The organism is Pseudarthrobacter enclensis, from assembly GCF_030811655.1.
In the GTDB taxonomy this organism is placed as follows: Bacteria; Actinomycetota; Actinomycetes; order Actinomycetales; family Micrococcaceae; genus Arthrobacter; species Arthrobacter enclensis_A.
Map to the genome: position 1 here is coordinate 1 of NZ_JAUSRE010000031.1, position 43962 is coordinate 43962.

The 43962-nt window shown below is 62.3% G+C and carries 46 protein-coding genes and 3 pseudogenes; 23 read left to right on the plus strand and 26 right to left on the minus strand.

Annotated elements, in window-relative coordinates:
• The 7 genes from J2X98_RS20490 to J2X98_RS20520 form a co-directional block, all read left to right on the plus strand.
• Positions 1-876, plus strand: an 876-nt coding sequence (locus J2X98_RS20490; RefSeq protein ID WP_373460939.1) for a type IIL restriction-modification enzyme MmeI, incomplete at its 5' end; no start/stop codon positions are given.
• A complete protein-coding gene (locus tag J2X98_RS20495) occupies positions 873-2849 on the plus strand; it encodes a DEAD/DEAH box helicase (RefSeq protein WP_307311946.1) in 1977 nt (658 codons plus the stop codon). The genes J2X98_RS20490 and J2X98_RS20495, both read left to right, overlap by 4 nt.
• Complete coding sequence (locus tag J2X98_RS20500; protein WP_307311948.1) at positions 2846-4054, plus strand: GIY-YIG nuclease family protein; 1209 nt, start codon at positions 2846-2848, stop codon at positions 4052-4054. Before J2X98_RS20495 ends, J2X98_RS20500 begins: the two co-directional genes overlap by 4 nt.
• Positions 4055-4141: 87 nt before the next feature.
• Positions 4142-5149, plus strand: coding sequence for a hypothetical protein (locus tag J2X98_RS20505; protein ID WP_307311950.1), 1008 nt, complete (start codon positions 4142-4144; stop codon positions 5147-5149).
• Between the two features lie 112 nt (positions 5150-5261).
• Positions 5262-6122, plus strand: a complete 861-nt coding sequence (locus tag J2X98_RS20510) for a hypothetical protein (RefSeq protein ID WP_307311952.1) — start codon at positions 5262-5264, stop codon at positions 6120-6122.
• A gap of 10 nt (positions 6123-6132) precedes the next feature.
• Positions 6133-6303: a hypothetical protein gene (locus J2X98_RS20515; RefSeq protein WP_307311954.1), complete on the plus strand. Its 171-nt coding sequence runs from the start codon at positions 6133-6135 to the stop codon at positions 6301-6303.
• Positions 6304-6315: 12 nt separating this feature from the next.
• The gene (locus J2X98_RS20520; protein WP_307311955.1) at positions 6316-7512 is read left to right on the plus strand and encodes a hypothetical protein; all 1197 of its coding nucleotides are present in this window, start codon (positions 6316-6318) and stop codon (positions 7510-7512) included.
• Between the two features lie 54 nt (positions 7513-7566).
• Here the strand turns inward: J2X98_RS20520 and J2X98_RS20525 are convergent, their stop codons facing one another.
• From J2X98_RS20525 to J2X98_RS20555, 7 genes are all read right to left on the minus strand, one after another.
• Positions 7567-7728 carry a hypothetical protein gene (locus tag J2X98_RS20525; RefSeq protein ID WP_307311957.1) on the minus strand — a complete coding sequence of 54 codons (162 nt, stop codon included), beginning with the start codon at positions 7726-7728 and terminating at the stop codon, positions 7567-7569.
• A gap of 159 nt (positions 7729-7887) precedes the next feature.
• Positions 7888-8199, minus strand: coding sequence for a hypothetical protein (locus J2X98_RS20530; RefSeq protein WP_307311959.1), 312 nt, complete (start codon positions 8197-8199; stop codon positions 7888-7890).
• Between the two features lie 418 nt (positions 8200-8617).
• Positions 8618-8857: a hypothetical protein gene (locus tag J2X98_RS20535; protein WP_307311961.1), complete on the minus strand. Its 240-nt coding sequence runs from the start codon at positions 8855-8857 to the stop codon at positions 8618-8620.
• A 100-nt stretch (positions 8858-8957) separates the two neighbouring features.
• Entirely contained in the window at positions 8958-9599 is a 642-nt protein-coding gene (locus J2X98_RS20540; RefSeq protein ID WP_307311963.1) for a hypothetical protein, read from the minus strand.
• A gap of 194 nt (positions 9600-9793) precedes the next feature.
• Positions 9794-10120 (minus strand): hypothetical protein, encoded by a 327-nt coding sequence (locus J2X98_RS20545; protein ID WP_307311965.1) that lies wholly within the window; start codon positions 10118-10120, stop codon positions 9794-9796.
• A complete protein-coding gene (locus J2X98_RS20550; protein ID WP_307311968.1) occupies positions 10065-10268 on the minus strand; it encodes a hypothetical protein in 204 nt (67 codons plus the stop codon). Before J2X98_RS20550 ends, J2X98_RS20545 begins: the two co-directional genes overlap by 56 nt.
• A 3-nt stretch (positions 10269-10271) precedes the next feature.
• Positions 10272-11042, minus strand: coding sequence for a YfbU family protein (locus J2X98_RS20555; RefSeq protein WP_307311969.1), 771 nt, complete (start codon positions 11040-11042; stop codon positions 10272-10274).
• 638 nt (positions 11043-11680) lie between these two features.
• On the opposite strand from J2X98_RS20555, the gene J2X98_RS20560 reads away from it, so the two are divergent.
• From J2X98_RS20560 to J2X98_RS20570, 3 genes are read left to right on the plus strand one after another with little or no spacing between them, the layout of a single operon-like run.
• The gene (locus J2X98_RS20560; RefSeq protein ID WP_307311970.1) at positions 11681-12457 is read left to right on the plus strand and encodes a hypothetical protein; all 777 of its coding nucleotides are present in this window, start codon (positions 11681-11683) and stop codon (positions 12455-12457) included.
• Positions 12390-13073 (plus strand): hypothetical protein, encoded by a 684-nt coding sequence (locus tag J2X98_RS20565; protein ID WP_307311971.1) that lies wholly within the window; start codon positions 12390-12392, stop codon positions 13071-13073. Before J2X98_RS20560 ends, J2X98_RS20565 begins: the two co-directional genes overlap by 68 nt.
• A 25-nt stretch (positions 13074-13098) precedes the next feature.
• Entirely contained in the window at positions 13099-13323 is a 225-nt protein-coding gene (locus tag J2X98_RS20570; RefSeq protein WP_277798601.1) for a hypothetical protein, read from the plus strand.
• A gap of 383 nt (positions 13324-13706) precedes the next feature.
• Here the strand turns inward: J2X98_RS20570 and J2X98_RS20575 are convergent, their stop codons facing one another.
• A complete protein-coding gene (locus J2X98_RS20575) occupies positions 13707-14939 on the minus strand; it encodes a GAF domain-containing sensor histidine kinase (RefSeq protein WP_307311973.1) in 1233 nt (410 codons plus the stop codon).
• An 816-nt stretch (positions 14940-15755) separates the two neighbouring features.
• Between J2X98_RS20575 and J2X98_RS20580 the strand changes: the two genes are divergently transcribed.
• Entirely contained in the window at positions 15756-16232 is a 477-nt protein-coding gene (locus J2X98_RS20580; protein ID WP_307311974.1) for a hypothetical protein, read from the plus strand.
• Between the two features lie 174 nt (positions 16233-16406).
• Here the strand turns inward: J2X98_RS20580 and J2X98_RS20585 are convergent, their stop codons facing one another.
• The 3 genes from J2X98_RS20585 to J2X98_RS20590 all read right to left on the minus strand — a co-directional run bounded on the left by J2X98_RS20585 (position 16407) and on the right by J2X98_RS20590 (position 17805).
• Positions 16407-16970, minus strand: a complete 564-nt coding sequence (locus J2X98_RS20585; RefSeq protein WP_307311976.1) for a sensor histidine kinase — start codon at positions 16968-16970, stop codon at positions 16407-16409.
• Between the two features lie 255 nt (positions 16971-17225).
• Positions 17226-17558 (minus strand): OST-HTH/LOTUS domain-containing protein, encoded by a 333-nt coding sequence (locus J2X98_RS22285; protein ID WP_373460941.1) that lies wholly within the window; start codon positions 17556-17558, stop codon positions 17226-17228.
• Entirely contained in the window at positions 17488-17805 is a 318-nt protein-coding gene (locus J2X98_RS20590; RefSeq protein WP_307311978.1) for an NYN domain-containing protein, read from the minus strand. The genes J2X98_RS22285 and J2X98_RS20590 overlap by 71 nt, the downstream gene beginning before the upstream one ends.
• A 467-nt stretch (positions 17806-18272) precedes the next feature.
• Here J2X98_RS20590 and J2X98_RS22345 point away from each other — a divergent pair.
• Positions 18273-18458: pseudogene (locus J2X98_RS22345) on the plus strand (IS256 family transposase); the annotation flags it as partial.
• Here the strand turns inward: J2X98_RS22345 and rraA are convergent.
• The 6 genes and pseudogenes from rraA to aceA all read right to left on the minus strand — a co-directional run.
• Positions 18456-18868: pseudogene (gene rraA, locus J2X98_RS20600) on the minus strand (ribonuclease E activity regulator RraA); the annotation flags it as partial. The pseudogenes J2X98_RS22345 and rraA overlap by 3 nt on opposite strands.
• A gap of 288 nt (positions 18869-19156) precedes the next feature.
• Positions 19157-19822: an acetate uptake transporter gene (locus J2X98_RS20605; RefSeq protein WP_307311980.1), complete on the minus strand. Its 666-nt coding sequence runs from the start codon at positions 19820-19822 to the stop codon at positions 19157-19159.
• A complete protein-coding gene (gene acs / locus J2X98_RS20610) occupies positions 19819-21855 on the minus strand; it encodes an acetate--CoA ligase (RefSeq protein ID WP_307311981.1) in 2037 nt (678 codons plus the stop codon). The genes J2X98_RS20605 and acs overlap by 4 nt, the downstream gene beginning before the upstream one ends.
• A 219-nt stretch (positions 21856-22074) precedes the next feature.
• The gene (locus J2X98_RS20615; protein ID WP_307311982.1) at positions 22075-22647 is read right to left on the minus strand and encodes an adenylate kinase; all 573 of its coding nucleotides are present in this window, start codon (positions 22645-22647) and stop codon (positions 22075-22077) included.
• Positions 22648-22859: 212 nt separating this feature from the next.
• Positions 22860-24509, minus strand: coding sequence for a malate synthase A (gene aceB / locus J2X98_RS20620; protein WP_307311984.1), 1650 nt, complete (start codon positions 24507-24509; stop codon positions 22860-22862).
• 147 nt (positions 24510-24656) lie between these two features.
• Entirely contained in the window at positions 24657-25973 is a 1317-nt protein-coding gene (aceA, locus tag J2X98_RS20625) for an isocitrate lyase (protein ID WP_307311986.1), read from the minus strand.
• A gap of 429 nt (positions 25974-26402) precedes the next feature.
• Between aceA and J2X98_RS20630 the strand changes: the two genes are divergently transcribed.
• Both J2X98_RS20630 and J2X98_RS20635 read left to right on the plus strand, forming a co-directional pair.
• Positions 26403-27947, plus strand: a complete 1545-nt coding sequence (locus tag J2X98_RS20630) for an acetyl-CoA hydrolase/transferase family protein (RefSeq protein WP_307311988.1) — start codon at positions 26403-26405, stop codon at positions 27945-27947.
• 630 nt (positions 27948-28577) lie between these two features.
• The gene (locus J2X98_RS20635; RefSeq protein ID WP_307311989.1) at positions 28578-29087 is read left to right on the plus strand and encodes a DUF7793 family protein; all 510 of its coding nucleotides are present in this window, start codon (positions 28578-28580) and stop codon (positions 29085-29087) included.
• Between the two features lie 124 nt (positions 29088-29211).
• On the opposite strand, the gene J2X98_RS20640 is transcribed toward J2X98_RS20635, so the two are convergent.
• From J2X98_RS20640 to J2X98_RS20650, 3 genes are all read right to left on the minus strand, one after another.
• Complete coding sequence (locus J2X98_RS20640) at positions 29212-29736, minus strand: redoxin domain-containing protein (protein ID WP_307311991.1); 525 nt, start codon at positions 29734-29736, stop codon at positions 29212-29214.
• A gap of 37 nt (positions 29737-29773) precedes the next feature.
• A complete protein-coding gene (locus J2X98_RS20645; protein ID WP_307311993.1) occupies positions 29774-30877 on the minus strand; it encodes an NADH:flavin oxidoreductase in 1104 nt (367 codons plus the stop codon).
• A 133-nt stretch (positions 30878-31010) separates the two neighbouring features.
• Positions 31011-31556: an HAD family hydrolase gene (locus tag J2X98_RS20650; protein ID WP_307312018.1), complete on the minus strand. Its 546-nt coding sequence runs from the start codon at positions 31554-31556 to the stop codon at positions 31011-31013.
• Between the two features lie 131 nt (positions 31557-31687).
• Here J2X98_RS20650 and J2X98_RS20655 point away from each other — a divergent pair, with 131 nt between their 5' ends.
• Positions 31688-32794, plus strand: a complete 1107-nt coding sequence (locus J2X98_RS20655; protein WP_307311995.1) for an IS110 family transposase — start codon at positions 31688-31690, stop codon at positions 32792-32794.
• 269 nt (positions 32795-33063) lie between these two features.
• Here the strand turns inward: J2X98_RS20655 and J2X98_RS20660 are convergent, their stop codons facing one another.
• From J2X98_RS20660 to J2X98_RS20670, 3 genes are all read right to left on the minus strand, one after another.
• Positions 33064-33339, minus strand: a complete 276-nt coding sequence (locus J2X98_RS20660; RefSeq protein WP_307311997.1) for a hypothetical protein — start codon at positions 33337-33339, stop codon at positions 33064-33066.
• On the minus strand, positions 33336-33704 hold the full coding sequence (locus J2X98_RS20665; RefSeq protein ID WP_307311998.1) for a hypothetical protein: 369 nt from the start codon (positions 33702-33704) through the stop codon (positions 33336-33338). Before J2X98_RS20665 ends, J2X98_RS20660 begins: the two co-directional genes overlap by 4 nt.
• A 270-nt stretch (positions 33705-33974) precedes the next feature.
• On the minus strand, positions 33975-34148 hold the full coding sequence (locus tag J2X98_RS20670) for a CsbD family protein (protein ID WP_307312000.1): 174 nt from the start codon (positions 34146-34148) through the stop codon (positions 33975-33977).
• A 150-nt stretch (positions 34149-34298) separates the two neighbouring features.
• Here J2X98_RS20670 and J2X98_RS20675 point away from each other — a divergent pair, with 150 nt between their 5' ends.
• On the plus strand, positions 34299-34913 hold the full coding sequence (locus tag J2X98_RS20675; RefSeq protein ID WP_307312001.1) for a carbonic anhydrase: 615 nt from the start codon (positions 34299-34301) through the stop codon (positions 34911-34913).
• A gap of 426 nt (positions 34914-35339) precedes the next feature.
• Positions 35340-35561: a recombinase family protein gene (locus J2X98_RS20680; RefSeq protein WP_307312002.1), complete on the plus strand. Its 222-nt coding sequence runs from the start codon at positions 35340-35342 to the stop codon at positions 35559-35561.
• A gap of 143 nt (positions 35562-35704) precedes the next feature.
• Here J2X98_RS20680 and J2X98_RS20685 read toward each other — a convergent pair whose 3' ends face one another.
• The gene (locus tag J2X98_RS20685) at positions 35705-36004 is read right to left on the minus strand and encodes a DUF4193 domain-containing protein (protein WP_307312003.1); all 300 of its coding nucleotides are present in this window, start codon (positions 36002-36004) and stop codon (positions 35705-35707) included.
• Positions 36005-36114: 110 nt separating this feature from the next.
• Between J2X98_RS20685 and J2X98_RS20690 the strand changes: the two are divergent.
• The 6 genes and pseudogenes from J2X98_RS20690 (at position 36115) to J2X98_RS20715 (ending at position 40035) form a co-directional block, all read left to right on the plus strand.
• Positions 36115-36814, plus strand: a pseudogene (locus tag J2X98_RS20690) (SOS response-associated peptidase).
• A gap of 143 nt (positions 36815-36957) precedes the next feature.
• Positions 36958-37599, plus strand: a complete 642-nt coding sequence (locus J2X98_RS20695; protein WP_307312005.1) for a biotin transporter BioY — start codon at positions 36958-36960, stop codon at positions 37597-37599.
• 14 nt (positions 37600-37613) lie between these two features.
• The gene (locus J2X98_RS20700; RefSeq protein ID WP_307312007.1) at positions 37614-37928 is read left to right on the plus strand and encodes a CHY zinc finger protein; all 315 of its coding nucleotides are present in this window, start codon (positions 37614-37616) and stop codon (positions 37926-37928) included.
• A 241-nt stretch (positions 37929-38169) separates the two neighbouring features.
• Positions 38170-39213, plus strand: a complete 1044-nt coding sequence (locus J2X98_RS20705; RefSeq protein WP_307312009.1) for a hypothetical protein — start codon at positions 38170-38172, stop codon at positions 39211-39213.
• Between the two features lie 41 nt (positions 39214-39254).
• On the plus strand, positions 39255-39419 hold the full coding sequence (locus tag J2X98_RS20710; RefSeq protein ID WP_307312011.1) for a hypothetical protein: 165 nt from the start codon (positions 39255-39257) through the stop codon (positions 39417-39419).
• Between the two features lie 160 nt (positions 39420-39579).
• A complete protein-coding gene (locus J2X98_RS20715) occupies positions 39580-40035 on the plus strand; it encodes a prevent-host-death protein (protein ID WP_307312012.1) in 456 nt (151 codons plus the stop codon).
• 1088 nt (positions 40036-41123) lie between these two features.
• Here the strand turns inward: J2X98_RS20715 and J2X98_RS20725 are convergent.
• Entirely contained in the window at positions 41124-42119 is a 996-nt protein-coding gene (locus J2X98_RS20725) for an MDR family oxidoreductase (RefSeq protein ID WP_307312015.1), read from the minus strand.
• 167 nt (positions 42120-42286) lie between these two features.
• Entirely contained in the window at positions 42287-43222 is a 936-nt protein-coding gene (locus J2X98_RS20730) for an alpha/beta hydrolase family protein (protein ID WP_307312017.1), read from the minus strand.
• Between the last annotated feature and the right edge of the window lie 740 nt (positions 43223-43962).

Consider the following 43962-nt stretch of genomic DNA (forward strand, 5'->3'; position numbering starts at 1 on the left):
CTCTTCGGGAAAGGCTTTGGGCATGAGGAACATCCTTCCACCCGCAAGGATCAAATCCTCACAGGCAAAGTGTCAATCAAACCTTCAGCAGTCCCTGATGCAGAAAAAGATGATCTGCTTGAAGTTGCCCCACAACTTGCGACCTTCATTCGTGGCTTTAGCGGTTCCGACGAGTTCATCAAAAGAAAAACAAGATGGTGCCTTGTGATCCCTGATAGCGCCGTGGAGGAGGTCTCGAAAGTCTTTGCTATCGCACGACGGCTCGATGGCGTCCGGGCGCACCGAGAAAAGAGCACTGAAAAATCCACGAAGGCGATGGCCGCCACGCCAAACCGCTTCTATTTCTGGGCGCACCGGGACGTGGAATCTATCATCGTCCCCAAGGTTTCGTCGGCAAGGCGCGAGTACATTCCGATTGGCTACATGGATCCGGACACAGTTATCTCTGATCTCGCTTTTGCCGCATATGACGCGAAACCGTGGGTGTTCGCACTGCTGACGTCCGCGATGCAAATGGCGTGGACCCGTGCGGTCGCAGGTCAGATGAAAACCGACTACCGCTACTCGAGCACGCTCGTCTACAACAACTTCCCAGTCCCTCCGCTGTCCGATTCGATAAAGGATCAACTCACCGTGGCGGCGCTACGGGTACTCGACGTACGCGAATATCACTGCGAAAAGACACTAGCGGAACTGTACGACCCAGATCTGATGCCTGCGGACCTCCGAGCGGCCCATGAAAAGATTGATTCGTTGGTGGACTCGATCTACTCCAAGCGTAATTACGAGACAGACGAACAAAGATTGTCGGACCTCTTTGCTTTGTATGAGGAAATGACAGCTGCAGAATCTGCCAAGGGGAGCAAGAAGAAGTGAACAAGCCGATAAACATCGTCGATGTGACCTATGCCCGTACGAAGGCGTCGGTCAACACCGACGCCCTGGGCATGCGCGAGATGCAGCAGCGCGTCTTCGCCAAGAGAGATGCCCAGCACCTGCTGGTCAAGGCTCCGCCGGCCTCAGGCAAATCGCGTGCGCTGATGTTCGTGGCGCTGGACAAGCTCTACAACCAGGGCCGGAAGAAAGTCATCGTCGCCGTGCCTGAACGGTCGATCGGTGCATCCTTCTCTTCGACCAAGCTCACGTCACACGGATTCTTCGCCGACTGGGACATCAAAGCCGAGCACAACCTCTGCGACGCCGGTTCCTCGCAGGGCAAGGTCGACGCATTCATCGACTTTCTCAGAGGTCCTGACGCCACGCTGGTCTGCACGCATGCGACGCTGCGGTTCGCCTTTGAGAAGCTCGCACCGGAAGCGCTCAACGGCACCGTGCTGGCGATCGATGAGTTCCACCATGTCTCTGCAGACACTGAAGCCAACCGCCTCGGCGCGCTCCTGCGTGAAGTCATGAACGGCTCGGACGTGCACATCGTGGCAATGACCGGCTCGTACTTCCGCGGAGACTCAGTGCCGGTTCTGTCCGCTGAAGACGAGGCACAGTTCACGCCGGTCACGTTCAACTACTACGACCAGCTCAACGGTTATGAGCACCTGCACTCGCTCGGCATCGGGCATCACTTCTACCAGGGCCGCTATACGGACGCTATCGGTGAAGTCCTGCACCTGGACAAGAAGACCATCGTTCATATTCCGAACGTCAACTCGGGGGAGTCCACCAAGGACAAGATCGAAGAAGTCGGGTTCATCATCGATGCGATCGGCCATGTCGAAGCCACTGACCCCGATACCGGAATCATCAGCATTCGCCACAAAGATACCGGTGAAATTCTTCGCGTCGCCGACCTCGTGGATGACACTGACCAGAAAAAACGTGCTGACACGCTCCACTATCTCTCCCATGTCGCCTCGAAAGAGCGCGACGCTGTGGACATCATCATCGCCCTGGGCATGGCGAAGGAAGGCTTCGACTGGCCTTTTGCCGAGCACGCCCTGACCGTCGGGTACCGTGCCTCGCTGACCGAGGTCATCCAGATCATCGGCCGCGTTACCCGCGACAGCCCCGGCAAGGAGCATGCCCAGTTCACGAACCTGATTGCTGAGCCCGACGCCACTCAGGGTGAAGTGAAGGTCTCGGTGAACAACATGCTGAAGGCCATTACGGCATCGTTGCTTATGGAGCAGGTACTCGCACAGAATTTCACCTTCAAAACTAAGAAGTTCGATGGTGACGACTCGAAGATCCCCGGTCAGCTGAAGATCAAGGGCTTCAAGGAGCCCTCGACGGAGCGTGTCAGGCAGATCGTCGAGACGGACCTGAACGACCTGAAAGCTACGATCTTGCAAGACGATACCTTCGCTCGCGCAGCTGCCGGCTCAATCGACGCTGAGACCGCCAACAAGCTCCTGATCCCGAAGATCATCCGGGAAAAGTACCCGGACCTCAGCGACTCGCAGGTTGAGGAGGTGCGGCAGCAGGTCGTCGTGGACTCAGTGGTCAAGAACGGTGAGGTCCGCGAAGTCGGAGACAAACGCTTCATCAAGATGGCAGAGAAGTTCGTCAACATCGATGAACTCTCCATCAACCTCATCGACTCGGTGAACCCCTTCCAGCGCGCCTTCGAGGTCATGTCCAAGTCGGTGACTCCCTCTGTACTGCGGATCATCCAGGACCAGATCACGGCTACCCGCGTCGAGTTCACTGAGGAAGAGGCTCTGGCTCTTGTTCCCCGGATCAAGAACTGGATCAAGGTCAACAATCGACGGCCAGACTCCCGTGCCGAGGAACCGACTGAGAAACGATACGCAGACGCGCTGCTCTGGCTCCAGCGGGCCAAGCAGAAACTTGAAGCCCAAAAGCGTGCGACTGAAATGGCAACGGACGAATGATCGATAACGACGAAATTTTCGAGGAAGCGCCGGCTTCCCTGCAAGACCTCATCGACAACGACCTCGATGGCCTGCTCAACGTGCCTGAGAAAGCCAAGAAGGTAACCTCGTCTGACCGCCTTGAGCGGGCTTTCCTAGAGATCGTGGAGTTCCGCCGGACACACGAGCGTCTGCCGAGCTCGGCGACGAGGGAGATCGCCGAGCGGAAGCTTGGGGCCCGCCTGGAGGGCATCCTGGCCAACGACGAAAAGATCGCAGCGCTCAAACACCTCGACACGGAGTTCGAACTCCTGGCTGTAGAGGCAGCGCCAGAGTCATTGGACGAGCTTCTTGACAGCGATGACCTGGACGATCTGCTCGGCGACGACAGTGGCATCCTCGACGTATCGGATCTTCCCGTGATCAAACGGCCCGAGTCTCCGGACTCGGTCGCTCAGCGGGTAAAGGCCGAGGACTTCGACCTGTTCGAACCTTTGTTCAAAGCGAAGCACGCCGAGCTGGCCGAAGGCACATATAGTCTGGTGCCTTTCACCGGCATGGATCTTATCCGTGAGGGTGCGTTCTTCGTTCTCAGTGGCGTTATGTGCTTTGTCGCTGAGGTCGGTGAAGACGTGGACCTGATTGTCGGCGGCAAGCCCAGGCAGAAGCAGCGGCTCCGCCTAGTCTTCGAAAACGGCACTGAATCGGCGATGTACAAACAGAGCCTCATGACCCGCATGTACGAAGCACAGGGCCAGGTCCTGGCACGGACGGGGCACGATGCGGGCGAGGTCCTCGATGCGGACGTAGAGAGCGGTCACATCTACGTGCTGCAGTCGCTCAGCGACGACGCCCAAATCGCGGGAATGAAGGACCTTCACAAGATCGGCTTCTCCACCACCAAGGTCGAAACCCGCATCAAAAACGCGACGAATTCGCCAACTTACCTGATGGCACCCGTGAAGGTGCTGGCGGACTACCGGCTCTACAATGTGCGTGCGTCGTGGCTGGAGCACCTCTTGCACCGGGTGTTCGCCGAGGTGCGTCTGGACCTGACTCAGGTCGACCGGAAGGGACGCGACTACGACCCATCGGAGTGGTTCGTGGTGCCGCTGGAAACCATCAACAAAGCCGTCGCAATGATCATGTCCGGCGAGATCACCGACTATGTCTACGACGCTCAGCTCAAGAAACTCGTCGAACGACAACAGGCAGGATGGGAATGATGAACGGCTGTTGAGATGGGCTTGTGGCGGGCAGAGGGCGGCCAACTCAGCCGGATAGTGCCGACATCAATCGGATTGGAATCCCAGTTGGAGGGCTACATCGAGTCTGACCCGTCAGTGCTTGGCGAGCCGCTTCTCGTCATTGGCCGGCAGGTTCCGACCGCGCACGGGGGATTCGTAGATCTGCTCGCCCTGGACGAAACGGCGTCGCTGCACGTAATCGAACTCAAACGCGACAAAACTCCACGCGATGTTGCCGCTCAAACCCTCGATTACGGCTCCTGGGCAGCAACCCTTGGCCGAAGCGATATCGACCATATCTTCGCCACCTACCGTCCAGGCCTTGCTCTAGAAGAAGCGTTTGCCGATCGTTTCGGCGACACTCTTCCTGAAGAGGTCAACACTGCACAAGAATTTACAATCGTTGCCGCCAGCGTTGACAACGCTACCGAGCGCATCGTGCGGTTCCTCAATGAAGACTTCGAAGTTCCCATCAACGTCGTCTTCTTCAGGCATTTTCAGGACAACGGATCTTCGTACCTTGCCCGCAGCTGGCTGGTCGATCAGAGCGAACAAGCCAAGTCGTCCATTTCCGCGGTCTCGCGGAAGAACAAGACACGTGAGCCGTGGAACGGGTCTGACTGGTACGTCTCATTTGGTGAAGAGCCAACAGGCCGGCAATGGGTCGACGGCATGAAGTACGGTTTCGTCTCGGGCCGCGGCGGCAAGGTATATTCCCGGACGCTCAGGACTGTGCCGATTGGTGCCAGAGTCTTCGCCTACATTCCAAAGGTTGGATATGTAGGAATTGGCACCGTCGCCGGCGAAGCCCAGCGGTACCACAAAAGCACGCTTCTCGTCGACGGGGCCGAGCGACAGCTGCGTGAACTCGACCTCTCCGGGAATTATCGCCACGAGGGCGATGAGAGCGACGACAATGCTGAATGGGTTGTTCCGGTCGACTGGATACGGGCCGTTCCGCAAGCGCAGGCCGTGTGGAAAGCCGGTCTTTTCTCCAACCCGAATACGGCTACAAAGTTGCGAAGCCAGTTCACAATCGAGCACGTCACTGCTGCTTTCGGACTTGACGACTGAGCATCGACGGATGGCCCATCGAGAGTTACGCGGACAAGAGCGGTCGCGGATAGCAGGCCTGACCCTCGCCTGAGGCGACGCTCGTGTCGAACCAAGCCGCGGTAGGAGAATCGTGAGGATGACGACGGCGCTTCCCGACCTCTGGACCGACTGGTGCTCGGTTACGGGCGTGCCCACCCATAAGATCGACGAGGTATCGCTATCGTGTTTCTCGCAGCAGGCGCAGCCGTCCCAGGCTGTGCTCGCGGCGCTGCGCCGGCGGCTGGCTCCCCCCACAGATCCCGTCGCCCCGGCCTGGCCGCGCGGGCACCGGGACGACCCGGATTCCCTGCAGCGGTTGATCCGGCGCGCAACAGCGATCATCCAGCACCCGGACACCCACTGGGTCTTCCGGCTGCGGCTGCGGCGGATGCTGTTCGCGGCGGTGCTGCTGGCACCGCGCTCCCATGGAGGCCTCGGACTGGACAGGGCGGGGGCGCTTGGGCTGCGGCCGGACAGGATGCGCGAGCTGCACCAGTGGATTGGCATCGCCGAGGACCCGAGAGCCTGTCCGGCATGCGCCACCTGGTCATGGCTCGATGTGATCGGCACCAACAGCGGGTGGTCGCACGGCTCCGTCCGGGCCCTGGGGAACCGCCGCGACGAAGACGGCCCCGCGCACCGGCACCTGCGGCCGGACCCCAATCCGGACTGGCACTTCTCCATCGGTATGCTGCCAGCCGTGGACCGCTGGGCATGGATCGATGCCTACCGCTCCATGCACCCATCCTCGCTGTCGGCGGTCATCAGTGCCGCGGCACTGCTGCTCGACGGTCCGGACCCCGCGCCCGGGCCGGGGCCTGCTGCGGCTGCGATGCAGGCCAGCCCCCGGCGGCAGATGTCACATGAGGAGGAAGAGCAGATCCTCAAGCGCGCCGACGAACTCACCGCGCGCGTCGAGGCGATCCTTCTCGAGTTCGATAACGGCCAATAATATCGTGTGTATGGGATTCAACTGGGAGCAGGTCCTCGGGGCCAAGGGCGCAGGCCTCTCCGACGCCTACGACCAGAGCGCCTCCGACGCGCTGTACCAGGACCACCCCAGCGCGGCTCCGCCGGCAGGTCCGGAAGACCCGGGCGATGAGGTCGTCCGCCTGCCGTTCGACGAGACCTGAGCGCAGACCGACGTGAGGCATGACTGGCTCCCGGACCGCCACCTCGGCGTTGCCGCCACACTGGCACATGCAGGGGAGCTGATCGGACAGATTTCCGCACTGCTGTTCGCCTACCAGACGCAGCCCGAGGGCATCTTCGGGCTGGTGGAAGTGCCCACGACCGCCGCGTTCAGCTGCACAGTCGTTGGGCGCGTGGCTCCGATCCCACGGAAAGTGCCGCTCCTCGTAGCCGACGTGCTCGTGACGCTTCGGGCTGCGCTCGAACACACCCTTTTCGCAGAGGCCGAGTTCCTGGACGGTGCGCCCCTCGACGCGAAGGCGGCCAAACTGGTCGAAGTGCCTGCCTCGGACACCTGGGAGAAATTTGAGGACTGGAAGAAAAAGCGGGCCCGCAAGGGGCCTCCGTCGCTGCGAGGGCGGGGAGAGCTCGCCCGACGGCTGGAGGCCCTGCAGCCGTTCCACCGTCGGATGGAGCCGCAGTCCCATCCTCTTGCCCGGCTTGTGCTGCACACCAACCATGCGAAGCACAGGATGCCGGCGATCACCGCCGTCCGCCTGGCTGCCATGTACGAGGACGACCGGATGCCCCGTTCAATCCGTGATCTTGCGCCTCGGCCCGAGGAACCGCTGCGTGTCGGCGAGGTCATCGCCCAGACACCCATCGGCACGAAGGTCCCCGTCACCCTGTTCCCGACAGTCGGGATCAATCGGCCGGGTACTGACCGGTGGCCGGTGCTAATCAAGGAGCTGGAGGAGATCGCCCACTGGGTACGCACGCAAGCCGTTCCGCGCCTGATCACAGGGACCGAGCCACCCGAGCCTGGGCTTCCGACGCGCTACGAGATCTCCGTCGGACATGAGGACGAGCGCCAGGCGATGTCGACGGGGTCGACGACATCGGCCGGGGAACGCCACAAAAAGGACTTGGTTGCACCATCGGCGCGTGGTGATCTAGCCGAGATGATCAGCATGATAGATGGCTCCCCGAGCGAACCGCAGATCGCCAGGTGGCTGGCTCAGCTGAACGATGAGGGGGTGCTCGAACAGATGTCGCGGCTGCGGGTGGCATTCGACTACGACCCCGAGGTCGAGCGGCACAATCTCGAAGTCCTGAAGGGCTGTCGAGATGCGGCGTTCAGGTTCGGGGACAGCGACGGGACGAGAAGTAAGCCTGGGTCCCCTCGACGGGATGCCCGTTTTGGGACATAACCGCTGGTCAGGGAGCATGCACGCTTAGGTTTGCACTCCCCCGGGGGTATGTCCTTAACCGTGTATGCGTGGAGCCATGCAGGAGGGCGTCCTGGTCTCCTCGCCGTCGGCTTCCAGGGCTCCTCGCAGGCGTCCCAGTGCCGGCCCGCGCTCCTCCAGATACTCCTGGAAGGCTGCCTCAGCCTTCGCCTTGGTCAGATCGAGATAGGGAGTCATGACATCCCCCTTATTTGGTCGGTCATGGCGAGGTCGACGTCGTTGCCGTCGACGCAGAGCTAAGGATGGACCCGCTCAGGCTCACGTCACCACCACTCACTCATCCGTGTATTCGGAGAAGGGAGGATTGTCGGGGCAGTCAACAGATGTCGCAATACCTCAGCCGCGGAAAGCGACCAGCCACGCCAGCGCGAAGGGACGACCGACCGGGTAGGGCTGGAGTTCCCGCATGTCTATGCTGAATTTCGCCAACGCCGCAGCCACTGTTGGATCCCCGACCCGGTGAACGGTCAATCCGACCTGTTCGAGGTCGAAGGCATATCGAGCGTCAAGTACTCGTTTCCTGAGGACGGCCAGCGCGTTCTTCTTTGCTTCCTTGACCTGCTGCCGGTCCGGCTTTTCTGATGAACCGAAGCAAATCACATTAAAGACTTTGCTACCGGATGCCAGGCGTAGCCTGAGCAGCTCCATGCTGTCATAGACTTCGGCCCGATCAATCGGCTCGTGCCAGGACCCGAAACCGAAGATCTTTTCCAGAGTCGGGTCCGCTCCCGGTGTGCTGCGGTACCCATCGGGTATGCGCCCATACGGCTGAGGGATTGATTGATCTCCCAGCTGGTGTCCTTCCGGGTCAATTGAGTTGGCGGAACAGCCCGATGTCGCTTGTCTTCTTTGATATACGCGGCCTGTGCGAGGTAGAACGCTTCCGCTTCGGTGTACCCAGCCGCCGCCAAGCGGCCCATCATGCCGGTCACCGCGCCATCTAAGAGACCCATAAAGCGTATGCTAACCGTCCTGAGCAGGGGGATGGAAGAGTAAGTGATGCCCCATCCTCCTGCTGGACTGGATCCAAGATGCTGCACCTGCAGGCAGTTTCAAACAACCTCAGCTAGGGGTTTGTCGGAGCGGGCTTCGAAGCGCGTAGCTTGACGCCAGCGACCCAGAACAGGACGAATCCCGCAGTATCGAACGGAATCCAGGATCCCCGTGCGGCGTAGACCGGAATGAAGGGGTCGAACAAGAGGGCGATGAGGATGAAGACACCACTCCGGACACAATTGCACGCGAGGACGTTGGCGCTAGCCGATTCGGTAGGGGTATAGCTGAAGGTCATGCGTGTTGTACTCATACCCACTCTCATGGAGCAGGCGAAGTCCGGGAGTTGGATGTCCCGTTCGAAGGCCTCACTCAGGACGAGTAACTCGGCCCTCCTCCCGCTGCGGCGGATCTCAGATCACGTCAATATGGGTGAATGGTCCCAGGTAGTCGTCGTGGAAGGGTAGCTCTTCCCAAGTTGGCAGACGGTCGGGCAATGGGTAAATCCGGGCGGTCCGGTCGGGGATCACGTCCGTTGGCTGCAGCGGCTCCGGGGCGTGGATGACGACCGCGACGAGATCCGCGATGCGGATGTGCGTCACCAAAGTGAGTTCCATGAGCCGTCGCATTCCATCAAGCTGGGCCTGCGGACAAGACGCCGCATCCGGTGACTTCTGAACCCAGTCGAAGACGCCGTTCTGCTTGCGGACGCGGAACATGTGCACCGCGAATCGGTCCGGGATGCTGGTTGCCAGCGCGTGCCGGGAAGGCCCGTCGACGAGAAGTCTGAAGGGTTGGGACACGTTCAGGTTGACTGCCGTCTTCGCGAACCACCGCGCAAGGACCGTGGCTTCGGCGTCGGTGATGCGCCCGCGGCGCGGTCTCTGAGTCAGGATCGGCATGGCGCTCACCTCCAGCGACGACATCCAGCCGTTGTTGCACCCGGCGCAGACCTCGCCGTTGAAATGGGCGCGCAGCGGACGCTCTCCGCGCTCAGACGCGACGACGCCGCCCAGAGGCATGCTGATGCGGATGGGGTGGACTCGCTCATCCATGGCCCCGTGATGCTTGAGAAGCCACTGGGGGAAGATGTGCTCCTTCGACCGAGTCCCAGCGACGTTGTCGCAGAACCAGCAGAAGGGGACTGGCTCGACTACTCGGTGGGCGAGTGGGCGGCCTGTCTCGATCAGGTTCCGATCGAACTTCCGCAGACTGTCAGAATCTACGGGCTGCTCGCTATCTGACGGCATCACTTCTCCTCGGCGGCGTGGACGAATGGTGGCCTGACGCGAGATACGGCGGAGAGCTTCTCGTTTAGCGCCGAGATCGCGGAGTCGAACCACTCATCGTCGATCCAGAAGCGCGTGCCAGTGGTTCGACTGTTCCGCGTCTCCGAGCGGTTGAGCCGCTGCCCCTCATCTGGGTGCGTGGCGGGGCGGGCGTGCAGCACGTCGCTCCTGATCTCTGCGGCGACGTAGAGCGCCCTATACACCTCGGTCAGATACTCCTTGATCGGCCCATCATTGGCCGCCTTCGCGGTGGCCCTGACTGCGCCGGCGATCCCCGAGGTCATCATGGACTCCAGCCTGGTCGTCCGGCAGCCGATCAGCGAGGCGGTGCAGATCGCCGAGGATCGTCCACTCGATCGACGAGACGGTGTATGCCACCTCGCCGATCCTCGCGAGGTAGGTCTGTTCGGGGAGCGCGACGAGCGATCGTTCCATCGGTCAGTTCTCCGAGTTCCGGCGATTGGACGGGTGGATGCGGGCCGCCGCGATCCGCTCCAGCTCTTCCTGGGCTAGGAGGTAGGAATGGCGGCCGTGGCCACGATCCCGGCTGTCCATGATGCGGCGGTACTCGGCCAGCATTCGGAGATACGTGTCGAGCACTCGCGCGTGCGAGTTGCCGTTGTCGTTGCGCTCCAGATGGGGCTTCAGCTCGGTCCAGCGGTCATCTCGCATTAGGAAGTCCACGTAGCTAGCCATGTGCCCCTCCAGTGCATCGTTGTGGTCGAAGCCGTGGAACTCGAGCTTGTAGGCCAGTTCCTCGTCGACGGGCGTCCCGTCCTTCGAGAGCTGGTCGATGCTGAAGGTGATTACCCGGAACATCTGTAGGATGTCGGATACGCGCCCGCAGTCGCGCTTCGACAGCTCGGTGTTGAAGCCGGCCACCTCGTACCAGTACTCGCCGGTGAAGCCGGCCTCGAGGATGCTCGCCCGCATCAACTGGTACTCGAGATCGCCGTCGGTGTGATTGGCGTCCTCCGGTAGCACCCGAGCGAGGATGCGGTGCAGGAGGGAGAGCACCTGCCTGTCGACGATCCGCATGCTTTCTGGGGCGGGCTCGTCGCCGTGCTTGACCTCCCGCTCGTAGACGGGAACGACCGCCTCCATAAGCAGGTCTCGGACGAACTCGCTGAGCGTCACGCCCTCGTCGTCCGCCATCTCCTTGAGCTGATCGCGGACGCGATCCTCCACTCGGATATTCAGAACTGCCATAACGCCCTCCAAATATTTGTGTATGACGACCCGTGTAGCACTGTCATACAGAGCTTATCGGAAGGCTACGTCGCGGCCGGCCGCATGTCCGTGATGAATGGAGAAATCCGTCAGTGCCTGAATCATCCGCGGCCATTACCGCAGCCCCGTTACCCGGTTCGGTCGCTTCAAGCACGTCATGAGCGGCAGCCGGTGAAACCGGAAGTAAAGCCAGAGCCAACGCCAACGCTTCGTCCCCCACAGAGCTTCCAGTATCTAACCGCAGCACAGTCAGACATATTCTTCAAGATGGTGCAAACCCAGCCGAATGTTGAGTCGGACTCCGAGCTGCATCCGCTGGCTCGTGTGGGCTGATGCTCCCGGCGAAGCGTCAACATCCAACACCGTTGACGCAGCATAGGCGCGGGGCGTGGCGAAAAATGAGATTGCGCGTTCTTTTGTGCTTTCCGCCTCCTCTGATTGCGACGGCCTGACCGTCGGTGCTTCGGCAGGGATCAAGTCAGCTTTACAGTCGGACTTGACCGAAACGAGCCCCTGGTCCCGTCGGCAGGCGCAGCCCGTATCTTTCCGTCCTCGCGCCTTTTCGACACGGACCTGTGCTGCCGGGAAGTGTCGGAACGGGTCAGTACTGTTGATGGGTGACCAACGTGATCGACTGGCCAATCATCAAGGACGACGTCTCGCGCGGTGGTCCGTTGGCAATGTTGTTACTCGGCTCCGCCAAGTGGGTGCACCGCCGCGTCGACTCGCTGACCCTCGGTCAGAGCGGTACTACCCGCCGCTCCGTCTCATTCGATGTGAGTGTCCCGACAGACCTGCGGGTTCCCCTGACAGATGCGCAGGTCCAAGTCCTCGTTCCCCTCGCGCTTGTTGAGAAGGGCGCTTTACGCAGGGTCACGGCCAAGGATCCATCCGGTCACCCATTGCCCATTCTCGGCGCTCATGACAATTCCAGGCTCTCGGCCGAGATGCTCCTCTTCATGCTCGACACGACCCCGGGCGGGCTGGCCGAGGGGCACGACGCGAAGCTATTCGCCCTCCTTCAGCAGGTCGTGGCGTTCCAACCCGGAACCGGCAGCGTTGAAGAAAGAACACGCCTGGAGGCTGGGATTGCGGCGGCGGCCCAGGCCAAGGGCTACCCCGCGGACGTTTCGGAACTCATCGGGGAGATCGCCAAAGGCTTCCTGGACCACTTCCTGCTGGTCGCTGTCCTGGACTCTGATCTCGTCGGCCAGCGAGTGGTCCTCAAGTTCTCCTATGACCGCGACTTGCCTACACCGTCGCCTTGGAACCGGATCGGAGTGATCGACTTCACGATGCCGGACGTGGGATTCGCCCGGAGCCAGCGTGGAATTCGAAGCTCCCGCTGGCCTTATTGTCAAACAGCTCAAGGTCACCGAGACGTTCGCCGGTGAGCCTGTGAGGGACCCACTTGTGGACACGCCTGACGAGCCGCGTGCAAGCGCCCACGTCGCGTTCACGCCTCTCCGCTCGACATCGGGTGCTTTTGTCCGAGTCAGGGTCGCCCCCGCTGGGGCCGGTATCCTCTCGTTCACAGTCGTCGCCGCCGTGGCTCTGGCCGTGTTCGCGCTGTTCGTGGCAGGGGAGAAGTTCTGGGGCTGGAAAGTCTTGGCGACGAAGTCCCTTCCGTCCCAAGCCGTGTCCCTTATTCTCATTGGCCCCGCCCTGTTCCTGTCTTGGATGGCAAGGGCGCCGGAGCACAGGACGCTTGCAACGCTGCTCCAGCCCCTCAGATGGATTCTGATCTTCTGCACGGCCGTTCTCATTGCAGCCGGCGTAGCCGTGGCCTTTCCGCTGGAGAAGTGGGCGAGGGATGTGGTTTGGACTGGTGTTCCCATCTCTGCCGGTGCGATACTAATGCTCCTCGTCGTCTATCTGGCGAACGCGCCACGCGGAGCCGCGAAAGCCGTGATCAGGGCCGGGCGTTTCTTTCGAATGTTGGGTGTCGCGGTCAAAGATCGATTTCAGAGCGTGTGGCGGCGTCTGTTGAAGCAAAGGCAGGCCCCGTAGAATCTTTTCAACGAAGGAGGGTGAAATGGCAACAATCAAGTCCCCGAAGCGTCGCGGCAAGATCCCTCGGGTGAGTCGTGCGGATACCGACATCCGCATCGACCTCGGGGGAGGCTCCATGGTCAGTGACGACATCTCGCTCTCTCCTGAGCAGGTTGATCGGGCTATGGAGAAGCTATTTGACCGGGTCAAGGACTCGTTCTCCAAGGAACTTGCCTACAAGAACAACCTGCATCAGTTCGGCGCTTGAGATCTCCAAGTAGGGACCATCTCACGGGCGGTCCCTACTTGCGTGTTGGTGCGGACTCGGACGATCTTCAGGTTGTCGTAAGCATCACGCGGCCTGTGGGTCACGACGTGACCCGATCGCGGCTCCGGAGTCTGTCGGCCAGCCCGGGAAGTCCCACGGGACGGTCCTGGTCCCACCAAAACGAAGTAGTGCGTCGGTAAAGAAAGAGTGCCGCTACGGGATCGGGGACTGCACCACGGAACGCTCGTATTGGAGCAGTGTCCGGTGTATGCCGGGTGGATCCCAAGAGAGCAAGGGCCGACCCGCTGGTTTCGATGCCAGCGTGACACACCGGGGCAACACTGTGTTCGGCTTAATACGCCAGGCTTGCCCCGGAGACGCCGTCAGACGCCAGGGAAAGTGATTACCGCGGTGGTTCCCCCGCCCGGCGTCTCAGTGAGCTTCAGCTCGCCGCCGTGCGCTTGTGCGATCCGCCGGCAAATGGCGAGGCCGAGGCCGGACCCTTTGCCGTCGCCTTCACGGTGCAGCCGGACCAGTGGGTCCAGGGCCCGTAGCCGGTCCTCCGGAGCAATGCCTTTGCCGTTGTCGGCCACGAATACGGTTGCCCCTTGGTCAGTGCAGATGCCGCTGATCCGTATGGCAGGCTCCCGCTCCGGGCTCCGGTAGTTCAGGGCATTGACCAGCAGGTTCTGCAGCAGCGTGCGCAGCTGCCCCGGGTCCGCGTAAAGCTGCAGGTGCTCGCAGTCCAGAACTGCACCAGGCCCGAAATTGATGCGCAGATCGGCGGCCACTTCCGCAGCGGTCTCCCGTAGGGAGGTCTGTTGGGGACGTAGACCCCCGCCAACACGTGAATAGCTGAGAACATCCTCGAGCATGGCTAGCATGCGGCGGGCCACGCTGTCTACAAGCTGCAAATACCTCGTGGCAGGGTGGTCGGGGCCGACCTCAGGATCATCCTCGCTCATCTCCGCGTAGCCCAGGATAGCGGTCAGGGGGGACCGCAGGTCGTGGCTGACTCGGCCGGCGAAGTCCGCCAGCTTGGCATTGCTGCCGCGCACCTCGTCCAGGGCCTTGTTCAGCTGCAGCGTGCGGCGCTGAAGTTCGAGCAGTTCCACCACCTGGCGGGCCAGAATTTCCAGCATGCCGATCTGTTCCGCAGAGGGTGAAGCGGGAGCATCTGAGAAGACGCACAGGGATCCGAGCACGAATCCGGAGGAAGTCTCCAGGGGCACGGAGGCGTAAAACCGCACACTGGCAAGGTCGCCGGTGACGAACGGGTTGGACGCGAAGCGAGGGTCCTTTGAAGCATCCTCTACCACCGTAGAGCTCCCGGAGAGGAACACTTTGGCGCACATTGAATCTTCACGGGCACAGATGCCGGGGTCCAGGCCCGCGGCCGCGATCTGGCGCTGCTGGTCTGAGGTCACCACATTCACAACTCCGTAAGGGACGCTGCAGAGCTTCGCGGCCAGCTCGACCAGGCACTGCAGGGGCTCCTGAGATGTCCCGACCGGGTACGCAAGCCGATCCTCGGGTAGGAGGCCGTATTCCCTTAGGAATCCGTCGCGCCGGCCCGCCTCGGGGCGCACGGTCATGCCCGTAGAAATGCGTGCCATTGGTCCCTCCCAGTACGACCTTGAACTAGGGTATCCGGCAAACGCGCTGCTTGGACACTGCCGTCAGCAGGAGATCTATTCCCTTGTCTTCGTAGTTGGTGCCGATGGTCGGATATGAAGGCCCTATAACCAGTACGAATCGTTGGATGCCGGCCAGGCCCAGGCTCAGTAGTCGCAGTTCCCGGTCGCCGGCAACTGGATCACGCGCATCGTGCAGACAGGGCGGACTTTCGGTGTGGCTGGTTCCTTCCGCCGAACCCTCGCCGCATACCCCTTTGTAAGCTTGGACCTGGCGTTATCCGGGAGGCCAGGGCAGTAAGTCACGGTAGACGTACATCCCGGATGATCCGACGGATAAGCCGTTTTAGGGTGGCCGCCGCGCTGATAGCCCTTAATACATCCTTCTGGCTTGACTGTGTAGAACCGGTCAGTTGAGCTAGGCTCGGCGGGTTTGGTACTGAAAAGGGAAGTCGCATTGGATCTCACCCGGTACACCCTCGGCCTTGCTGTCCTGCTGGGCGTAATGGTCTTATCTCTGCTATGCGCACACCTCCTGTTCAGGTGGGCCCTTCACCGGGAGCACCGGGGCAGGAAGCTCTCCGCGCCCGAGGCTGCTGACTAGGCATGCCATACATTGATATAAACCCGCCCAAGCAGCGACCGAAGTGGCTCGCCAACACTCTCCTTGGAGTTCTGGCGGTCGCATGTGCGGTGATCGTAACCCTGGCGCTCACGGCACGTTAGGCCGCAAGCCGGCGGGCAGGAGGCCGAGGAGCTTTACTCTCACGCATCGTACGGAAAAATAGGGTGGATAAGATGAGCAAGGACGGGGAGATCTGGCATACCGATCCAGTCACGCTGCGTGATGTCCTCCTTGACTGGGCCCGGGTGGAGAGCAGTCTTGATGGCTGCCCCGAGCTTGAAAAAGTGTGGGTCCTTTTGCTGCTCGGACGTGAACAGGAAGCCGTCGCTGCAGGAAGGCTCCTGTTGGCTGGCGCGGGTGACAGGTTCCGGCCCCTGCTCGTCCTCGCCCAGGCCTACCAGCGCCAGTACCGGTGGCATAAGGTTGCCAAACTTCACGAGGAAGCGCTGCGGCTGGCCGGCACGCCAACTCGTGAAGCCCACGTGCGGCACCAAATTGGCAGGCGGCTCTTTGAGGAGGGCAGATATCGTGATGCTGCAGCAGAGTTTGAATGGGCATCTGACCTCTACCAGTCAGGCGGCCGGGATCGGCTCGCTGAAGCATCACGCCAAGCGATGACCCGTGCCCGCGAAATTACTGACCAGAGTTGAAAGACCGGATCCCGGCCCCTGCTCGGGCGGATAGGCAGAGACCGTTGTTGGTCTGGCTTGAGCCCGAGGGCCAGCTTAGGCCCGTTATCCCGAGTACAAGGTGGATGAGAACCCCGATCGGCCGGGAGAAATCAGGATCCGGCACCGACATAAACAGCGCGGGAAAAGCCAAGGCTAATCCAGAGGAAGGGTTACGGCGAACTTCGTATTGCCCGGGCTGGAATCAATCGTGATGACCCCGTCGTGCTTCTGCAAGGCCAGAAGCAGCGGGCCCATGCTGGGCCCGTGTTGACTGCTGTCAGCGGTATTACATTCGAAGCCCACCCCGTTATCCGCAATGACCAGCCGGATACCGTGGTAGACGGCCGCCACGCGGATCGTCACCTGGCTGGCCTTGGCATGTTCGTATACGTTCTCGAGCGTTACCTGTGCTGCACGGTAGAGGAGCGCTGCGGACGTTGCCGGAATCTCCACGCCGTGATGCGGAGTCTCCCATCGGATGTAGGTTCCTCCTCGACGAAGGGGAGCGGTCAGCACGTCGATACAGCCGGCAAGTCCCAAACGATGGAAATCGACGGAGGGCCCGGCTGCGACCGTCCTTCCTGCCCAGTACTCGATCAGAGCTGGTGCTTGACCCATGGCTTTCCCTGCTTCTTCCAGCGGGCTCGCTGAGTTGACTTCCCAACCCGGCTTTGGCCCTGCGACTGTGATGCTGGCTTCAGACTGCCGGATCAGCATCAAGGACTCCTTGGGTTATCCACAGTTTCCAGGCAGAATTGCGCTAGGAACTGCCCTGGCCGGCGCGCGAGGAGCTGAGGCACCAATGCCGCTGCCAAGCACCCATGGTGCGAGCAGGACAGGATTGTGCATTCAGGTCGCAAGCCATCGCAGCGAGCCGATGTTGGATGGGTCCCCACCCGGAAGTGCCCTATCTCAAGGTTTGCTTATCCCGAACGAGAACTTGCTGATTCCCCCGCTTAAGTTCGAACAGCCCTACCCCTCAATGAGGTCACTCAGCTTCTGATAGCCATAGTTGCGCGGGTCCAGCGATGCTTGGTTACCTATTTGATTTCCAACTGCGGTGAGGTGCGCCCAGCCGTCATCTCCACTAGCAGCTTCGACAGCGTTGCGTACCAGAAGCACAAGTCTGGCGTCGCCGCGCATCTCCTTCGTTCCACCAAGCCCGTCTAAAGACTTATCAGGGATCGTGTGGGGTTGCCCCAGTCCCTCGACATAAGTGAACAGCGAGCAAGCGTTAACGAACGGCTCCGGCGTTTTTCTCTCTCCAAATCCATACACCTTTAGTCGTAAGCAGGTCCATAGCATCAATCACCATCGCCATGTCAGCCGCATTCTTGCCAGTGCTGTACGCGAATTGCTGCATGGGCCGTATCGCGTACGGATGGAGAGCAGCTTGCCATTGCTGCAGGTAGGGGCTCTTCCAGTCCCCATAAGCTCGCCGCACGTTGGCCACGCCGTGACGTGCAACTTCAGCAAGGACGAGATCGATCTTCGACGCTGGTGCGTTGTCGGCATCAATGAGCAAGGCAATGCGCTTCTCGTCAGGATTCACTTGTTGGTCACGCAGGGAGGCATTAGCCCGGTCAACTTGCTCGGATGCATCGTGAGTTGCACCTTGACAACGGAAACCTCTTGACCGTCATGAACCTGAGGGTCAGATTAAAAGAGTGTCCTTAGCCGAACGGGTTTTCACGTGCGCACGCGCACGAAAGCCTTCCTCAGCTCCCGGGTACTTCCATGCGGGCGTCCGCCCTTCCCTGCCAGACAAACAGCTCGGGGGAGAAAAAGCCCGCCGATGGGGGATCGGCGGGCTTTCCGAAAACAGACGATACATGCAACGATTTTCAACAACGAGTGGATTATTCGTCTAGGAAATCCAGGGAGAGAGCAATCGACCGCAAAATTATGAGGGGTGGCCTGCTAGCTGTTCGGGACTGTAAGAAAAACGGTGTGTGAGGGTCCGGCCTGATCCGAAAGGAGACGGCCGTGTCAGAGTCTACGACCGAGATGACAGGGGTGATGATCGATCCTGTGACGGGAGAGATCATCGATCAGAAGGAGCTTGCGGAGCGGTTGCTCGCGCAGGCCAAGGAGCAGGGCGTGAGCCTGGTGGGCCCTGGCGGGCTGCTGAACCAGCTCACGAGGAATGTGCTGGAGACGGCGCTGGAAGCGGAACTAACCGAGCACCTGGGCCACGAGCATGGCCCCCGTCTTTGCGCTCTTGCGCGGGTTGCCCCCAATGCCTTGACGCCGAGGTCCAGCCGGGCCATTGCCTGGCGGTCACGGATGGCGCCATGAATCACGACACCGGCCCAGCCGTTTGCCACGGCACTTTCGGCGATCATGTCTCCCATCAATGCAGTTCCCAGGGATCCGCCGCCGTCCACTACCAGGACGCGTCCGTTTCCGGGGGAGGCCAGCGTCGCCTTCACCAGTGCGTTGTCCTGGAAGCAGCGGATGGTCCTGACCTGGCCGCTGAAGTGCGACCGTCCGCCGAAGGACTGAAACTGCACGGATACGGAGGCCACTTCATCGCCGCGATCGTCGTAAAGGTCTGCTGTATTGGAACCGGCCCCCGCAGCGGTGTTTTCAGGATTTTGGTATGGTACGGCCATGGGGTTCTCCTCTGGATTTCGTGAAGCGGTGAGACGGTCCAGTGCATGACAAACACGCTGGTGCTGCCCCACGATAGTTTTCATTTTCTGAGCAACAGACCCTTCTGGGGTCGGCGTGAGCTTCTCGAGACAGCCTTTGCCGAACCAGCTCAAAGAAAACATCTGTTGCTCGTGACCGGTTGCGGTGACCCAGTCTCCCTGGTCGCCGCCTGTCTCTTGGGCGCGTTTTCGCCACCACGCACGGCGGCCTTTCCCGCAAAAGTTACCGTGAGCAGCCCGGGGTAACGGTCAGCGTGGGTTGACGGGCAGGACGGTGCGTTGGTGGGTGGAGTTGGTGACGACGGCGAAGGACGCGTACCAGGCGAGGAGGGCTGTGAGGAGTCCTAGCCAGCCGCCTATCCTGGTGATGGTCACGGTGGCGGTGTAGGCGCCGATGGCGAGGGCGAAGAACGTCGGTGTCAGGGCGATAAAGACCAGGAACACGGCACGGTTTGTCCGGCGTGCGGCGACTGTCATGTAGAGGGTGAAGATTCCCCAGGCCAGGAGGAACACGCCGACGCCTTTGCCGGCGTCTTTCCCTGCCGCGGAGAGGTCGGTGAAGCGGGCGAGGAACCAGAACGCCATCCAGAAAGCGCCGTAAGAGCAGAAGGCTGTCGCGCCGAAGGTGTTGTTCTTGGCGAATTCCCAGATGCCTGCGGCGAATTGGGCGATGCCGCCGTAAAACAGGGCCAGGCCGAGCACCACGGGTTCCACGGTGGGCGGTAACAGGCCGGCGTTGACGGTGCTGAGGACGAACGTTGTCAGCGCGAACGCGGCCAGGCCCAGGGCGGCCGGGTCAGCGAAAACCGTGGCCCCTGCGATGGCGGCCGGTGCCGCTGTGGTGGGGGTGGCCGGCACCCGGTGGTGGTCTCCGGGGCCGGTAGAGCCCGGTCCTGCAATGGGTGCGTTGTTCATCGTTGAACTCCTTTTTTGAGTGACTCGGTGATGGTGCCCATGATGCCGGCGTCGGCCAAGGTGGAAGAATCTCCGGCTTCGCGGCCTTCGGCAAGGTCCTGCAGCAGGCGGCGCATGATCTTGCCCGAGCGGGTCTTGGGCAGCTCGGGGACCACGAGGATGGTTTTGGGTTTGGCGATGGGACCGATTTCTTTGCCGACATGCTCGCGCAGGGTCCGCACGATATCGTGATCCTCGGCCGCGGTCCCGCGGAGGATGACGAACGCGACGACGGCTTGTCCGGTGGTTTCGTCCGCGGCGCCGACCACGGCTGCTTCAGCTACGGAGGGGTGGCTGACCAGGGCGGATTCGATCTCGGTGGTGGAGAGCCGGTGTCCGGAGACGTTCATGACGTCGTCGACGCGGCCGAGCAGCCAGATGTCCCCGTCTTCGTCTTTTTTGGCACCGTCCCCGGCGAAATACATGTCCTGAAAACGGGACCAGTAGGTCTCCTTGAACCGTTCGGGGTCACCCCAGATACCGCGGAGCATCGAGGGCCACGGTTCACGGATGACGAGGTAACCGCCGTGGCCGTTCGAGACGGATTGGCCGTTCTCATCGACGACGTCCGCGACGATGCCCGGCAGGGGGGTCTGGGCGGAGCCGGGTTTGGTGGCGGTCACTCCGGGGAGGGGGGCGATCATGATGGCTCCGGTTTCGGTTTGCCACCAGGTATCGACGATCGGTGCCGGGTTGTCTTTCTGCTCGCCGTGCTTCCCGGCGTTGGAGCCGATGACTTCGCGGTACCACATCCAGGCTTCGGGGTTGATCGGTTCGCCGACCGAACCCAGGACCCGGATCGAGGACAGGTCGTACTTGGCCGGGATCTCCCGGCCCCATTTCATGAAGGTCCGGATCGCGGTGGGGGCGGTGTAGAGGATGGAGACCTTGTATTTTTCCACTAGTTCCCACCAGCGGCCCTGGTGCGGGGAGTCCGGGGTGCCTTCGTAGATGAGTATGCTCGCGCCGTTGACCAGGGGACCGTAGGTGACGTAGGAGTGCCCGGTCACCCAGCCGATGTCCGCGGTGCACCAGTACACGTCCGTGTCCGGTTTTAGGTCAAAGACGTTCTGGTGCGTGTAGGCGGTCTGGGTCAGGTAACCGCCGGTGGTGTGCAGGATGCCTTTGGGCTTGCCGGTGGTTCCGGAGGTGTAGAGGATGAACAGGGGCTGCTCGGAGTCGTGCCCGACGGGGATGTGCTCAGCGCTGGCCGCGTCCACGGTGTCCTCCCACCAGAGGTCCCGGCCCTCGGTCCATGCCACCGGTTCATTGTTGCGCCGCACGACGAGGACGTGACCCACTGTGTGCCCTTCGGCCTTCAATGCCTCATCGACGGCCGGTTTCAGCGCGCTGGGCTTGCCGCGGCGGTAGGTGCCGTCTGAGGTGATTACAAGCTTCGCTTGGGCGTCCTCGATGCGGTTGCGCAGTGCATCGGCGGAGAACCCGCCGAAGACGACGGAGTGGACGGCGCCGATCCGGGCGCAGGCCAGCATCGTGATGACCGCTTCGGGGATCATGGGCAGGTAGACCGCCACCCTGTCGCCCTTGGTCACCCCGAGGGATTCGAAGGCGTTGGCCGCCTTTTTTACTTCCTCGGTCAGCCGGGCGTAGGTGTAGGTGCGGGTATCGCCGGGTTCGCCCTCAAAGTAGATGGCCACCCGGTCCCCGAGACCGTTTTCGACGTGCCGGTCCAGTGCGTTGTAGGCGGCGTTGATCTGTCCGTCCACGAACCACTTCGCGAACGGCGGGTCGGTCCAGTCCAAGGCCTGGGTAAAGTCCCGGTCCCAGCTCAGCAGTTCCCGGGCCTGGCGGGCCCAGAAACCGGGCCGGTCCTTCTCTGCTTCCGCGTGGAGCCCGGGCCCGGCGACGGCGCCGGAAATGAACTCATCGCTGGGGGAGAACCGGCGGTTTTCGTGCATCAGGTTCTCCAGCGCGTCCCCGTGCCCGGATGAATCCGCGAGGACTGGCGGGCCTGTGACGTGGTTATCGGACATGGGTAAACCCCTTCGTTTACGTTCATGGTGTTTTTACGTGCCTGCCTGGCACCGGGCCACGCACTATGTCCCCCGTCACACTGATTCGACCACACCCGCATCCGGCCGCAAAATCCCGGGATCCGCGCTGTCGGTCCTCACCAGGTTTCCGAAGAAGACAGGTATGGTCCTGCGCCCGCTCCCGGCCGGGGACCTCGCGCCAGTGGGTGTCGCGGGCGGTTAGCGCCGCCCGCTGGTGAGAGTGGTGGCACGCAGGACCCTCTCGCTCACGGTATCCACGGCGCCGAAGCCGTCAACGCGGACCAGTTGGCCGCGTTCGGCGTACCGGGTCAGGACGGCCTCGGTCTGCCCGTGATAAAGCGCCAGCCGGTGGCGGATGACTTTTTCGGTGTCATCGCTGCGTCCAGCGTCTTTTGCCCGGCCCAGCAACCGGCGCACGAGCTCCTCGTCCCCGGCACTGAGCTGAAGAACCAGGTCCAGTTCCTGCCCGTGGCCAGCAAGAATGTCATCGAGCTCTTCAACCTGGGCGACGGTGCGTGGGTAGCCGTCCAGCAGGAAGCCCTCCCGAGCATCGTCTTCCCCCAGCCGCGAACGCACCATGGCGTTCGTGATCTCATCAGGGACAAGATCACCGTTATCCAGATAGGCGGCCGCCGCAACACCCAGCGGTGTCCGGTCCCGGACGTTGGCACGGAAAATGTACCCGGTGGAAATCGGTGCCACGCCCAGGCTCGCGGAAAGTCTCTCCGCCTGGGTTCCCTTGCCCGAGCCGGGAGGGCCAATAATCAACATTCTCTTCATTCCTGGGGCCTTTCCTGGCGGGTCGTCGAAGCGGTAACAAATTCTGTGGACCGGGCAGCAGCCGTCGTGCGGCAGGGTGTCCCGGGACTGCCCGGGACACCCTGCCGTTTTATCGCGCGCGGTCAAGAACCCTCGCGCCCGGCGGTCGGGCTTCCTGTTGCGACGGAATGCGGGAGTTCTGAGCCCATCGCTGTCCGTGGACCTCAGCGGGCCACGGAGTTGGTGACGATCCGGTCGCTGGCTTCGTGCAGGTATCGGTCGTAGGCGGGCAGGGTCAGGAAATCCGGGAACTCCCGGCTGAGGGTGACTTCTTCGAAGATGTCGCGCGCGTCCTCGAACCGGTCGCCGTCGAAGCGCTCCAGTTTCGCGAATTCCTCGTCGAGGAGTTCCTCGACCCATTCGTGGCTGATGATCTCGCCGTGGTCGGTGATGGCCCGGGCGTAGATCCACTGCCAGAGCTGGGACCGGGAAATTTCGGCGGTGGCGGCGTCCTCCATCAGGTTGTGGATGGTGACGGCGCCGTTGCCGCGGAGCCATGATTCGAGGTACCGGATGCCGACTTCGATGTTGTTCCGGATGCCGTGTTCGGTGATGGTGCCGTGCAGCGAGGCGATATCGATGAGACCGCGGTCATCGGGGGTGACGTCCTCACGGAGCCGGTCCAGCTGGTTGGGCTTGGCCCCCAGGACGGCGTCGAACACTTCCCGGCACACGGGCACCAGGTCGGGGTGGGCCACCCAGGAGCCGTCGAAGCCGTCGTTCGCGTCCCGCAGTTTGTCGTCTCGGGTCTTTGCCAAAGCATCAGCATTCATTGGCGGGTCCCTCCTGCTGGGCACGAAGGCGGCAGGGCCGCCGATGGCCATGGCGCCGCGCTTGTGGCAGGCACGGACCAGCTGTTCGGTGTAGGCGCGCATGAACGGGGCCGTCATAGTCACCTGCGCCCGGTCCGGGAGGACGAACCGGGGGCCGCGGGTGCGGAAGTTCTTGATCAGGGAGAAGATGTAGTCCCAGCGGCCGGCGTTCAGGCCTGCGGCGTGGTCGCGGAGTTCATAGAGGATCTCCTCCATTTCGAACGCGGCCGTGATGGTCTCGATCAGCACGGTGGCGCGGATGGTGCCCTGCGGGATGTCCAGGAGGTCCTGGGCCAGAATGAAGATGTCGTTCCAGAGCCGGGCTTCGAGGTGGTTCTCGATCTTGGGCAGGTAGAAGTACGGGCCCTTGCCCTGGGCCAGGAGACGGCGGGCGTTGTGGAAGAATAACAGGCCGAAGTCCACGATGCCGCCGGCGATGGGCTGGCCGTCGATGAGCATGTGCTTCTCGGGCAGGTGCCAGCCGCGGGGGTGGACCACGATGGTGGGCAGGTCGCCGGCCGCCTTTAGCTTGTATTCCTTGCCTTCTTCGGTGGTGAAGTCGATGCGGCGTTCCAGCGCGTCGGTGAGGTTCAGCTGGCCCTTGATGACGTTGCGCCAGGTGGGGGTGGAGGAGTCCTCCATGTCGGCAAGCCACACCTTGGCGCCGGAGTTCAGGGCGTTGATGGCCATCTTCTTGTCCACCGGACCTGTGATCTCCACGCGGCGGTCCTCCAGGCCCGGCGCCGGGGGAGCCACCCGCCAGGACGGATCGTTGCGGATGTGCTCGGTCTCCGGCAGGAAACGAGGGTCGGCGCCGGCAGCGATCTCGGCCCGCCGGCTGCGGCGCCCCTGCAGCAGCTCCTGCCGCCGGTCAGCGGTAGCCCGGTGCAGCTTCGCGACGAACTCCAGCGCGTCCGGAGTCAGAACCTCGTTCTGCCGGGAAACCGGCCGGGCCGTCAGCATGACCCCGTTGATCGTGTAGTCGTCAGTGAAGCTGTTCATGGGAATTGTTCCTTGAAAGAGCTTTTGGGGGCGCGCCCTCGGACCAATGGGCCGTTGGGAGGCCATCCCGGCCGGGGGCGTGCTCAGGGAACGGTGCAGGTGCCTTCTCCGGGACGGAGCCGGCACCCGCACCCTGCACCTACGTGGTTAGTGGAACTGGCCTTCTTCGGTGGATCCCACCAAGGCCAGGGTGGAGGCGTTCGGGTTGAGCGCCGTGGAGATGGTGTCGAAGTAGCCGGTGCCGACTTCGCGCTGGTGTTTGGTTGCGGTGTAGCCGCGGGACTCGGAGGCGAATTCCTTTTTCTGGAGTTCGACGTAGGCGCTCATGCCTTCACGGGCGTAACCGTGGGCGAGGTCGAACATCGAGTAGTTCAGGGCGTGGAAGCCGGCCAGGGTGATGAACTGGAACGTGAAGCCCATGGCGCCGAGTTCACGCTGGAACTTGGCGATGGTGCCGTCGTCCAGGTGCTTGCGCCAGTTGAAGGACGGCGAGCAGTTGTAGGAAAGCATCTGGTCCGGGAACTCGGCCTTGACCGATTCGGCGAACTTGCGGGCCAGCTCCAGGTCAGGGGTGCCCGTTTCCATCCAGATGAGGTCGGAGTACGGGGCGTAGGCCTTGGCGCGGGCGATGCAGGGTTCGACGCCGTTGCGGACCTTGTAGAAGCCTTCCGGGGTGCGCTCGCCGGTGATGAATTCCTGGTCGCGCTCGTCGACGTCGGAGGTGATCAGGGTGGCTGCCTCGGCGTCGGTGCGGGCGATGACGACGGTGGGGGTGCCGGCGACGTCGGCTGCGAGGCGGGCGGCGTTCAGGGTGCGGACGTGCTGCTGGGTGGGGATCAGCACCTTGCCGCCGAGGTGGCCGCACTTCTTCTCCGATGCGAGCTGGTCTTCCCAGTGAACACCGGAGGCGCCGGCCTGGATCATGGATTTCATGAGTTCGTAGGCGTTCAGCGGGCCGCCGAAGCCGGCTTCGGCGTCGGCCACGATCGGCACCAGCCAGTCCTGCACGGTCTGGATGCCTTCGGAGAATTCGATCTGGTCGGCGCGGAGCAGTGCGTTGTTGATGCGGCGGACCACTGTGGGGACCGAGTTGGCGGGGTACAGGGACTGGTCCGGGTAGGTGTGGCCCGAGTTGTTGGCGTCCGCCGCAACCTGCCAGCCCGAGAGGTAGATGGCACGGAGTCCGGCCTTGACCTGCTGTACGGCCTGGTTGCCCGTCAGGGCGCCAAGGGCGTTGGTGTAGCCGCCGGTCTTGTGCTCCTCGGTGAGCTGCTTCCACAGCTTTTCCGAACCACGGCGGGCCAGGGTGTGCTCTTCGGAGACGCGGCCGCGGAGGCGGACGACGTCGGAGGCTGAGTAGTCCCGGGTCACACCTTCCCAGCGGGGGTTGGCGGCCCACTCGAGCTCCAGGGCGGCGGCCTGCTCTTCGGGCGTCTGCTGGGTGGGCTCAAAAGCTGCAGTCATCGTCATAATCTCCTTCGATGGCCCGGTAACTGGGCGCTGAATCTTTTCCGTGAGGTCTACTTTTCTTCACTTGCAAGGGACTTACTAGGGGAAAACGGTGGAAAGAAATGCTATTCTTCCCGCATCCTCAAGAAATGCACCCAAGCAGCTGAATTTTCGCTCTCCGTAGGCGTGCCCTACGCACAGGTGAAGTGGTTCCGCGGCCGGGACACCACCGAGCGGTCCAAGTCGACGTGCCCGGACGAGAGCTGCTGCAAACGGCCGCCGGCCGCGCTGGCCTCGGAATGTATAAATGGGCGCCGGCTACCGGGCGCACACGGGGGCTGGACCACCGGGGCATGTGTCGGGGCCCGTGCCTTCGGCCGTGGTCCGTGACGGTCCTGCCAAGGCCGTAAAGTTGATGCGGAAGTTTCCAACGAAGGAGCCTTGATGCACGACCGTATCCGCCACGCCGGCATGCACGACCGTCTGATGTCCGCCGAGCAGGCCGCTGCTCTAATCAAGCCGGGCATGACGGTAGCCATGAGTGGATTCACCGGCGCCGGGTACCCCAAAGCTGTACCGCAGGCTTTGGCAGCCCGGATGGAGGCAGCCGCCGCGACGGGGGACCAGTTCCGGATCAAGGTCCTCACCGGCGCGTCCACAGCCCCCGAGCTCGATGGCGCGCTGGCCAAAGCCAACGGCATGGAACTGCGCCTGCCGTACCAGTCCGACCCGGCACTGCGGGAGCGCATCAACAACGGCGAAATCGACTACGTCGACATGCACCTGAGCCACGTCGCCCAGCACACCTGGTCCGGATTCTTCGGCAACATCGACCTCGCCGTGATCGAAGTCGCCGGCATCCTGGAGGACGGCCGGCTGATCCCGTCCTCCTCCGTCGGGAACAACAAAACCTGGCTCGAACAGGCAGATCACATCATCCTCGAAGTCAACGCCTTCCAGCCCGCCGGACTCGAAGGTATGCACGACATCTACTACGGCACCGCCCTGCCCCCGCACCGGAAACCGATACCGCTGACCGCACCGGATGAACGTATCGGCGAACCCTACCTGCACGTGGACCCCGCCAAACTCCTCGCCGTCGTCACCACCGACGCACCCGACCGGAACTCCCCCTTCAGCGCCCCCGACGAAGCCTCCCGGCAAATCGCCGGGCACCTCCTGGACTTCTTCGACCACGAAATCAAACGAGGCAGACTGACCAAAACCCTCCTCCCGCTTCAATCCGGGGTGGGCAACATCGCCAACGCCGTCCTCGCCGCCCTGTCCGAGGGCGGCTACGAAGGGCTCACCGCCTACACCGAAGTCATCCAGGACGGCATGCTTAACCTGATCCGCAACGGCGTGATCAAGATGGCCTCGGCCACCTCGTTCTCCCTCAGCGCCGCGGGCGTCAAGGAGTTCAACGAGAACGTCGACTTCTACCGCACCCGGATCCTGCTGCGCACCCAGGAAATTTCCAACCACCCCGAACTCATCCGGCGTCTGGGCGTGATCGCGATGAACGGCATGATCGAAGCCGATATCTACGGCAACGTCAATTCCACCCACATCGCCGGCAGCAAAGTCATGAACGGAATCGGCGGCTCCGGGGACTTCGCCCGAAACGGGTCCCTCTCAGTCTTCATGTCACCCAGCACCGCAAAAAATGGCAGCATCTCGGGCGTCGTGCCCATGGTCAGCCACGTCGACCACACCGAACACGACACCATGATCATCGTCACCGACCAAGGCCTCGCCGACCTGCGCGGACTCGCACCCAAACAGCGCGCACAACTAATCATCGACCGCTGCGCACACCCCGACTACGCCCCAATGCTCCAGGACTACTACGACCGCGCCAGGCGCGAAAGCTACGGCAAACACACCCCCCACCTGCTCACCGAAGCCCTCTCCTGGCACGACAGACTCGTCGAAACCGGCAACATGCGGACCCAGCCCGACCTTCAAGCAGTCAGCGCGACCCGATAAAATCATGCTGGAACACTGGTCCAACAGCGTGGCCCCGGGGATCCGCCACGAACTCGCAGTGAAGGCGGCAATCAGTCCCGCGGCACTTGACCGCGCCTCCCCGCCCAGCCCTGGTCCGAACCTGATGGCTATGCTGCGTCGCTGGGCATAGGTGGCCAATGCGGTGCGGTGGCAGTAGAGCCAGGAACGAACGTTCTGCTTCCCTGACGACACCCGGGACGAAGAGACTGCGCCACCCGGGTGACGGCTCCCGGTCAACGCATCCGAAATGTTCCCCGCCCCTTAGACCGTGGACGAGAGCCAGCGAATTGCGACATGGTGATGCGGGCCGCGATGGCGGCACCGCCGACAGATCCGGGGGAGTGTTTTCAGCTCGGCTGTGCTGAAGAACTTTTCAATTGCTTGCCGCGGGTTGGCCCCCTCATCCACGAGAAGCCCTCCCCGATCCGGCGTCCTGCCAGGCCCAGGGTTGCCCGGGCCCAGCCAGCCTTCCGACAATGCCAAGCACGCCCACAAAAGCGGACTCACTGGCACGTTTCTATCCTTCAGGAAGTGGTCCGTTCCGGCCGCAGTAGCGAAACTGTTCTGCCGCCGGGACGGAAACTGCGGGCGTGAGGGCGAGGGGGCAGCTTGAACAGGATTGACATTCCGGGCAAGGGTACCTTCGAGCTGTCCCGTCGTGTCCCGCAGATGTGGTATAAGCCAGGGGCCACGGTCGACTCCGAGGAAGTGCGTGCCTGGATCACCGCCATGGACAATCTTGGCAACGGTGTCCCGCTGCCGGTGCTGATTAACATCCAGGGGGTGACCTTCTCGGCCCCCGCACGGAAGATCTTCCCCGACGGTGCCCATGTTTCCCGCATGCCACTGCTCGGGTCGTCCCCCGTTGATCGGGTGGTCGCCATGTTCCGTCTACCCCTTCTGCCAGTGGACTTTCCGATGAGGTACTTCACGTCAGCTGAACAAGCACTGGCCTGGCTTCTCGAACCACCGGAAGCGTCAGTCCACCCTGGGACCGGGGCGCGGGACTTCGGGCGGTCGTGGGCGACGGGCCCTGGCCCTGGCCCTGGCAACCAGGAGAGTCAGGACGCCGCCCAACCAGGCAAGCGCGGTGAGGAGCACCAGGCCGATCGTCGCTAACGGGTGCATGGCGAAAGCTTAGGACCGGAAGTCCGGTATTCCCGGACGCAGCTCCGCAGCGTGGTCACGAAAAAGGCGCGCCCCGTTCGCTGAGCGCGCCCTTCCCGAAATACCTCGGCCCGGCTCAGGCGGCGCCGCGGGCCGGGTAGTCGTGGTCCTTGGCGTAACGGACACCGGCAATCACGTCATCCAGTGACGGCCGGCCGAAGGGCATGGTGGCTGTGCTGGACCAGAACAGGGTGCCGTCCTCATCGAGGATGAAGATGCCTGGTTCGTTGAACAGGTCCGGCTCGCCGTCTTTGATCGCGTGGGAGAGGTTCAGGCCCCAGGCCCGGGCGGCTTCCTCTCCGAGGCCGTAGGCGACCGGGAGGTTGGCCAGGTGCCATTCATTCACGATCCGGGCACTCCGATCCGCCGTTTCCATGCTGACGGCGGCCACCTGAGCGATACCGGCGGATTTGAGGTCCTCGATCCGCTTGTCGATCTCGGCCAGCTGCTTGCGGCAGATCGGGCAGTGCAGGCCCCGGAAGAAGACGATGAGGCTGAAACGACCGCCGTCCCCGGTGCCGAGCTTCAGATCATCGGTGGTTCCCCCGCCCACCAGTGGCAGTCCAAGGTCGGGTGCTGTCTGTGTCGGAACGAGTGTCATGATTACCCTCCTGCTGTGAAGTTGCTGGCTTCGGGATTTAGGCGGTGTGTTCGAGTTCCCAGTCCTTTACGTCGGCGACCGGCGAGAAGAGGCTGCCGTCGAGTTCGTCGAGGTTGTCGTTGTTGCGTGCCCGGCGGGGCCAGTCGCGGGTGGCGAGAGCTGCTTTGCCGAGTGCGATGACGTCGGCCTCCCCGTCGGCGATCAGGGTGGCTGCTGCTTCCGGTTCATCAAGGCTGCCGTTGGCAATAACCGTCAAGCCTGCGTGCTGCTTGGCCAAGGCGGCGAGGGAGTCGCCTTCCTCGCCAAAGGCAGGGGCGTCAGCACGGTATTCGGTGGTGTGGATGTAGTCGATTCCGGTGGCGGCCAGGGCGGTGAAGATCGTCTTTGCTTCGTCGGCCCCGCCGGCCCATTTGTGCGTGTAATCGCTGACCTTGCCCTGGGAAACGCGGATGCCGACGCTCATGTCGGGCCCCACCGCGTCGCGGACGGCCCGGCTCACCTCAACGGCAAGCCGCACCCGGTTTTCGGGTGTGCCGCCGTACTGGTCGGTGCGCTGGTTCAGGTAGTCCGTGAGGAACTGGTCCAGCAGGTAGCCATTCGCGCCGTGGATCTCCACCCCGTCGAAGCCGGCGGCCTTCGCGTTGAGCGCCGCGTTCACGAAGCCCTCGCGCACCTCGTCGAGCTGCGCTGTCGTGGCCTCTTGCGGTTGGCGGTAGGGTCCTTCGCCGCGGTAGAAGCCTAGCTGTTCTCCCTTGGGGGCGACAGCGGAGGGGCCAAGCGTGGAGTCAACGAACCGGTTGCCCTGTGACTGGGCGCCCGCGTGCATGAGTTGAGCGAAGATGCGTGAGCCGCGGGCATGGACTGCGTCCACGACCTTGACCCAGGACTCGGCCTGTTCGGCGGAGGCCAGGCCCGGCTGGAACAGGTAGCCCTGGCTGTGGGCGGTGTCGGTGTAAATCCCTTCGGTGATGAGCAATCCGAAGCCGCCGGCCGCGAACCGGGAGTAATAGGATGCCATCCGCCCGGTGGCGTGGCCTTCCTCGGAGGCGCTGACACGGGTCATCGGGGCCAAGGCCACCCGGTTGTGCAGCTCGGTGGAGCCGATTCGAAGGGAGGTCCAGAGGGGATCGAGATTGGGCATGAAAGTGTCCTTGAAAGTCTCGGCGATTGTTCCTGGCATGGGCTGTTGTAGAGAAGCCCGTATTAGCGGCAAGACCAGGGCGCGGCATTAAATTCCTGCCCGGTTGGCCTTCCCGCCTGTTGCGGGTCGTGTTTTAGGCGGTTGCCGCCAAGTTCGGCGCCAGCTCGGTCAGAGTTGAAACCGTGAAGTCCGGAGCCTCAAAATAGGCCGGGTAGCTGTCTCCGGCCCTGTTGAGCCACGCTGTCCGCAGCCCAGCCCGGGCGGCGCCGTGGATGTCCCACGGATGCACAGCCACGAGCAGCATGCTGCCAGGGTCCGTTCTGGTACTGGCTGCCGCGTATTCGTAGGAGCCGCGGGCAGGCTTCCACGCGGGCGCGTCTTCAACCGACAGCAGCGACTCAAATTCATCCGTGATCCCGGCATCGCTGAACAGCTTTCCGGCGATTTGGGCTGAGCCGTTGCTGAGCGTCACCAGACGGAACCCTGCGGCCGTGAGTGCTCTAGACGATATGAAGTGAGGGACGCCGGGGTTCTGGTCCCGTCCGGGGTCGGGCCATTTTTGCCGGGGGCCCGCCCGCAGCGGCCCAGTTTGGTTGTAACCGTGCCGTCTTCGTGGTGGGCTGGCCGCTTCGGGGGCCGTGTTCCCGGCGCTGATGCCCTCTATCCCGGACGGGTCCAGGTAACGGCTGGGGGGCCGGGGCCTTCTGTTTCACAGAGGTCCGTGGGTTGCCATTGGCTGACTCCCTTGGCCGGACGGCTTCGCGGGGGTGCAATGGTAGTGCCACATGTGAGGTTTGGGAGGTCCCGGCTATGTTTGAGCATACTTTCATCGGCCTCGATGTTCACGCCGTTAACGTAGTCGGCCATGCGCTGAACCCGGGCAGCGGTGAAATCAGTGTCCATACGATGGCCGCTGACCCCGCGGTGGTCCTGGAATGGGTTCAGCGGTTCGAGCCGCCTGTGAAGGTCGTTTACGAGTCCGGGCCGACAGGGTTTGTCCTAGCCCGGCACCTGCGGGCGGCAGGCATCAACTGTGTAGTGGCAGCCTCATCGAAGCTGCTGCGTGCACCTGGGGACCGCGTGAAAACCGACCGCCGGGACGCCCGGGTTCTGGCTGAGATGCTCGCGGTCGGTTCGGTCACCAAGGTGCGCATCCCAGACCCTGACGAGGAGGCACTGCGGGACCTGTCCCGGCTGCGATCCGGCGCTGCAAAGGATCTTGCGCATGCCCGCCAGCATGTGAATGCTGTCCTGCTCCGCCACGGGATCCGCTATCCAAAAGACACCCGCTGGACGCAGGAACACCGGTTGTGGCTGCACCAGCAGCGCTTTGACGAACCGGCACTGCAGTTCACCTATGACGCCGACGTGGAGCAGGCCGAGCTGCTCGCCGCACACCTGGCCCGGATCGACAAACAGGTGATTGTGACGGCGGCAGCGTGCCGCTACGCTCAGGTGATTGATGCCCTGATGTGTTTACGCGGCATCCAGCTCACGACCGCGTTCGGACTGGCCGTGGAAATCGGCGATTGGACCCGCTTCACCGGCTCATCCATCGGCTCCTATCTCGGCCTGGTTCCCAGTGAGGAATCCTCTGGCCAGTCCCGGCACCAGGGCCCGATCACCAAAGCCGGCAACACTTACGCCCGCAAACTCCTCATCGAAGCCGCCTGGCAGCACCGGCGCCCCTATGCACGGCCAGGAGAACGGCTGCTGCACCAACTTGAGCTTGTAACGCCAGCGACCCGCATCCGCGCCCTCGAAGGAAATCACCGGCTGCACCACAAATGGGAACACTTTGATGAACGCCACAAGATGTCAGTGAAGGCCAACACCGCTATCGCCCGCGAACTTGCCGGCTGGTGCTGGTCCCTGGCCGCACCGCTTCAGCAAGGAGAACGCATGAAGGCTGCGTGACCCAAGACTGCCGCCTACAGCGAGCGGCGGGGGGCGATGGCAGCACCGGAGCTAACTCGAGAGCCCGCTATGAGCAGACGGCCCGAACCACCGTCCACGCTCGATTCTAGACACCGATATGCTCCAGCCGAACAAATCGTCATGCGGTAGCCAACCCGCGAATGTCAGCCTGACACTGCCAGTCGAAAACGACTCGCCATGCCCTCCAAACCGCATCCCGACCGGCCGGCATACGATGAGCGGCCCCAGGAACCAAACCCAGGAGCCGCTCATCCATGCCTCTCTTGACAACCAGACCTACATATCAGCGGCTGGACGAGCCCTACCCCGCTCAACAGTCCCCGGAGAACGTCGGCGCCGATGGTGGCAAACGAACCGTTGTCTCCGCTGGCGGCCAGCGCGAAACCGTTACGCAGGAGAGTCGCGAACCAGGATTTCGCCATGTAGGCGGGCGCCCCGACTTCGCGGAAGCGCTCCTCCATAGGGGACATATCGGACAGCGTTTCGTTCACATCAAAGACAATGACCGAGATGGCGGTGGTCATGGACACTCCTTCTGGTGACTGTTGCTTCGTCGGTGAAATCCGCCCGCGCTCGGTGCTTCGGCTGGTTCCACATCCGTGCGTGCCAGGAGAGCCTCCACCACTTCGGCGACCAGGTCTTCTTTCTCCCGGCGCTTCGCGTCCTCCTGCTGGGCGACCTCGACGCGGGCGGCCTGCCAGGCTGACCAGTGGCCGGACACCAGGGCCCAAAGCGAGAGCGCCGATACGTACAGCACTGAATCAAGCCAACCCATTATCAGCGAGAGGGGGATCATGAGGATCCAAAAGATGGCGAGCCAGCCGTTGACGCGCCGCATAAAGACGGGATCACCCTGGACCATGGCCCAGAGACTCTTGATGGGGCCCACATATCCTCCTTGATAAATAAGGGCGGAGAGACCGCCTTGCGAACCCTGTCCATGAAGTCGTAGAGAAAGCTGGGACCAAGGGATTCCCAGGGCCCATGGCCTTGGTCAGCGCGGCATCGACTGGCCAAGAGCCTGGACAGACCAAAAGCTGCACAAATAAATCATCTCGAGCACGCCCGGCTTGAGCGGGCGAACACAGAGTCGGCGCCCGTTCCCGGACACGGATAGGGCGCGCCCCGTTCGCTGAGCGCGCCCTTCCCGTAATCCCTGTCAGCCCTTGAACGCGTCCTTGACCTTTTCTCCGGCCTGCTTCACGTCGCCCTTGGCCTGGTCAGCCTGGCCTTCGGCCTTCAGGCTGTCATCGCCCGTTGCGGCGCCGGCAGCTTCCTTGCCCTTGCCGCCCGCCTTCTCGGCAGCGTTCTCAATCTTGTCGCCCAATCCCATGGTGTTTCCTCCTCTGGTTGGTAGCCGTTCGCATTCGGCTGCACCCATACTAAGCATGCTTAGTATCGGGTTGACAAGCCCATCAGCGGTGAAATTACCGCCTCCCCCTAGCAGATAAGGGCGCCTGCGGAGTCCCGTAAGGTAAGTAGGGTGACTACCAGCATCAGCCCGGCCCAGGCATGGCAGCGCCTGCTTGAAGGCAACGCACGTTTCGTCTCCGGAGAAGCGCAGCACCCGAACCAGAGTGCGTCAAGGCGCAGCGATCTGATGAACACGCAGAATCCCTTTGCCGTCATTTTAGGCTGCTCGGATTCCCGTCTTGCCGCCGAGATCATTTTTGACCTGGGCCTCGGGGACGCCTTTGTGGTCAGGACCGCAGGGCACGTACTCGATCACGCGGTTCTCGGGTCCCTGGAGTACAGCGTCTCGGTTCTCAACGTCCCACTGATCGTTGTCCTCGGTCACGACAACTGCGGCGCCGTCACTGCCACCAAGGACGCGGTGGAAACGGGGGAGATGCCCCAGCGCTTCATCCGCGACCTGGTCGAACGCATCACCCCGTCGGTTTTAGCTTCATTGCGGGACGGCAGGACCGAGATCAACGACATGGTCGTCGACCACGCCAGGCTGACAGCCGAGCGGCTCCTGGAAAGCTCCCCGGTGATCGCCGCCGCCGTCCATGACTCCGCCACTGCCGTCGTCGGCGTCGCGTACCGGCTCGCAGAAGGGCGCGCCCAGCTGGTCACCGACTCCGTCCTGCTCTGACTTGTAACGCCGGAGCCGGGCAGCGCAGTCTGGTCTCCGCAGCGCGCAAGAAGCTCAGCACATCCTCGAGCAGCCAGCCGGCGGCGGAATGCTCCGGGGGTCCGTTGGTCTCAGAACGGACGCACCCGCCAGCGGCCTTGCCCCACTTTCAGGGCCACCAGCAGAACGTCGTGGTCCCTGCTCTGAAGGTAAATCCCCCGCCTCAACGGCAGTACAAGTTATCCGCATGATTCGCTCAATACGGTCACGCCCAGACATCCACCACGGAGAACGCCTGACGCGTCTCACGAACTATAGGTAATGACACCAATGCCATAATCCCTGATTCCGCGCGGTTTCTAGGCTAAAAATTTCTCCCCAACCCGGTACAAGTTGTTGTCTCAGGAATCCTCACGGAAACCCGGACTGCGACGACAGGGGTATTTGATGAAACTTGGCTACGCACGTCTTTCCACCTCCGACCAGGACGCCAGCATGCAGATCGAGGCGCTCATCTCGGTCGGCGTCGATCCGAACAGAATCTTCACGGACGAACTCTCCGGCGCCAGGGAAGCCAAAGAACGGCCGGGCATGAAGGCGCTCATGGACTACGCCAGCGAGGAAGACGACGTCTACTTCTGGGGGCTGGATCGGATCGGGCCTCAGTGATCGACCTGAGCTGCTGCGTGTGGGGCACGACGTCGCCGTACAGGGAGTCGACGTGCTGCTCGCACTCACCCATCGTCAGCAGCCCGATGTCCTCCCGACACACCTCCCACCATTGCCGGTCAAGGCTTGGCCCGTAGAGTGGCTCAGCCTTCGCACTCGACGCAGTAGCCATGTCCGGCTTTCTCCCGGACCTTCTGGGAGCGGTGGCGGACCAGGAAGCAGGAATAGCAGGTGAACTCATCGTCGGCCTGCGGGATGACCTGAACGACGAGCTCTTCAGCAATGAACTCCCCGCCCGGGGTGAGGCCGTCAAGCGCGTCGGCTTCGTCAAGTTCCAGCACAACGGACTTGGCGTCCGGTGCCTTGGCGGACTTCAGAGCCTCCAGGGAGCTGTCCTGGGATTCCTTGACGTCGGTGCGCAGTTCGTCGTAGTCGGTGGCCACGGAGGTGCTTCTCTTTTCTGGTCGGGGGTTGTTGGCGGTTGCAACATACCCGACAACGGAAGAAATCCATAGTCGCCAGGCACAATGGGCCCATGTGCGGCAGATACGTGATGTCCAAGGCCACCGGCGACCTCCTGTCCTCCTTTGACGCCAAAGAGGTCGAGGGCACCCCTCCGTCGCCCAGCTGGAACGTCGCGCCCACCCAGAACGTCCCCGTCGTGGCTGGGCGGCTGGATGAAGGCAGCGTCGAGCGGCACCTGATGATCGCCCGCTGGGGCCTGGTTCCGTCCTGGGCGAAGGACATCAAGAGCGGGTCCAGGATGATCAACGCCCGCAGCGAGTCCATCCTGGAGAAGCCCTCGTTCCGGAAGGCCGCGGTCAAGCGCCGGGCGATCGTGCCGGCCGAGGGAGATTACGAGTGGCAGAAGAGCGAGGACGGCACGAAGATCCCGACCTACCTGTACTCCAAGGAGGAGCCGCTGGTTGGCTGTGCCGGCCTATATGAGTGGTGACGGATCCGTCCCTGCCGGAGGATGACCCAGGCAAGTGGCTGCTCAGCTGCACCGTGCTGACCACTACCGCGCAGGATGCCTGAATCATGTCCACGACCGCTCCCCGGTCCTCATCCCGCGCGACCGGTTCGCCGAGTGGCTGGACCCGGACCTGACCGACAAGGGCGACGTGCAGCACCTGCTCGACTCCCCGCCCGATTCCACGCTGATACCGCGGATCGTCAGTACATGGGTCAACAGTGTCCGGAACAACGGGCCCGAGCTGATCGAGCCCGCAGAGCTCACACCTATGAGTTAGGCGTCCTGGGACAGCAATCCCGACGCGTTTTGTAGTAAGTGGTCCATAGATCCGTGGACTTGGTGGTGGTTCGCTACAAAACAGTTTCAGGCAGGGCTGCGTAGCCTTCTTGCAGGACACTGCCCAAACCACCAGGAGGAACCATGAGCCACCAGACGACCCCGACCCCAGCGCCCCGCCGCCCTGCCAAAGTACGGTCCCGCACGCCGCGTCGGTTGTGGGACGCGCAGTCGCTGGCTCTTATTGCTGTGTTCGCCGCGTTGATTGCCGCCTCGGCGATAGTCCCAGGAATCCCTGTCGGTGGCTTCGGGGTGCCTATCACGCTGCAGACCCTGGCCATTATGGTGACCGGCCTCGTCCTTGGGGGAGCCCGGGCCGTGGCCGCGGTAGCGCTATACCTTCTCCTTGCGTTCGCCGGCCTGCCGATTTTCTCAGGGGGCCGAGCGGGCCTGGGTGTCCTGGCTGGCGGATCCGCCGGTTACATTGTGGGGTTCCTCCTCGCCGCTTTTCTCGTTGGCATCGCTGCCGAGCAGATCATCCGGCGCCTCCCGGCTAAGCGGCGTGTTCTATGGTTCTTCCTCGCCAGCATCGTCGTGACGGTGGTCGCATCGCACTTGCTCGGCGTGCTCGGCCTGATGGTCAACCTTAAGCTGTCATGGCAAGCTGCCTTCGCCAGCGATCTGATTTTTTATCCGGGCGATATTGTGAAGGACGCCGTGGCATCCTTCGCGGCGGTGGCCGTGCACAGGGCCTTCCCCGACATCCTTGTCCGCCGAGTGAAGTGAGCGAGGTCCGGGCCGTGAAGATCTTCGGCAGTACCGTAGATGACCAAACCCGCTGCATTCACTACCGCACAGACGTAGATGTGATCGCGATCAAGTTCAAGTGCTGCCTTCGGTACTATCCCTGCCATCTCTGTCACGAGGAAGAGGCAGATCACCAGGCTCAAACCTGGCCAAGGAACCAGTCGTCAGCGCCAGCAGTTCTGTGCGGTGTATGCAAGAGCGAGATGTCCATCGATGCTTATCAGGCCACCACTTCCTGTCCTAAATGCAGCGCTCTGTTTAACGAACGGTGCGCCGCGCACGCCCATCTTTACTTTCAGACGACGTGAGGGACCCAGGAAAGACGTAAAGACGAATGCACCCTGGACCAGCCGTTGGCCTCGGACGGGGAGTAGCACCCTAGAAAGATGACTTAGGGCAGCACGGCTGATTGACGGGTACTGCCTCTCTGGAAGGCCCGGGGCATGGATGACGAAAGCGGCGGGTGACTGGCAGGACCTTCGAGCATGGCCTCTTGGAAATCGCGGTCTAAACAAGCACCGGTCCGCGCGACTGTTTAGACTGTCCGTCGTGAGGGTTGCAAAGACCGGTGTCATCGCCGGAGTGCCGACCGAGCTGGCCCGCGCTATCTGCCGGAAGTTCCGCGGCCGTGAAATGGTCGCCGAGATCGCCGAAGACATCCTGGCCGGCACCGGGCACGACCTCGCCACCGTCTTCGCCGAGCTGGAGGCCACCGGCTACCTGAAGAAGGTCCAGACCGACCACGACGGCGACGTCTGGTGGGACACGACCGTCCTGGGCAATGCCCTGGCGATGGCCAGCTTCGGCAAGCCGATCAGCCGCAAGACCGCGGACCGGCTCGTCACCGAGCTGCTGGACCGGGCCCGCGCCTACAACACCGATTCCTCCAAGCCCATGTTCATTGACACGCTTCGCGTCTTCGGCAGCTACCTGGACCCGGACATCGACCCCATCGGCGACGTCGACATCGAGCTCGCATACGGTCGCCGCATCAAAGACCAAGCAATCCTGCGGGCCTATACCAAGGCCAGCGGCAGGAGCTTCAACACCTACATGGACGAACTTCTGTGGCCCTCCACCGAGCTGTTTCTCCACCTGAAGAAGCCCTCCGCATTCATCAGCATCACCCTTGAAGACATCAGCTTGCTCACCGACAGGTTCGAGACCATCTACCGGATCGACGACGACCCGCAGGCGCCGTACCGCCGTCCGACCGGACGCTCATCGGGCGGTAAAACCTCGGTCGCTACAGGGGAGAGACTTTTCCGCTGTTCCGCACACATGTGTGCGGGCAACTTTTGCCCGGCGTGGGCCGTTATTTTTCGTCTGCGGCACCATCTGCGCTCAACCTTGAGGAACAAGCACCACATAAACAAGAACACGCGCCGACTTTCTGCCGCCGTGACCGCGGCAGCAGTACTCGCAACCCTTCTCGCGGCACCAGCCAACTCCGCCGACACATACACAGATCCCTCACCCACAAAAGAAGGGCTGGCCCCGGCACGCGAACGCCAGAACCAGCCCCATGAAGCACTTAGTTCAGCAGTCTCCCAGAACCAGCCCCATGAAGCACTTAGTTCAGCAGTCTCCTAGTCGACGGCGCGCGACGCGGTCTGCTCGAAGACTCGGGCGGGTTGCCGGGGTACGAGGACATCATGGACGCCTTGGCAGATCCGTCTCACCCTGACCATGCCGGATACCCTGCCTGGGCGGCCGATATGACCGGCTCCACTGAACCTTTTGACCCGGCCTTTCTGGACATCGCCGACGTGAACCGGACGCTGGCTACGTTGTTCTGACGCCGGGGGCTGCGGCCTAAAACTCTACGAATAGCAGCAGGAAAGAGCCACTTTTACGCCTCTTCCCCTCTTAATTTCGAACGCCGATGGTGAAGATTTCGTCAACCACGCGGGCCGTCGTTGGTGGACTTCAGAACATGATCTGAAGTAGAGTTGAGTCATGAACGCCTTAGCCACTTCCCGAACGACATTTCAGTCTTCCGAGCTAAGCCGCGCTTCGGCTGAGGCCTTTGCTGCTGCAGCCGATCACCCGATTCAGATCACTCGCCGCGACGGTGAGTCTTTGGTGCTGATGTCTGAGGGTGCTGACCGGGCGCGGGCTTCTCTGCTTGAACTGGCCGCGCAGCTGATAGCCGTTACCACCAGTACCGAGGGAAGTCTTGCGACCCGTATGAGTGATCGGTTTCCTTGGATGCTTGCCTTGAGCGAGGCAGACCGCGATGCCTGCTCCGCAGACATCGTGGCTGCGGCGCGGGCCTCTTTTGCCACCAACCAGCCCCATCTGGCCGTCGCGGAACTCAGTGCCTGGCGTGAGACAGCAATTGCCCTCGCCGCCGGGCTCGGCAAGGAAGCCATCGAATGGCTTGATGACGCCGAAACTGTCGAGCGCCCCTGAGGAATGGCGAAGAACGAAAAGGTCGAGAGACCGACTAAGAAGAGCGAATATGAGCTTCGGTTCGCTTCTGTGCAGGCTAAACGCGGTTGGACGGATCTGAAGGCCACGAGCAGGAACGCCTTGGTGGATTCGTGGGACTTCCTGACGCGGACGCCGCAACTGACGACACCGACCAACTACCGACTGCGTGGTGAGTTGGGCCGCCTAACACGAGACGGTGTAAATCACGACAGGTGGCAGCACAAGCCCACCCTGAAAGGTGATGCACGCATCTGGTTCTACGTCGTGGGCCAGACTGTTTACTTGGAACAGGTCCATACGAGCCATCCGAATGAAACCAAGTCATAGCTGTACAACTCAACGAGGCTACCCATGCACTCCCTTGTGGCGGTATCGGCGGTATCCGGGTCGCAGCACAACGCCGTGAACCAAAAGCCGGTGTTGCTACTGAGAGTGGCGCAGAGCGGGCTGTTTTGGGCGGCCGGAGGGCTCTCCTCATCCGGCACGTGCTATCAGGTGCGGCGCTCAACGTTTGAGTCAGAATAGCGGCGACAGCCCGGTTAATTGACACTGGCTCATGATGTTCTCAGACTCCACTCTGACAGTGGGAGGGCCAGAAGACCGAGGCGCGTAAGCGTGAGAATCGCCCGAATAGACCGATAAACGAGTGCCTGATGGAATGCGGTTCGTGCAGGGGCCGGTGATGTCACCTCCTGCCGGCGGGTAGGTATCTGGGAACAAAAGCGAACTGCACCGGGAGGCGAGTTCTCCCTTGTCAGCTGCCCTCACGTCAGGTTGGGGTGTAGTCCAGTCCATCAATGTTGAGGTGCCTTCTCGAAGGCCACTGGTGTTTGCGAGAGAGGGTTGAGAGAGTATTTGGGTCCTGTCTCGCGGCGACCGCAAAGGTCAGCGGTAATTAACAGCGTTGCAAGACAGGCAGCCCATAAATATACGAACAAGCGCGTTGGAGAGGGTCCTTGCCGCCTGCTCAGCTGAGCCGTGGCACCAAGGTGCCGACCTTGGGATACCGCACTGGCGACGTGTCCCGCAGGCCCTGCGAATCGGGGCTGGGGTAGTTAGGGCCCCGCTTAGTTCGCCATGCCAGTGATGTCTACGACTACGCGGCCGCGGATGCTTCCGGTGAGGATTTTGTGGCTCAGCTTAGGGAGCTGTTCCCAGCCTGCATCGATTGCAACCGCGCGTAGGTCATCGACGGCAAAGAGGTCGTCGAGCTCCGCCCATGCCTCGCGGCGCAACTCCGGGGATGCATTAACTGAGTCGACGCCGAGGAGTGAGACGTTGCGCAGGATGAACGGCATGACGGTCGTCGGCAACTTCAATCCACCGGCGAGCCCGCATGAGGCGACGGCACCTGAGTACTTGATCTGGCTCAGCACGTTGGCGAGGGTTGCGCCGCCCACGCTGTCGATGCATCCGATCCAGCGCTGCTTGCCGAGCGCGGGGGTCTCTGCAGCCAAGCTCTCACGCGGTATGACCTCGGTCGCTCCCAAGTTCTTGAGGTAAGGCTCCTCTGTGTCCTTGCCTGTGGAGGCGTGGACTTCGTATCCGAGGCGGGAGAGGGCGCCCACGGCGAAGCTACCAACGCCGCCGGTCGCGCCGGTGACCAGCACGGGGCCTGATCCGGGGTCGATGCCGGCGCCGCGCAGGCGCAGGATGCAGAGCATGGCCGTCAGACCGGCTGTGCCCACGGCCATCGCACCCCAGGTACCGAGTCTCACGGGGGCTTTGAGGACGGATTCGGCCTCGATCCGCTGGTAGCCGGAGTAACCGCCCGGCCGGGTCTCGGAGAGGTTCGCGCCGGTAAGCACGACCTCATCTCCGTTGGCGAAGCCCCCGCCCGCGTCCACGACCGTACCGGCGAGGTCGATGCCGCAGGTCAGGGGGAAGGTCCGGACGACCCCGGGTTTTCCGGTCATGGCGAGCCCGTCCTTGTAGTTGAGCGACGAATGCCTCACACGCACCGTGAGGTCACCTTCGGGCAGATCTGACTCAGTCAGGGTGACCAGCTCCGCTTCCTGTTTCGGTGCAGACACCTGGTAAGCGCGGTAGGTCAGGTTGTTCATTATTCTCCTGGGTAGAGGGTCCTGCTTTTGATTTGGTCATCGAGGCACGATCGTCTGCAGCAACGTGGTTGGGCGCATGCGCCGTTGTTCTGCCGCTTTCGCCGGCCTGCTGGCGTCACTGTCGGTTGGCGCCGCTGCCAAACTATCTCTTGTTGTACTGTTTGGTATCAATCGATCCGGGCTTGGTGTTGTGGCCAGGGATTCACCCCCTCGCGCAGCCACTGCAGCGTTCCGGGCCAAAAGGTGTGGCGAAAGCTGCTGTGGAACAGGGAGAAGTGCCCGATCTCTGCTCGGTCGAAATCCTGCGGTTTCAGCCGGACTACAGTGGCCGGGCTCTTGGGGTAGTAGGCCAGTGTGCGGGCGACCGCGACGTCTGTGGCGAACGGATCATCCGTGGCGGCCACTGCAAGCGTTGGCGCAGTGAAGGACGCCTGGTTGGCCTGGATCTGCTGGCGGAGAGGGCCGGCTCGGCGCGCCGTGAAATCTTTGCGGCCTCGTGCCCAGTCCATCGCTACCCCTTGGGGTAAATCTTCCAGCCAGCCCAGATGTTTGCCGGGAAAGTAGCCATACCACCAGGCCACGACAGGCATCAGGGCGTGCCAACGCCACCACAGCCCGAGGCGGTGCCCGGGCCGGTAGTCCCGCCAGTAGGCGTGCTGCGCGCCCACTGTCAGCAGCCGATTAATGCGCCGCCCATTGGCCGCCAGCCCCACACCAAAACCCCCGAAACTATGGCCCACGACGTTCAGCTTCTTTTCACCGCAGTGGAGCAGAACCCAGCCCAACACCGCATCAAGGTCCTTCAAGCCCCAGTCGTACCAGCTGGCCGCCAGATTCTTTATCGTGGAACCCCTGGACTGACCGATACCGCGGTAATCAAAAGTGAGCACGGTGAACCCGTTCTCTGCCAGGAACGCTGCATAGCGGTGGTAGTAGCTCGCTTTGACTCCCGTGGCACCGGCGATGACGACAACTGCGCCGGCTGCCCCTCGTTCCGAAGACGCCGGCTCCCATAGATGCCCCCGCAGCATGTGGCCGTCTTCGCAATCAATCGCCAGAGAGCTACCTGCCATCCCAGAACGTCCCTTTCCTTTCTCTATCATCCAGGCTTCCTCTACGGCCCCTAGCACCCTTTGCTGGCGGGAGAAAGTCTTCGCGCTCTTGCTGGATTATGCCTAAGTTTCTTTAGCGGAGTGCATGACGCGACCGGTGTCCCCGCCGATCTTTCGTCTTTCGCCCAGTTGGGTATGAATGCCATGCTTGAGGTGTTTGGCCACAACGGCCTCGGTATGCTCTTGATAGAGATTACGCCGAAGACAGATGACGGCCTCTTTTATCGTCGTTGACGCCCCTTTAGTTTGGGCCGGCCCAGCGGGATTTACTCCTCATCCGTCCCCTTCATCAATGCGTTGTCCTGAAAGCAGCCGATGGTTTGCACGAATGCTGACGCCAGTACATCGCCGCGATCATCGTGAGATCGGCGGTATTGACGGCGCCTCCGGAACCTGTATCCCCAGCAGTGTTTTCAGGGCTGTGGGAGCTGCGGGCATGGGCTCCCATCTCCATTTCTTGAAAGCGGTGGGACGGTCCCGCGTATGACGGTGTTGCTGCCTCACGATAGTGGGTTTTCTACGCAGCGAACCCTTCAAAGAGCCGGCCTGGGCTTGTTGGACAGAGCCTTTTGCGCGCCGGAGCGGGAGCCACCCCTGACACCGCCGTCACGTTTACCTCGCTCGGTGGCCAGGCTACCCCGTTACCTTTTTCGTAGCCCGTTCCTGTTGCAGGATGAGGGTGTGTTGGCCGGTCGGTCCCGGCATGGTTTCTGCCCCCAGTCGTTTCATGA

Bases quoted from the DNA above. Each gene is read 5' to 3' on its own strand.
- J2X98_RS20545 (WP_307311965.1), bottom strand. From the start codon at position 10,120: ATGATGACCTCGGGGATCGCCGGCGCAGTCAGGGCCACCGCGAAGGCG.
- acs (WP_307311981.1), bottom strand. From the start codon at position 21,855: ATGTCCGATAACCACGTCACAGGCCCGCCAGTCCTCGCGGATTCATCC.
- aceB (WP_307311984.1), bottom strand. From the start codon at position 24,509: ATGAACAGCTTCACTGACGACTACACGATCAACGGGGTCATGCTGACG.
- J2X98_RS20555 (WP_307311969.1), bottom strand. From the start codon at position 11,042: ATGGCAGTTCTGAATATCCGAGTGGAGGATCGCGTCCGCGATCAGCTC.
- J2X98_RS20680 (WP_307312002.1), top strand. From the start codon at position 35,340: ATGAAACTTGGCTACGCACGTCTTTCCACCTCCGACCAGGACGCCAGC.
- J2X98_RS20575 (WP_307311973.1), bottom strand. From the start codon at position 14,939: ATGGCACGCATTTCTACGGGCATGACCGTGCGCCCCGAGGCGGGCCGG.
- J2X98_RS20540 (WP_307311963.1), bottom strand. From the start codon at position 9,599: ATGGATGAGCGAGTCCACCCCATCCGCATCAGCATGCCTCTGGGCGGC.
- J2X98_RS20730 (WP_307312017.1), bottom strand. From the start codon at position 43,222: ATGATAGAGAAAGGAAAGGGACGTTCTGGGATGGCAGGTAGCTCTCTG.
- J2X98_RS20515 (WP_307311954.1), top strand. From the start codon at position 6,133: ATGGGATTCAACTGGGAGCAGGTCCTCGGGGCCAAGGGCGCAGGCCTC.
- aceA (WP_307311986.1), bottom strand. From the start codon at position 25,973: ATGACTGCAGCTTTTGAGCCCACCCAGCAGACGCCCGAAGAGCAGGCC.
- J2X98_RS20655 (WP_307311995.1), top strand. From the start codon at position 31,688: ATGTTTGAGCATACTTTCATCGGCCTCGATGTTCACGCCGTTAACGTA.
- J2X98_RS20695 (WP_307312005.1), top strand. From the start codon at position 36,958: ATGAGCCACCAGACGACCCCGACCCCAGCGCCCCGCCGCCCTGCCAAA.
- J2X98_RS20525 (WP_307311957.1), bottom strand. From the start codon at position 7,728: ATGACTCCCTATCTCGATCTGACCAAGGCGAAGGCTGAGGCAGCCTTC.
- J2X98_RS20535 (WP_307311961.1), bottom strand. From the start codon at position 8,857: ATGAGTACAACACGCATGACCTTCAGCTATACCCCTACCGAATCGGCT.
- J2X98_RS20585 (WP_307311976.1), bottom strand. From the start codon at position 16,970: ATGCTGATCCGGCAGTCTGAAGCCAGCATCACAGTCGCAGGGCCAAAG.
- J2X98_RS22285 (WP_373460941.1), bottom strand. From the start codon at position 17,558: ATGCTATGGACCTGCTTACGACTAAAGGTGTATGGATTTGGAGAGAGA.
- J2X98_RS20630 (WP_307311988.1), top strand. From the start codon at position 26,403: ATGCACGACCGTATCCGCCACGCCGGCATGCACGACCGTCTGATGTCC.
- J2X98_RS20660 (WP_307311997.1), bottom strand. From the start codon at position 33,339: ATGACCACCGCCATCTCGGTCATTGTCTTTGATGTGAACGAAACGCTG.
- J2X98_RS20605 (WP_307311980.1), bottom strand. From the start codon at position 19,822: ATGAACAACGCACCCATTGCAGGACCGGGCTCTACCGGCCCCGGAGAC.
- J2X98_RS20570 (WP_277798601.1), top strand. From the start codon at position 13,099: ATGGCAACAATCAAGTCCCCGAAGCGTCGCGGCAAGATCCCTCGGGTG.
- J2X98_RS20725 (WP_307312015.1), bottom strand. From the start codon at position 42,119: ATGAACAACCTGACCTACCGCGCTTACCAGGTGTCTGCACCGAAACAG.
- J2X98_RS20615 (WP_307311982.1), bottom strand. From the start codon at position 22,647: ATGTTGATTATTGGCCCTCCCGGCTCGGGCAAGGGAACCCAGGCGGAG.
- J2X98_RS20715 (WP_307312012.1), top strand. From the start codon at position 39,580: ATGAACGCCTTAGCCACTTCCCGAACGACATTTCAGTCTTCCGAGCTA.
- J2X98_RS20645 (WP_307311993.1), bottom strand. From the start codon at position 30,877: ATGCCCAATCTCGATCCCCTCTGGACCTCCCTTCGAATCGGCTCCACC.
- J2X98_RS20640 (WP_307311991.1), bottom strand. From the start codon at position 29,736: ATGACACTCGTTCCGACACAGACAGCACCCGACCTTGGACTGCCACTG.
- J2X98_RS20500 (WP_307311948.1), top strand. From the start codon at position 2,846: ATGATCGATAACGACGAAATTTTCGAGGAAGCGCCGGCTTCCCTGCAA.
- J2X98_RS20670 (WP_307312000.1), bottom strand. From the start codon at position 34,148: ATGGGATTGGGCGACAAGATTGAGAACGCTGCCGAGAAGGCGGGCGGC.
- J2X98_RS20580 (WP_307311974.1), top strand. From the start codon at position 15,756: ATGAGCAAGGACGGGGAGATCTGGCATACCGATCCAGTCACGCTGCGT.
- J2X98_RS20550 (WP_307311968.1), bottom strand. From the start codon at position 10,268: ATGGAACGATCGCTCGTCGCGCTCCCCGAACAGACCTACCTCGCGAGG.
- J2X98_RS20530 (WP_307311959.1), bottom strand. From the start codon at position 8,199: ATGGAGCTGCTCAGGCTACGCCTGGCATCCGGTAGCAAAGTCTTTAAT.